Below are 57,671 nucleotides of genomic sequence, written 5' to 3'. Positions count from 1 at the left end.
CTGTTAGAAGCACGGCGAAGAAGTTTAGGGTATCGAAATCGACGGTTCACAAGGATATTACTGAAAGATTGCTGGAGATAAACCCTGGCCTTGCCGCTGAAGTCAAGGCAGTTTTAGATAACAATAAAGCGGAACGCCATATAAGAGGCGGTTTAGCTACAAAAGAAAAGTATATGAAAACTCACTAAGTCGTATTCATTCTATTCTTTATGAAAATCTTAAAACGTTAGTTTCACATTTTCTGTATTCCTCCAATACTGTATGTTGGCTACGGTTAATCTACAGTATTGGAACTCATCTTTTTTTGTTGCACCAAACGCCTTTGGCATCAACATCCATTGCCTGTTTCAATGATGAAATTCACTCTCATCATCGTTTTTTTTGCTTATCATAATTACGGCTGGTGGCCTTGCATAGGCCGAAAGAATTATGATATGATAAGAGCAATTATAAACTGGATTAGACTTAGGACAAATTTGCAAGTATTACATAAAAGGAGATATCATATGATTTTTTTACGAAACGATTATAGCGAAGGTGCTCACCCTCAAATTCTCGAAGCCATATGCAAAAGCAACATGGAACAAACCGTCGGATATGGTCTTGATGAACATTGTTTTAATGCAGCAAAATTGATTCAATCTCGAATCAAGAGAGAGGATGCGGATGTTCACTTCTTCGTTGGAGGAACCCAAACAAATTTCACCTCCATCTCCGCTTTTCTGCGTCCCCACGAAGCCGTGATTTCCTCCTCTCGCGGACATATCTGCGTACATGAAACCGGTGCAGTGGAGGCTTGCGGTCATAAAATAGTGGCGATGCCGACACCAGATGCCAAACTAAAAGCGGATCAAATTGACGAGGCAATCGAATATCATGAAGACGAACATTTTGTGAAACCGAAAATGGTGTATATCACCAACAGTACTGAACTCGGAACAATGTACACAAAAGCAGAACTTCAGGAAATACGAAAGCGCTGCGACAAATACGGTCTATATCTATATCTGGATGGTGCACGTCTAGCTTCTGCTCTTACGTCATCGGAAAATGACCTTACCATTGAAGATATTGCAACATTGACAGACGCCTTCTATATCGGCGGAACAAAGAACGGGGCTCTTTTTGGGGAAGCTTTAGTTTTATCCAATCCCGTTTTAAAACCGGATTTCAGGTATCTCCTCAAACAAAAGGGGGGAATGCTTGCGAAAGGACGGCTTCTTGGGATTCAATTCGAAGAGTTATTTAGGGACAATCTGTATTTTGAGCTTGGGGCACATGCGAACAACATGGCCGACATGTTGAGAAACGGTCTGCAGTCGAAGGGATATCCCTTCTTCTCAGATTCCTTCACCAATCAACTGTTTCCCATCTTCCCTAACGAAACTGCGCAATTCCTAGCGGAACACGTATCCTTTGAAAACGAATGCAAAATAGATGAAAAAAATCGCTGTATTCGTTTTGTGACATCCTGGGCTACAACGCAGGAAGACATCGAAAAACTTCTTGCTCTACTGTAAACAGATTCCTTCGACGGATATCTAACCCGTATACAAAAAAATCAGGCAGCGAGTCGCTTTGCAAACTCGCTGCCTTTTATGATTCCTTTATAAAAAAAGCCTCTGCGAGGCCTTTTAGCTCCCATTTGGTCGCATTTTAGCCGTAGCTTTTTATGAAACTTCGTCAATATCGTAAACGATATTTCCTACGTTATAAATAACTACCTATCTCTTTTCTTGCCTCCCAGTTTAAGCGCTGCTTTCACAAATTCTCGGAATAGCGGATGCGCCTTATTCGGTCTGCTCTTAAATTCCGGATGATATTGAACGCCAACGTGAAAAGCTCTGCCGGCAATTTCAACGGCTTCTACCAATCTCCCATCGGGAGAAGTCCCGCTTATTACTAAGCCCGCTTTAGAAAGTTCTTCTCTGTACACGTTGTTGAATTCATATCGGTGTCGGTGACGTTCAGAAATACTTCTTTCGCCATAGGCTTCCTCCATCTTTGTCCCAGGTGCAATGGTACATGGATATGCACCAAGTCTCATGGTTCCTCCTTTTGGAATATCGCCATATTGATCCGGCATGAAATCAATAACCGGATTTACTCCAATAGGAGCAAATTCACTGGAATTTGCATCACTTAGACCTAAGACACCCCGCGCATATTCAATCACCGCGATTTGCATTCCAAGGCAGATTCCAAAATATGGCACGTTGTTTTCTCTCGCAAATTTAGCAGCTGTAATTTTGCCTTCTATTCCCCGGTCACCGAATCCTCCGGGCACCAATATACCGGCTACATCTCCCAAAATCTTTCCCACATTTCTATCGGTAACGTCCTCGGAATCGATCCATTGAATATCAATCACAGCACCGTTCTCATATCCTGCGTGACGCAGCGCTTCCGCAACAGACAGGTAGGCATCATGCAATTTAACATATTTGCCTACAATAGCGATTTTCACACATTGATCTCGTTTCGCCACACGTTCCAGCATACCGTTCCATTCTTCCATATCGCACGGGCCTGCATTTAAACCTAGCTCTCGACATACGATCCATGAAAATTTACTTTTTTCAAGCATGATAGGGGCCTCATATAAAACCGGCAAGGTAATATTTTCAATCACGCAATCCGGCTTTACATTACAAAATAAAGAGATCTTTTCTTTTGTACTATCATCAATATGTTCATCTGCCCTCATGACAATAATGTCCGGTGAAATTCCTAATGTTCGGAGCTCTTTTACCGAATGCTGTGTTGGTTTCGATTTGTGTTCTCCTGAACTTTTAATATAAGGGACTAGCGTTACATGGATAAACAAGCAGTTTTCCTTTCCGGACTCTAGCGCTACTTGTCTGATCGCTTCAAGATAAGGTTGACTTTCGATATCTCCTGTTGTACCCCCTATTTCTGTAATAATAACATCCGCTTGACTCTTTTCCCCTACGTTATAAATAAAGCTTTTGATTTCATTCGTAATATGCGGAATCACCTGCACAGTGCTGCCTAAATACTCCCCGGCTCTCTCTTTTGTCAATACATTCCAATATACCTTACCGGTCGTTAAGTTTGAATACTTGTTTAAGTCTTCATCAATAAACCGTTCATAATGTCCAAGGTCTAAATCTGTTTCTGCTCCGTCCTCTGTGACGTATACTTCCCCATGCTGATAAGGGCTCATGGTGCCCGGATCCACATTAATATAAGGGTCTAACTTCTGTGAAGCGACTTTGAGACCTCTAGCTTTTAATAATCTTCCCAGAGAGGCGGCTGTTATTCCTTTACCCAGCCCCGATACGACGCCTCCTGTAACAAAAATATATTTTTTCATAATTCTCCCTCGCTTCCTCTTAAATAAAAAATTGCATTTGCTCGCGTTTCAGCCTATCGTAACCGATATTCCATTAAAAAAAGTGCTCGAAAAAATAAAAAAATAAGGGTCGACGGTTCCAAGAGAGTGAAAGAGATACAAGACCCCTTTACGCCGCCTTTCCTTATTCGTATTTTATTTCGTGCACTGTTAAATTAATAAATATTTACTTAACGATTATACAATGTTATCTCAAAAAAATCCAGCACTTTTTTCCTTCACATCAAATTTTTCAAGCTGTATTTCTCTGGCTATTCATCCTTATGAACATTTCTTCCGGTTATCTCATATTTCTTCAGCAGTCGGTTTAACCTCTTATTTTCGGACTTTTGCTTTTCGTAAATAGCCTTTTCTTCCTCTGTCAATGAATCGAGTTTCTTAATATGTGCTGCAATTGGCTTCGGCAATGCGAAAAAATACAATAGTGGATTTACCAGAATCAAATCAATCGCAAGCCACAGCAAAAACAGTTCCGCAAAGTGCTGACGATCCAACAATTCCATGGAAACTGCTGCCGCCACCGCCATTCCCACCAGAAAAACAAAAAACGGAAGAAATGTTCTTTCCAATCGATCTAATGAATTTTTCAATTGCTCATCATACCAGAGGGTTCTCCGGCTTTTGAAAATATATTTGCTCCCTCTGAAGTTTGTATAGCAGACTTTAGCTGCATCCAAAATATCACGGAAGTTTGATTCTTGAGGCGCCGCAATTTCTGCTTCTCTTTCTTCTTTTACAGCTTCTTCATTAAAATGAATATAAGCACGAATTGCCTTGCCTTCACCCATCACACCAATGGATTCCAATTCTCCTGCCGGATAATGGATGACCAAAAGGTCTCCTTTTCGGATTAAACAAGTGTTTTTTCCAAAGGTTACGGCACAATAGCCTTCCAAGCAATAATACGTTTCGCTGATATGCTGATAGGAAATAGCCTTTTCAAGTTTAATAAATGTATTAGAAGGGGTTAAGGATAGAACCTCGGCCATCCCCTCATTTCCCTTTCGAACCATTAGATTATAGTCCGTTATTTTTCCAAAACTAACGGTATCGTAGTTCCCGTCAAATCGATCTTGTTCATACTGTGCGAGTCTTATTGCCCGCTCATCTTTATGAACTAAGACAACTTCATTTTCTAAAACAATCAGTATTCGATCGTACTCCGGAAGTTTTGTAAAATTGGATTCCTCCACATCAATCGTTGCAGAACTGAGACGCCATACAAATTTCCGATCGCTGTATTTTGCCTCTTTAGGATAAATGGACAGCTCCGTCGTGGTGCCGCCCATCCATTTTTCCGTGTTATAATCTTCATTTTTATATATTTTAAAATCAATATTATTCATGTGCTTTTTCCCTAAAAAAGATAGGACTGAACCTCCATCTTTTATTTAATGAATTCCGAAACCGGAACCGGTCTTCCAAACAGATAGCCTTGCGCATAATCACAATTTAATTTTTTTAATGCGTTCAGCTGCATCTCTGTTTCAATACCTTCTGCAACGACCTTAACCCCTAAGTCTTTACACATATCAATAATATGTCCAACGACCTTTTTACTGGTTTCATTATGTACAATCGTGTTAATCAGGCTCCTATCAAGCTTCAGTATATCAAAATCAATGGAAGTCAGCATGCTCATATTCGTATATTTTGCCCCAAAATCATCAAGAGAAATGCTGAATCCTTCCGCTTTAATTCGATGACCGATCGCTTCCAGTTCATTTCTCTCAATTTGACCGATACTTTCCGTTATCTCTATCTCCAAAAGATTTCTAGGAATATCATATTTTTTGTGGATAGTGGTCATGATTTCAATAATATGTGGTTCCATAACCGTTAATCTGGAAAAATTAATGGAAATGGGAATTAAAGCTCTTCCTTGTCTCTTCCATTCAACCAAAACCTTACACACTTCCTCAAATACGAATAAATCTAAATACTTGATGTTATGTTCTTTTTCTAAATTCGGAATAAACTTGGAAGGAGGAATCACGCCATAGGTTGGATGCTCCATACGTATCAGCGCTTCCGCACTTCGAATATCCCCTGTCTTAATGTCTACTTTAGATTGCAAATACACTTTGAATATTTTTGCTTCAATGGCCTCCATCAGGGACTTAAATTTATTAGGATCATGATACTTGCTCAGCATTTTTCTATTTTCATAGTATTCCTGCTTTTCAAGAAACATCATCTCATTTGCTTGATTTTTTAAAGTCGTAAAATCAATATCAATATCGGTCCATACGCTTCCGATTGCAACACCGGTTTCAATGTTTGCTGCAATTTCTTCTTTCGCATCATAAATCTGTTTCATAAATTCCTTTTTACTGATATTCTCACAAAAGGCTATGAATTCATCGCCGCTGATTCGAAATAGCTTATATTGTCCAAAATATTTTTTTAAGATATCTGCCGTCTGAATGACTACCGCATTTCCAAACTCATCCCCAAAGGCTTCATTAATAGATTTGAGTGAATTAATATCGGCCATCACAACTCCCATTGTTTTTACGTCATCTGCGACTTCACTGTCAATATAATTCACATAACAATTACGATGCTTAATTCCGGTCAGTGAGTCATGTACCATCATATATTCTAACTCACTTTTTCCCCTTCGATGCGTCAATTCTTTCACAATAAAATAAACAATCACTTCTAACAATGAGGTGATGTTCTTGTTTTTTTCTATATTTTCCACGCTGATTACAGCCAACATTTCATTGTCAACAACAACAGGTATTGCTTTAATACTTTGAATTCCTGCTGTTCTCATAAAATCGTATTCTTCAGGGAAGAAATTCTCCATCCCGTCAAAAATTTCCAAATCCAAACCAATCACTGCATCCATGATAAAGTGTTCTTTTGCCTCATTGTAATAGGCAGTTCTTGACGCAGCAGCTCCGCCGCTAAGGCGCTGTGCTCCTTTTTTCACTTCTTCAAAAGTCAAGTTTAAATCTGCTCCGTTATTTTCATAGACGTAGACTCTTTCAGAATCGTAAAAATCGCTGATATAAAGAAGCGACGTGTCGATTGCTTCTTTAAAGCCTACCGTAGAAGATAAGGCTCTTATACAATTCAACAATGCATTTTCAGCCTCAAGCTCTGGGCCCTCACAAAATCCTATAGTGCTATTTGGATTACACTTATAGATGATATAGTTTGGTTTTTCTAAAAACTGATTTCTATTCAAAATTGCACCTTCCTTGGCAAAGCATCATAACGGCCCTTTACAATTTCAACTAGTTACCTCCGCGTAACTATTCCCACTCAATATACTACCACAATTTTCTAAAAGTTTATAGAAAATTTTCCTAACCATATTTTACAAATTTACGACAAATTTCGACTTTTATCCTTTAAAAATAATCAGAAAATTAATTTCTTGACCTTATTCCGATATAATATTTTTGTTGTTTTTAGTAGAAAAAGGAATTAATTTATGCTATATTTATGTCGATATATGTAATTATGCTATTGCATTGTTTAAAAAGTTGATTTTACTTACGGAAGGAAGACCAGATGATTTTTGTACTAACTCCTCAACTTAAGCCCGGAATGATAATCGGCCAGTCAGTCATGAACGATGCAACCGTAGTTCCTTTATTGGTTGAAGGACAAAAATTGACACTCCAAAATATTAAAAGACTTCGATCACTTAATCTACCTGGTATTTATATAAAAACGAAATACAGCGAAGACATTATAGCTCAGGGATTCATCAGTCCAGAATTAAAGCATAAAGTAACCAATGAATTAAAAGCAATCTGTAAAAGTTATACGCAAAGTTCAATCATTACCCCTGCTATGGTCACACGACTGGCAGAGGTTTCTCAATCCTTAATGGATTATGTGCTGTCAAAAGACGAATATCTTGTGAATATGGTAGAAATTAAAACCTTTGACAATTATACCTTTTCTCACAGCATTAACGTCGCTACATTAGCAACCCTGATCGGTATTCAATTAGGGTACAGCAGGTTATCCCTTCAAGAACTGACTTCAGCGGGTTTAATGCACGATTTAGGTAAACTCGAAATCCCTTTGGATATTATAAACAAGCCTGCGACGTTAACCGACGATGAGTATCACCTTGTACAATCCCACCCGGAGCGAGCGGTACGTCGATTAAAAACGTCTGTTAAAATCTCCAGAACGGTACTGGATGGTATTTGCAGCCATCACGAGAAGATGGACGGAAGCGGATACCCGCTTGGCTTAGCCGGTTCAAACATCCCCTTATGCGGAAGAATTTTAGCAGTAGCCGATGTCTACGATGCATTGACAACCTCACGTGCCTATCGGCCTGCGTGGCAAACAAAGGAAGCACTTGAATATATGGCAAACTGCGGCGGAACCCATTTTGATTCAGATATTCTCAATGCATTTTTCAAGACGGTTGCCGTATATCCTGTGGGCTCCATGGTAAAGCTCAATGACGATTCAATCGCATTAGTCACCAAGAACCTTCAAGGCCATATGATGCGTCCGGTGATACGTATACTGCACTCCATTTTTCACGCTCCCGGCACGGAGATCTCGCTTGCGGATGATCCGTATTATGCAGCATTGTCCATCATAAAATCATTAAATGCCGATAATGAAATCCCTATGGAAATATTTGAATAATTAAAAAAAATAAGCCTGATTCAACATTCTGTTTTAAACAGTTTTAGAATCAGGCTTCTCTTATGTATTATCGGTCGAATCCGTCTCCGCTTATGCAAAGTTCGGGATTCTTTATACTTACTTTTGTATGAGCCGGAACGGATTTTGTGATAAATGCGTTTCCGCCGATGACACTGTCGTGTCCAATCACCGTTTCTCCTCCCAGTATGGAAGCTCCGGAATAAATCGTTACATTATCTTCAATGGTCGGATGACGTTTTACCCCTGCAAGAGACTGCCCGCCTCTTGTTGATAGGGCCCCTATTGTAACACCTTGGAACAGCTTCACATTTTCTCCGATAATGGTCGTTTCACCGATTACGACTCCTGTACCATGGTCAATAAAGAAATAATCTCCAATCGTTGCTCCTGCATTAATATCAATACCTGTACGGCTATGCGCGTATTCCGTCATAATCCTTGGTATGAACGGAATCTTTCTGATATATAATTCATGTGCTATACGATACACAAAAATAGCATATAGCCCCGGGTAGGAAAAAATTATTTGCTCTTTGCTTCCTGCTGCTGGATCTCCGTCATAGGCCGCTTGAATATCGGTTAAAAGCGTTCGCTGTATTCTTGGCAATTGTTTTAAGTATTCTACAGCAATAGTTGCAGCTTCTTCCTGTGTTTCTTCATTGCTAACACCATTTGTATAGGAAAGCGCCAAATTAATTTGAGCAGAAAGCGTATCAAATACATGGGTTAATTTCTGTCCGATAAAATAAGGAGCCAAGGTGCAATCCATTCTTTCCGTACCGAAATATCCAGGAAACATAAGCTTCCTGAGTTCACTGATCATGCTGATAATAGCACTTCGATCAGGCAGTTTCACTCCTTCTTTGGCTAGAAACAACTCCTCTGTCAAATAATTTGCGGTTATATCCTCCACAATATCCTGAACATTTATCTTAAACTTATCTTTCACCTTATAATTCTCCTTTTATTTATCAATCAACCGATGAACGCTATTAGATCATCCTTTTATTATACTATATGCTATTGATGAAATCCATGTTAAATTATGAATAAACAAAACCGAGTTTTTTTTAATCCGCAGTCACAATTCAGACATACAGTCACCTGTCTGCTCCTTTTTTGTTACATACGCCTCCCTGTCCGGTACATTATAGTACTATAATATATCTATATTCTATCCACTTTCCCTGTTGTAGGATCCATAATCAGCCCATCCACATGAATGTCTGACGGTATAAGCGGATGATTTTTAATAAATTTGACAGTTTCGCTTACAGACTCCTCTACGCATTCAAATCCGCTGAGCCATTTATCAAAATCAACTCCGCAATATTTCATAAATTCTATTTTCTCTTCACTAACACCGCGATTTTCCATCTTCTTTATAATCTCGTTGACATCTAAATTCTGCATGCCGCAGTCATAATGCCCAATGACCAGAATTTCTTCTACTCCCAACGTATAAATAGCTACCACCAAGCTTCGCATCACACTTCCTACAGGAGAAGAAATGACTCCACCTGCATTTTTTATAATTTTAACGTCTCCGTTTTTTAATCCAAGAGCAGCCGGAAGCAGCTCTGTTAGACGGGCATCCATACAGGATAAAATCGCGATCTTCTTGTCCGGGTATTTACCGGCTATATACTTCTCATACTGCTTATTTTCAACAAATTCCTTATTAAATTTCATTAATTCATCAATCATTCAACAACTCTCCTTATCGGTTTAAATTTTCCCAACTAAAATGGATTAAATTGGCTTACTGTTTTCTCTGGGATTCTTCCTCTCCAGAATTTCCATCGCAGCTTCCGGCAATAAAGGCTTACTGAACAGATATCCTTGGATCAGATCACAATTGTTTTCAACAAGATACTGTCGCTGTTCTTCCTGTTCAACACCTTCTGCAATCACAAGGTGTCCCAGCTTATGAGCCATAGAAATGATATCCCCCGTTATCGCCTGCTCCGGTTTCAGATACATCAGTTTATCTATAAAATATTTATCAATTTTCAAGCAGTTTACATTGAGCTCTCTTTCGCGCGCCAATGAAGAGTAGCCTGTGCCGAAATCATCTATAGCAATTTTAATTCCAAGTCTCTTCAATTTCTCCAGCTTTTGATTGATCTCCTGATAATTATTTAAAAACAAGGATTCCGTTATTTCTATTCCTAGATTACCCGAAGTGACCTGTGTTTCATGGATTGCTTGCACCAGATCGCTCATAAAATCTTCCCTTAAAAGCTGAATTGTAGACACATTAAAGGACATGGCGATATCGTTAAATCCTTTCTCTTCAATTTGCTTTAAAAACAGCAGAGCTGCCCTCATAATCCTTTGTCCGAGAGGAACAATAAGCTGTGTTTCTTCTGCCATCGGAATAAATTCGAGTGGCGAAACCCGCCCCAGTTTATCAGACTGAAACCGTGCCAAAGCCTCAAAGCCAACAATTTGATTCGTTTTCGCACCAACGATTGGCTGATACTCAACAAACAGTCTGTCATCCTCCGAATTTAAAACAACCATTGAAAGTTCACTTTTGATTTCCGCTTCCCGCATGACCGCTTCTTCCATCTTTTTATTGAAGAAACTATATCGAAAAATTTGGTTTTCATGAACGTTTTCAGCTGCTATGAGCGCATTTTTCAATATAGTATCCAAGTCATCGCTGCAATCATCCGTTTCAACAATGCCAACGCTTGCTCCAACCGTTTTTAATGCCGGCATCGTGTTCAGCGTATCCATCACGGTGCTGCACAAGCTCGTCAATTCCTTTTTATTGTGGTATGCTTTTATATAAAAAGCAAAACGGTCGGAAGATATTTGGAATAAGCGGCAGTTCTGTGAACAAATCAGCAGTAAATTGCTTGCTAATTCTTTCATTAGCTTTTCTCCAAAATTATACCCAAAAGTCTGGTTTATAAGCGTAAAATTTGTTAAATCAACTAAAAGAACAGCTTTCTTGACATTCAAAGTTTTTTCTCGGTCCATGACTTCTTCAAAATATCTTCGATTATATAGACCGGTTAAAGTATCATGATGATTCATGTAATTTAGTTTGATTTCCTGCTTTTTACGTTCTGTAATATCAATAATCAAGCCTTCAAGGGCAATGATATTGCCTTCTTCATCGTAGATCCCTTGGCCCTGCTCCCAAACCCATTTAACCTCACCGGAAGCCGTAATCATCTCATACTCTTCCGTTAGTTTGGCATGCTCGCTCAGTCGTTCCTCCCACTTCATCCATAAAAACTCCTGATATTTTTCCGGAATAAGTTGATTAAAGCATATCTCTTTATTGTTTATTAAACTATCTGCATGATAGCCGGTTAAGGCAAAGCAGCCTTGCGATACGAATTCCATCGTCCATTCTCGGTCATGGCAGCAGCGATAGGCCATTCCCGGCAAATTATCCAGCAAAACCATCCTGCTTCTCTGGTTATCATACAACACCCTTTCCATTTCCTTACGTTTGCTGATATCTTCAATCAGACAAATATGGGTGTACCTTGTATTGTTATTGAGCCGCAGCGGCGAAACCATCATATGAGTCCAAATAGTAGTGCCATCCGGTCTGACATATCGTTTTTCCATATCATATCCATCGATCTCACCCGTCTTAAATTTATTATAATACTCTACATCTAAAGCAACATCATCCGGATGCGTAAGGTCCTTCCAGCTTACAGCAGTGAGCTCTTCTTGGGTTCTTCCTAATATCTTTTCATACATTGGATTGATGCTAGGGATATGATCCGGTATGGATGCAATATATTGCTCATCATGCCCAATGGCGATTCCTATTGTCGCCTGGTCAAATACAGTTCGGAATAGGGTTTCGCTTTCTTTTAACTTCACATCGGCGTTCATTAGTTTTTGTTTTTCGATGGATAATGCTCTATTTTGTGAAAAAGCAAAATAGAGAGCAATAAATACCATGAAGATACATGCGACGGCAAATCCTGCCTGTACAGTTTGAGTAACTGCATAGCCATACCAAGTTTCGGTAGGATAGTCTACCCCGAAAACAGCCATCACCTCTCCGGTCTGTGGCTTTTTCATCGGAACCAGCACACTTATCCACGTTCCCCATCGATCCTCTATAGGCTTAGTTATCACGGTCTTGCCTGATTGAAGGGGTTCAATGTATTCTCTATAGGCTTCGGAATATACCTGGCCTGGCGGAGAATAGTCACTTGAATCAGGCTCTTCAGAATCTGCTAAAAAAACAATTTGATCCTGCCTTTGTGCAAGAATATACACAAAACGAAGCTTTTTATCCAGTTTTGAAAATAAGATTAACCCGTTTTTCAGTTCTTGGTAGTTCAGTTTATCCAGATCACTGGGATCGCCATTTAGCTCCAATAGTTGTGTTTTGGAGATGCCTGCTTCTGCAGCTTCTGCAAGCCTTGTTACTTCTTCTTGCGTCTCTTTTATGCTGCTATTCCAGCTAAAATGCATATAAATGATACCAGCGCATAGAAAAGCAATAAATGCAATAATGAATATGTACTTCGTTGTTTTATCATTTATGTTTGCTTGCAATTTCTGTTGAATCAAGTTTTTCATAAAATCCGCTACCTCATAAAAATACGTAAAATTCATCCTTATAAATTAACGTTTCTCTTTGAATCGACACAAGCATCCTATATTATCCCATAATATGCTGTATTATTTCAGTAGATTATAGCATATCTATGAAGAAAAAGCCAACTGCCTCAGGGGCAATCGGCTTATTTATTCTTATTTGATTTCTGGTTTCGTTTCTTCCTCTCGAACGCACTTATTCCGCCGAATCAGTTCACTTAGTTTTTCGAGTCCTTGAATAATGAGTTCCAATTCCTCAGGCTCCGCACCATGAATCAAATCAGTCAGGTATTGTTTTTTAGTCTCCATCAAATCACATTTCTTTAAGAAATCCGGTGACAGAAATAGTTTTACACTCCTGCGGTTTTCGGTGGGAATTTCTCTCAGAACATCTCCTTGAATAACCAAGCGATCCACAATGCCGGAAACCGTACTCTTTGATAGCTCCATTCGCTCGCTCAGTTCTTGGAGATTGATTCCCGGATTTTTACAAAGGGTAAAAACCACAAATAGCTGAGGCCCTGTAAATCCTAATTGTCTTGATTTTTCCAGTGAATATTCGCTGAATTCTTTTCTGTTAACCTTTAACAGCGCAAAGATTCTTTCAGCATAGTTAATCCATGATTGTTCCGAGTTTTTCATTCTGTCCACACCCATTCTCCTCACACTTAAATATTTCTTTTCTTGCAGAGGTACGCATCATAAATACCAACGCAATAGCAAGTAATACGGATATAGCGGTAAACGCAGTAGCATAGTTAATCGCGTCAAGATAAGCTTGTTGTTGTACAATTCCGGATAACGTCGAAAGGGCATTTACTTGAGCTTCCGTACTGGTCATACCCGTCGTTGTGTAGATCGCCTGAAGCTGTTTCATCGCATCTGCAGTCGTCTGATTAGACATCGTTATCTGCTCGGATAAATGGGCAAAGTTGATGGTGGTTCTGCTTGTCATGATCGTAGCAACAATAGTGACACTGATCGAGCTGAATATATTTCGAAAGGTATTTGTCAGAGCCGATGCCTTCGCCGTTAAATGGAGAGGGATAGCATTCATACCCACTGCACTCATCGGCATCATCGCAAGTCCAAGCCCAATCCCTCGAATAAAGGATATTATCATGATCGTCGAACTTGAAGTCTCTGTGGTTAAGGTACTCAGCTCAAAGGAACCCCATGCCAGGATAATAAGCCCCGGAATGGTGACAATCTTTGCACCTAATTTATCGAAAATGGCTCCGCTTATCGGCATCATGATGGCTGCTGAAATAGCTGAAGGCAGCATAATCATCCCGCTTTGCATAGCCGTATACCCTCTTATATTTTGCAAATACAACGGTAAAATATAGCTGCCGCCCATCAAGGCCAGCACCGTAACGCAACTGATAATCTGACTTAAAGAATAGTTGTAAATTTTTAATACTCTTAAGTCTAGCAGTGGATTTGGATGAGTTAATTCGTTAATCACGAATAAAATCAAACTAAATATTCCTATTGTAAGTAAAATCGGATAATGGATTTCTTTCCAATTGATGGTAGACCATTTTCCTATGACATATAAGGTGCATACAATTCCTGTTACAGAAGTAATGAATCCCCATATATCAAACGACCCCTCAAAAGCCTTCCTTGGTGTGTCTTTCAGCAGCAGGACGGCAAAAATAGTGCCGAATATCCCAATAGGAACATTGATGTAAAACAAAAGCCTCCAGTCCAAATTAGAAAGAATATATCCGCCAAGCGTAGGCCCTAAAGCAGGGGCTGACATAGCCGCTACTCCCCAAATTCCCAACGCCTTTCCGCGTTCTTCAATGGGGAAAAGCGCATAAACGATAGACATCCCTACTGGGCTCATGAGTCCGCCGCCTATCGCTTGTATGATACGAAACACGATCATGGAACTGTTGCTCCATGCCATACCCGATAAAGCTGAGCCGAGTGTAAATAGAAAAATTGCTATTACATATAACTTTTTTAAGCCAATTGTATCGCTCAAAAATCCGGTTAAAGGGACTACCGCCCCCATTGCTAAAGCGTATGCAGTCACCACCCAAGTGACATCGGACAGTGTAACACCGAAAACCGACATCATCTTCGGGAGGGCAAGATTAATCAGACTGCTGCTCAATACGCTCATAAAGGTTCCGATTAATACCACAAATAACGAAAGCCACTTATAGACTTCATCTTGTTCTTTCACCTGAAACCACCTCTTATCTAATATGAATCTTTATGACTGCATTGGTTCCAAGCAAGATACCGCTATGGTTCTGGTTCTCATCAAATACAATTTTTACGGGAACCCGCTGTACAACCTTCGTAAAGGTTCCGCTGCTCGAGCCGGACAAAAGTGAAAAAGCAGAATTTGCTGCCTTACCGATGGACTGAACTTTTCCGTACATTTTTTCTCCGCTGAATTCATCCACAGTAATTTCAACCTTTTGCCCTATCTTTAATTTGGCAATATCCGTCTCTTCTATGTTCGCATTGATATACAACTTTGTCGGATCGACCATCATAATCAACGTTTGACCTGTCGCTACCAATTCTCCCTGCGTTGCCTGTTTTTTTAAAACAAAACCTGAAATAGGTGATCGAATCACGGATTGCTCCAAATTCAAGTCGGACAGACTTCCCATTTCTTGGTGGCCGATAATTTGATCTTTTTCAAGGCTTTGCCCTTCTTCCACTTCCAGTTCCAATAGTTTCCCCGTCATTTGAGGGGAAACTTTCACAATATCTCCTGCAACCTTTGCGTCTTCTGTTGCCACATAGTAATTATTTTCATACCAGTAATAGATTCCTATGCTGCCTAAAACGATCAGCATGACTGCCACTACCGATAACATTAATACTTTTCTTTTTGATTCCATCATCTATCACCAGCCTTATTTCTTTAATGCAATTTCCGCAAACATGCCAACCTTAACGGCAGGATCATTTTCCAGCATATTGACGCGAACAAGAATATTTTTATTTTGAGCATCTACAATAGTATCCACCAGAGAAACTTCACCATCAAAAAACTTATCCGGAATTTCAGATATTTTGACGGTTACCTTTTGACCCTGCTGCACTTTTTCAGAAAGTCGCGCCGGTAAGTAAGCACTTATGTATGTTTTATCTGAATTAACGATACTCAATAAAGTCGAACCTGCCGCAGCCAGTTCTCCTACATTCACGGTTTTCGCTGTTACCGTTCCTGAAATCGGTGCAACAATCACGCCATTGGAGGAATTTGCGTTAATAAGCTCCAGACCGGATTGCGCTTGATTTACAGTTGCAGCTGCCGTATCAAGTTGTTTCTTCGCACTTTCCACTGTTTCTTTGGCAACGGCCCCTGCCTGATATAATTCCATTGTCCGGTCATAATTGATCTGCGCATTATTTAAAGTTACTTTTGCAATATCAATTGAGGACTGAGCCTGATTTACTTGTGCAGGCACTTCTTTCATATCTATTCTGGCAAGAACATCCCCTTTATTTACAACAGAGCCTACATCTACATTTAGTTCTGCTATCTTTCCGGTGGTTTTCGTTGAAATATCTGCGCTGTCTATGGCTTCCACTCTACCAGCCATAATAAAAGCAGGTCCACTGGATTCTTGATCTGCATAAACGGTTTGATTTGCCAGCGTAGGATTCGTCTTTCCGATATTCAAGCTTATGGCTACCAGGAAACCTATGGCCACCACTCCCGCTATTATTACCCATGTCATTTTCTTTGGTCTCTTCATTTTGTCACCTTCTTATTTCTATCTTACAACAGTTCGTATACGAACTATTCTTATCAATACTAAAGCAGATAATGAGAAAAGTCAATTACAAATTATCTATCTTATCATAAAAAAAATGGCTTCGCCGCTCCGCACTTCCCTAGCATAAAAAAAGACCCCAAAGGGTCTTTTTATTTAAATAATTCGAGGCATCTCACTTTTAAGACGTTCCTACCGATCTAAATGCTGTACGTGGCATCCGTTTTATTGATTAAATTTAATATTTGCTCGCGTAATTCCTGAAATTCATTTGTATAACGAGTTCGGTCAGAATTCTCTCCGGTTATGGACTTCGTGAAATTCACTTTGAATTCTTTTATGATTCGTCCGGGCCTTTTCGACATGATTAATACCCTTGTGCCCAACGATAATGCTTCATCCACATCATGCGTAATAAATAGGATTGTTTTCCCAGTCTCCCACCAAATCTTCCGAATTAGATTTTGCATTTGCTCTCGCGTTAATGCATCCAGTGCACCGAAAGGTTCATCCATCAGTAAAACTTTTGGGTTATTTACCAACACCCTGGCTATGGCAACACGCTGCCTCATTCCTCCCGACAACTCATAGATTCTATTTTTACCAAATTCCAGCAATCCAACCTTCTCCAGATATTCATTTACCGTCTCTTTTCCGATGCGAGACGGGATTTTTCTCATTTTCAAGCCAAATTTGACATTGTCCTCCACATTGAGCCATGGATACAGCGGGGGCTGTTGAAAAACAACCCCTCTATGCCAATCCGGTCCATTGATTGGGGTTCCTGACATTGTGGCTGTTCCTTTGGTCGGTTTTATAAATCCCGCAATAATTTTCAATAAGGTACTTTTACCGCAACCTGAAGGTCCAAGCAGGCATACGAATTCTCCTTCATTGATCTTGATATGAATGTCTTCCAAAGCATTTACGCTATGTTCCGCTTCATAAGTTAACATTACATTATCCAAAGTGATTACCTCTTCACTGCTTTCGGCAAGAAAATCATTCATAAATTCTGCCATGCTTTCACCTCCTTCTACCCTTATTTTAAAGCCTCTTCAATATATTTAGGATTAACGGCCTTTTCAAATACTTCAATACCCGGCGCACTGTCAATAGTTTTTTGCTCTGCGAGGAAATCAGCCGTATCTTTTAAAGCCTTCACAAACTCTCCTTTACTTGTACTTGTGCCCAGATACTTATCCGAAATTTGTTCTTCTCCTGATAGCCAAATCAATTCATTCATCTGCTTTAAGCTGTCATCATACTCTAGGTTAAGTTCCTTTGCAACGGCCTGAGCGGCTTCTTCTGCGTTGTTTTGATAAAGGTCATACGCTTTTAGCTGCAATTGAATATATTTTTTAACGAGATCAGGATATTTCTCAGCGAACTCTGTTCTTACAATCCCTACATCTGCCGTTACGATTCCCTTGCCTGCCAATTCTTTACTGGTTACGATTATTTTTCCGTCAGACAAAAGTTTATCCAATGTAGGCTGCCAAACATACGCCGCATCAATATCCCCTCTCTGCCAAGCGGCAAATATATCCGGCGGCTGCATATCCAGAATCTTCACGTCAGCAGCATTGACACCTTCTAAGCTCAGTACCTTAAGCAAACTGTAATGAGTGGTGGAACCAGCAGGCACCGCTACCTTTTTTCCCTTTAAATCCTTGACGGAATTAATCTTTGCATCGTTCTTTGCGGCCAAGGCCTCATTATCACCGATTACATCATGTATCCAGAAAACCTCATAAGGTATCCCGTTTGCGATGCCTAATGTTGCAGGGGTTGATCCCACAAGCCCGATATCAATACCTCCTGATAGCATCGCCGTATTGACATCTCTTCCTGAATCAAACTGTCTGAAATTAACCTTGACTCCCAGTTCACTCTCATACCAGTTTTTTGCTTTTGCAACTATTTCATCGTTTGGTATCGCTTGAATGGCTATATTAATAACCTCCGGTTTACTGCCCGTTTGAGCCGAATCGTTTTGGGCCTGTGAATTTACTTCACTCGTTTTGCCGCAACCCACTAGGGTTAGTGCCAGCAAGCTCACGATTAGAATAATCGTCGAAATTGTTTTTGTTCTTTTCATAAATAGAAGCACTCCTTTTTATTCTTTACCTTTCCAAGGTACAACCCTGCTTTCAACAAGCCTAATTGCTTTGTCGAGAATAATCCCTGTAATCCCCATAATTAAAATTCCTAAAAAAATCACGTCACTTCGTAAAAATTTACTTGCATCCAATACCATCCAGCCTATTCCGGTAATAGACGCCACCATCTCCGCCGCTACCAAGGTGGTATAAGAGAAGCCGATGGAAGTCCTTAAACCTGTAAAAATGTCCGGTAAGCAGGTGGGCAATATCACGTGCCAAAATACTTGCCCTTTGCTGGCTCCAAGTGTATAGGCCCCGTTTATATAATCCTGTTTGATTTTTTTTACTCCTGATACACAGGCTATATAGATAGGAGCAAATCCGGCCAGATACAGCAACGTAATTTTTGAGGTATTTTCGATTCCCATCCATATAACCAAGAGCGTGTAGTAAGCTAGAGGAGGCAGCGGTCTATAAAACTCAATTAAAGGGTCCAATAAAGCGCGTATCTTTGAATTATACCCGCTTGCCAAACCTAAGGGGATAGCCGTTACAATCACCAATAAAAATGCACTTAGCAAGCGTATCATGCTGTCGCCCAAATGGGTTAACAGACTATATCCTTTATATCCGTTTACAGCTATTTCTTTAAAGCTGCTATAAACTTTGCCGGGAGATGGAATAATCACATCGGGAAACAGCTTCATTGCCGTCACGATATACCATGCTGATAGGATAAAAACTATCGATCCGATTGTTATCATATTTTCTATTGAGATTCTTTTCTTAAAGGATCTCTTTGACATCCTGTCACCTCCTCGCTTTTTATTATCCATGATTGCTATATGTTTCAACATTGTTGAATTTATTCCATGAGAAAATCATCCTAGTCAAATTCTTTCAGAATTTTTAACGCATTCATGGCGGTAGGAAACCCTGCATAAGGAATGGTCTGGATAATAACTTCTTCAATTTCTTTTAGGGTCAGCCCAACATTCAGTGCACCGCCGATATGAAGCCGAAGCTGTGGATCTCTTCCGCCAAGTGCCGCCAATACGGCGACGGATATGATTTCGCGTTCTCTCAGGGAAAGTCCCTCACGGTTGTAGATATCACCAAATATAAATTCTACAATATATTGACCTACGTCTCCCAATGAAGAAACGGCATCTTGACCCGCCGTCCCAACAACCTCCGATAACTTCTCAAGTCCAAGCTGGTATCTGTTTATATCACTCATTTTTACTACCTCCATTTTTATCTTTGTTCAATAATCTCATTAAAAGTCTTTACCTTTGACAGATTCAAGCTCATTTCCCAAGTGGCTTTAAATCCGAACTTTTCATAAACACGTCTTGCCTCGTTGCCGCTCGCAATTAATTTTATTTCCTGCGCCCCTTTTTCCTTCAGCCATTCACTGTTTAATTCGAGTAATTTCGTTGCCAGTCCCTGTCCTCTGTATTCTTTAACCGTATAGGCGTCTATAATCCAGCCATAAAATCCCGGCTTAAACAGATAATAGGGGAAATCCGTTTTCATTAACGAACCCATAACGGCAATAGGCCGATCATTCACATCGTAAGCGATAAAATGCCGTATTCTATCTGCTTTAAGCTCTTTCATGTATAAATCCAAAAGAATTTCCTGTACGTTTTCAATGAATAAGGACTCTTCTACCCCTATTTCCTCAAACATGGATCTTCTGAATTGTAAAATCAGCTGAATGTCATTCACGGTACCTATTCGAATTGAATTCGTTGTATTTTTCTCATCCATTCCACTCCACCATCTCCTCCTATTATTTTGATAAACGATCCAGATGCTTAAAATACGGTCTTGTGTTTTCCTGTTCCGCATACCTGACGGAAAAGGTCTCATCGGTCACTTCCACAGGTTCAATAACACATATTGCGGCTAAGTCCACATCGCCCAGTTTTTCTCTTATTCGCTTATAATTACTTTCAAACTCAGGTCCGCTTATCAGAATTTTGGCAGGGATACCTTTTATCTGATAACTGAATTTGTTTCCTCCCAATACAGAAACAGAGACTTTATGGCTATACCACAAGCTGCTGGTAAAGTTCTTATAGGTATGGGAGGATTCCAATAGTTCTAAATACTTGATTCGCCCATCCTCCGCAACATATAAGGACTGCTTTATCACCGTATGAGGAACACCTTCCCGGTCTACAGTAGATACTATTTTTATTGAATTCGGATCATTGATAAGATCGGAAATCTCCTTTGTCAATGTTACCGCCATTTGATTCACCTCCATAAATTGCAAGCATGCCGTCAAAGGATCCTGGAAAGGTCACTGTCTGGATGATTGCCGCACCTTCTGTAATCATCCATATCCGTAGGTAACTTATACTTTTTTCTTAAATCATTTAGCCCTATGGCCATGCGCACATAATATTCAAGGGATGCATTTTTTTGATCTCTGAAATAGGATTTGGGTCTTGGTATCCATACCATATACACCGTCGATACGCCATGACTTGCCAAATGCTCTGCTTCTTCAAGGGTCGTCTTTAAAGCCTCCTCCTCATTGGTAAAACCGTTGGGTTTAGCAAGTTCTATCCCGCTTACGATGCCGGTATTGACATTTCCTCTGCCGAAAATATCTACCGCTCTTATCAAGCGGTTTTTCCACTCTTTATAACCGATCCATTCCGCCTTACCGGGACAAATCCAATTGAACAGTTCTTCGTTCAGCACTTCAATATCAGCGGTATAGCTCATGAGTCCGGTTTCTTCATATAGTCTGGTCAGCTGCTTTTCGGTAAAAGCGGTAGCAATCAGCTGACTTGGGAATTTTTTTGTCGTGAAATTATCGCCTATAGCTTTAAGAATTTTTATGTAATAGTCTACCTCTTCGTCAAAAGCCTCCGTTCCGCGGGTATCCGATCCGGCCGTCAAGCAGATGCTTGAAAAACGTCCAGGCTGTTTTAGGGCCTCTCCAATTACCTCTCTCACATCTTCAGGACGAAGCTTTGCCGAAATTCCGAGCTCGGACGTCTGCTGTTTCAAATGATTGACGATATCACAATATTTGCAGCCATTTCCGTTATCCCAAAAGTGACAGTAACTGGATGGCATCACTTGCAGACGTTGAGGGCGGACCGTAACGATATGGTCCATAGGAATTCCCGATTTTGTTTTTTCATGATAGAAATTCGGCTGAGGCCAATAGTCAACTTCTTCTATCACTTTATCTTGATCGGTTAAAACCAGTTTTCCATCGATATAGTCTACGAAATACGGATTTTGTTCAACGGGTACAGGGTCCGTAAGCACTGTCGTGCCATCTCGTAATATCAGTGATTCAGGCAGCGGCAATATCTGGGCATCTCTGGAACCAAATAATGCGGCACCCCTTAGCTGATGCAAAGATTCGTCTGCTGCACTTAAAGCCCGATCCGTATAATGAACGCCTCTCCTTTGAACATCTATTTTTATGGCAATCAGCCTAGGTATTTCCGTATATTGTTCCACGACTTCATCCAGCGTTAATTCTTTTTGGGCTTCATTTTTTATGATTGTCATTTAATACCTCCTCCCTGCTTGATTTTCCCAGATTATTCAAATCTTTAAATGGTCTTATCCTTCATGAATTGCAAACATCATGCTTAAACGAGTAATAAAAAAAGGCTGCACTATACAATCCCCTTATTAGGGGAAAGTCAGTTCAGCCTCCAGTTTTTCTGGTCAACCTTGATATTATACTATTCCTATTTGTTTTATTACATTTTATTCTGGGAATTCTTATTTGTCAATAAATATTTTTCAAAATTGATTCTCTAAAATTTAATTAAATTTAAATTGGTTCACCAAATCCTTCAATAGATCCGCCTGACCATTCAATTCTTCACTGGCAGCCGCACTTTCCTCGGCAGTAGCGGAATTGCTTTGCACGACTCCTGAAATCTGCTCTACCCCTAAATTTACCTGGGCAATAGCATTCGATTGATCTTCGGAAGCCTTTGCGATTTCTCCGATCAGGGAATTCACCGTGTTTGTCTTCTCGACAACGGCCATTAGGGAATTTGCCGTATTGTCTGCTATCTTTGAACCGTTCTCAACAGCTAATACGGTATGCTCAATAAGCTCCGTCGTATTCTTAGCTGCCTCAGCGGATTTCGTTGCAAGATTTCGGACTTCATCCGCAACAACCGCAAATCCTTTTCCGGCAGTACCGGCTCTAGCTGCCTCAACTGCCGCATTAAGCGCAAGAATATTGGTTTGGAAGGCGATATCTTCAATGGTTTTAATGATTTTCCCGATTTCACCGGACTTATCCGAAATATCGCTCATTGCTGCAATCATCTCCATCATCTGACTATTGCTTTCAGTAATTCCTTCACCGGCTTCATTGGCTTGAAGGTTGGCATGTTGCGCATTTTTTGCATTTAGTTTCACTTGCTCTGCGATTTCAGCGATGGTTGCTGAAAGTTCCTCAATGCTGCTGGCTTGTTCCACCGATCCCTGTGAAAGTGCCTGCGCGGCAGAAGAAACTTGTCCGGCTCCAATGTTAACTTGAGAAGAAGCCTGATTGATCTGAGAAAGCGTACCGCTTAAATTTGTATTTATATTCCTGATTGAAACTAAAATTTGATTGAACTCACCTACATAAGCGAATTCCGACTTACTCGAAAGAGCAAAGTTTCCGGCAGCCATTTCGCCCAGTTGATAATTAATATCCTCAATGATGGTTTGAATACCTTGCGCCGTTGCCTTGAAAGCAGTTGATAGCCGTCCTATTTCATCGTTGGATTTGGATTCCAGGTCGATCTCTAGATGTCCGGCTGAAATTTGTTCCGCAGCTGTTACGATATCCTGAATCGGTTTTAGTGATCGCTTTATAATAGCTGTAATCGCTATTGCAACAATACATAACACAAGGACACACAAACCAACCAGCAAGAATACCGTATTCGTGACATCTTGATTCATTTCTTTCATAGATACCGCAGTTTGTGCCCACCAAATATTGTTTCCGGCTTGGAGAGGATAGAAAAAACTTTGATACGCTTCTCCATCGGCAGCTTTTGTTTCTACAGAAAAACTCTTTCCGGCAGTAAAACGGGAAAGGATTTTTTCAGCATTAACGTTTCCCAAAGCTTCCTTTGCACTTTTACCCATATTATCCGGGTTATTGGTTTGATATACGATCGTACCGTCGCTGGCAAAAATAGTGGCATATAAGCTCGGAAGCTTATCATTTTTCACATTGATCTTACTAAACGTATCAATTGAAATATCACAGCAGACAATACCCTGTACTTCTCCATTGTAAAGGATGGGGTAACTCACGGTTATCATGTTTATTCCGTCATAAACAAAAGGGGTGGTGATATAAGGTTCCTTATTTTGCACCGCAGGCTGGTAGTAATTGTTTTTCGAATAATCCGCATACACACCCAAAGATTGTATATTGTTAGCAGAAACATCATCATCCGTCAGATATGCTGTATACGATTCTATGGCAGAATCAAACTTATAGGGCTCAAACAAAACCCCCATGCCTAAAATTTCATCACTGCAAGAGAGGGTCGACCGGATCGTTCCCAGAATAAACTGTTCCATTTCATGATTTAACTGAGTGATGGCCGTATTGCTCACCTGACTGGTATAATTTCGATCTGCGGAGTAACTCGTTCTCTTTTGAATATCGGAAATATAAAGATTCAACGTTTCAGCTGCCGTAGCAGACTTATTAATCACCTCTTGAACTTGTTGGCCGTTTGTTTTCGATACGATAGTGAATTCATCGGATAGGGTATTTTGAATAGATTTGCTGACAAAGAGTGAAGTGGTAAAAATGAGGATAGTAAAACTAAAGAGTAGTATTATTGATGTGACAATGGCAATCTTTGTGCTCAAAGTCTTATTTTTTGTGGCGGCAATTTTAATGTTTGGTATTTTCTTCTGCATAACAATCACACCTTTCAACTTCATGTCTATCATAAGATATAGACAAAATAATACATAATTAGACAAAATAATACAAATAATACCAGAATTATAGTATAGATGCCATTGTAAAGTCAATATAAGAAATTTTCGAATTTTCCTTGTATTTCTCGGTATGAAGTTGGGCTTCATTACTTTATGAATTTCTTGCACAAATCTGTCAACAGTTCGTTTTACGAATTGGACAGGTTAATATCCGTCAATATCTCAAAACAATATTTCCTACGTAATAAAAAAAGGCTTAAAATGCAGTAAACTTCTACATTCTAAGCCCTCTTACAAGGATTGAAATAGACGAGGTCCTTATTTCGTTTATCTTAGTTGGACAAAGCGTTTTAAAATTGCCGCTACTTCTGCACGGGTAGCCGTCTTTGCCGGCGCAATTTTGGTTCCATTATCTGTTCCCGTTATAATTCCCTTGCTGCAAACCCAATCCATGCCTTCACGCAGCTGCGGTGAAACAGCAAAAACATCTGCATATTCATAAATATCCGGGAAACTTCCTTTATTTTTGTCCATGCCTTTATAACTTGCATATTTCCATAGCATGTCGGCCAGTTGTTCTCTGGTCAAAGGGCTGTCAGGCGCAAAATTTCCATTTGCGTCAAGGGAGGTAAGTCCATTGCTTAACGCCCAGCTTACAGCCGGCTTGTACCAGCTGTTTCCGACATCATTAGGGAAAACAGTTTCTTCTGCTGCCTCCGGCTTTCCGGCCATCGTATACAGTGTATATACAAACATCGCCCGAGTCATCAACGCCTTCGGTTCAAAAGTACTGTTCGTCGTCCCTTTCATCAGTCCTTTTTCGTAAGCATACATCACATCATCAAAATACCAAGCAGATTCAGCAACGTCTGAAAACAGAGACTGCGCCTTATTGGCATCCATACTCAAGGATTCAGTGAAAAAGTATGGTAAGTTGTTGGTTGCAAAGATCACACGGCCGGTTTCCTTATCATACTTGCAAGGAACCTTGTGAATCTTGCCGGATTCGTCCAAGTAATATAAATTAAAGGAATAGGTCAGCTGCCCCTGCTCGGGAGTATAAGGCATATTGATCGTCATGGCATCCTTAAATCCATTGATGGTAACATCACTTAAATCAACATCCATATCAAACCGGATCTCATAGGTTCTGAAAAACGGCGCAGAATAATGGGATAAATTAATCTTCCCAATAATACCGCTTTCGCCGTTCAGTCCTTTAAAGTACCGGCAATCCGTCAAATTATCAAGGATATCTTCGGTCGTCACATTATATTCAGCAGTTTTCAGGAGGTTTTCTAAATCAGTACTGACCGTTTTTACCTGTTCGTCACTCTGATAATAATTGCTGGTAGACCAGCCCTTTGAGCTTAAATAGGTATTAAATAATTCCTTTCCTCCTCCGCGTATATAGCTGATATCCTTTTCATAAGAAAAGATCAATCCTTTCAAGAATGCCACATCCGCGGTATCCGTACTGCTGGTTCTGCTATGTAGATACAGATATCTGGAAATTCCGTTACTGAGTGCCAATCCAATCGAATTTCCGACCGTACCCCAACTGCTGTAAGCAAGCAGCATACTCATTTCGCATTCTCGAATCATTCGATATTCCAGATTGCCGCTATAGGCACTCGGTGCAGAATTAATCACGATAGTGGGAACACCTTTGGAAATATTATTGTTAATATAATCGATCATTTTGTTAATGTATTTCGCGTTCAACAAGGTTTTAGCAGGCGAAGTTAATACGACAATTTCCAAATCCGCTTGTTCTTTATCTACAAGCTGCACGCCAAGGCTTTTCATATGCTGTTCTACGTTTTCTTTTACGGTTTCCATATCGTAAATGGAGCCTGAGCCGGATGTCTCCGTATCGCCAAAGTAGACGGCGGCAGCCTTGACATCATAGCCATAATAATCAATCATTAAATTTAATACAGCCATCATGCCGAGTTCATCCGCACCCGAATACACCAGTCCCCGATCACCCATTTTCTTTTTAATGAGATTTACTTCATTGGTTTGTACCGTATTTTGTGGATTTGAGTCATCGATGCCGATGAAATAGTTGATCTGTCCTTCCGTATCCATCGACAGCATATAATTGATCAGATTCAACTTTCTTTCACGAGTATACAAAGAATTTTTAACTTCTTTCGCAAAGTTGGCAGACACCGAAATTTTTCTGCCTTGTTCATCCCTTGTATAGTCCGCAACAATATTCTTTACGGAAAGATTTTTCACATCCAATACAGGTCTGGCGTTGAGATTATACTGGCGTAAATAGTTGTACGTCTCCAACGTCGCCCCTTGATAGCCCACTGTACAAGAAGCTAAACGGGCCACTGTATCAATGATATATACATGATTACTTTTCGATAGATTAATTAAAGCATCAATCATTTTATATTCGTCATAATAAGTTGTCTTGCAGATCGTTCTGGAGTTTACCAATCCACCGGAAAGGAGCTGATCCAGCGAAATGACAAAATAATCCGTGGATTGATCCATTTCCAAAATCCAGTCCATTAACTTTTGACTATCCCCATACTGGGTACCGTTTGAGTTTAAAGGCTGCCCGTCTAATCTCGTCGCATAATAATCTTCATCCGGCATTTTAACGGTAAACCCTGCCGATTCCGCCTCATAAACAACGCGATCTACATTAACCGGACGGTTATCCAGCGGGACATAAGCCAAAATCGGCTCATTGGTGTTGTTGTTCTCGGTTCCCCTAACGGAGGTTTCCTCTCCTGTTGTCGCAAATGCATTGATACTGAGACATGGCATCATCGTTACAATAATTGCTGTGCATAGTAAGAGGCTTAAAAGTCTTTTTTTCATTTTCCCAATCCCTTCTGTCAACATACATCGTACATTTCATACAAATATTCGCTCTATAACTCTACTATAATATGTAAGAAAAATCAATGGCTGTAGCAGAACACTTTGTCATTGCCAGAAAAGACTTTATAGTTTATACTCACATCATATCACCAGTAAAGCTTTAGGGGAGGAAATTGTTAAAGTCATGAAGGACAAGTTCTTGATAGGAGAGTTGGCTAAACTCTTTAATATAAGCACGGATACGCTACGGCATTACGACAAAATCGCTCTTTTGAAACCAAACTACAATCTAAGCAACGATTATCGGTATTATAGTTTAGCTAACTTTTTTGAGCTGAGCAGGATTCTTTTTTTTAAAAGCCTTGATATTTCTCTAGGAGACATCAAGATGTATATGAACAATAAAAATAGAAATAATTTATTGGATATGCTCAAAAGAAAAGAAGAAGAAATCGACGTTAAGATAAACAGATTGTATAACCTAAAAAAGAAAATACAAACAAAAGTCGGACTCTTGGAAAGTACAAGCGATGAGCTGAATCAAGTAAGAATAAAAAGCTTACCTGAAAAAATAGGCGTATTTTTAGATATGAATGCAGTAGAAAGTGACGTCGAAATAATTCAAGCTTTTAAAAAAAACGAAAAATACTTTAAAAGCAGCTCTTGGCTGATTGAAGGACAAGTCTATACCTCTTTGTCAAAAGAAGATATGAAAAATCAGATATTTAACCGGTTCCGATACTTTATTGAAATGGTCACCTTGGATCAAGTTCCTCATACCCAGATGCAGGTGATTCCCGAAGGTCAATACGCATGCATTGCTTTTTTAGGTCCTTACCGAGATATGGCAAAGCATTATGAATTGCTTCTTCAATGGATTATAAAAAACGGTTACCAAGTCGCGGGAGATTCCATTGAAAAAAATATCGTAGACTACGGCTTCTCCGATTCCGAAAACGAATACATATCAGAGATTCAAATACCAATTATCCCAACATACCATGATCCGTTAAAAAGCGTATAAATTATATTTTCCTGCGGACAGTCAGTGCCTCACCGTTTCCATCAGGCCTGACCGTCCATAGGATTCTTTCACTGATCAGAGCTCTTCTTGGCATATTCAAACCATTCTTTTCCGATATGACAATAGCCCATTGGATGCTTATTTAAATACTTTTGATGATATTCTTCTGCTTTAAAATAATTATCCAGCTCAATGATTTCAATAGCTATCGGCTTTTCGTATTCCTTTTGCAGTTCCTGAATCGCTTCTATAATGACCGCTCGATCCTTTTCATCCACATAGTAAATTCCTGTTCGGTATTGAGTGCCGATGTCATTTCCTTGCTTGTTTAATGAAGTGGGATCAATTACTTTAAAGTAAAACGAAAGCAATCTTTTTAATGTTATTTCTTCTGGATCATACACCACTTTCACCGTTTCTGCATGTCCGGTGTCAAGCTGACAAACTTCCTGATAGGTAGGGTCGGCTGTTTTTCCGTTCGCATAGCCTACTTCCGTTTTTTCAACACCCTTGATTTCTTCCAAATACCTTTCCAGTCCCCAAAAACAACCGCCTGCCAGAACTATTTCTTTTCGCTTCTTCTCCATCAACTTTCCCCCTGTATCTATTTTATTTCTTTTTACTATCTTACCCTTTTTTTGTAATATGAATCGGTTTTCTTAACTCGTAAAATCGGTTTAGTTAGCATGATATGTATGAGCCCTTAATATACATACTATATATTTAAATAGGATGGTATAACATTATGATGAAGGTAGGTGCTATCGGCAACCGATTCATGCGGGATGACGGTATAGCAATTAAGATACTGGAATGTATCAAGGGAAATTTTAAAGACTATGACCTAGACATAATCATTGGGGAAACAGACTCTCAAGGCTTTTTCTATTTGCTAAACGAAGGGGACTTTGTCATCCTGCTGGACGCTCAATCCATCGGAACAGAACCGGGAGAAATTCATGTATACCGGTTGGAAGAAGCATTGGCACAACCTTCGGAGTGCTCTATGCATCACGACCTAAGTATCATTGAACTGATGAAGTTGTATCATAAAACTTTTAAAGGATATATCATCGGCATCGAAGTAGCAGAGATAGACCTGAGCGATGAGCTAAGCCCTTTTTTACAGGAAAAATTTTCATTCTTATGCTCAGAAATTGAAAATCTAATAAAAAATATGATCTTGGAGGAATTAAATCATGCATGATACTTTTTTAAATCAAAACTTGTACGATTCAATTGTAAGCTTATGCAAAGAGAACTCTATTTCTAAAATTCATAAGTTGATTTTAACGGTACATACGCGCAGTCATATCTGTGAGCAAAGTATTCGCGAACATTTTGGTGATAGGAATAATCCTCTTATTGACACGGATTCGGATATTGTCGTTCAGAAAAAAGAAATTGAACCGCTTACAGCTACCATTGAACAAATTGACGGAGAATGATTCATGAGTGAACGGCCAAATTATCTTGTACAAATTTGGGGATTGGTACAAGGCGTAGGGATGAGGCCTTTTATCTATAAGACAGCAAAATCGTTTGATATTACTGGTTTCGTAAAAAACCAAGGGGCTTCGGTTATGATGCATATATCCGGTAAAAAAGAGGATATTACTGGTTTCGTACATATGCTCACTCATCATCCTCCTCAAAATGCACGCATTGAAAAGATTCAAAAACTTTCTATTGAATCAGAAGATTATCAAGATTTTAGAATTATAACCAGTTCTGCAGATCAGAATCATCTGGGATTACTGCTCCCTGATCTAGCGCTATGTGAGGATTGCATGCGGGATGTAAAAACCAGTAAGGACCGGCATTTTAAATACGCATTTACAAACTGTACAAACTGTGGCCCAAGATATTCCATCATTGATGAACTTCCGTATGATCGAAAGAATACTTCCATGGAACCTTTTCAAATGTGTCCCCAATGTGAAACGGAATATAAAAATCCTGAGGACAGAAGATTTCATGCACAGCCTGTTTGCTGCCCCCATTGCGGTCCGCAATACCAATTGTATGATCGCAGCGGGAACCTCATCCCTTGTGAAGACCCCATAAAAAAAGTGAAACAACTGTTTAAAAAGGGGAAAATAGTAGCTGTCAAAGGAATCGGCGGTTATCATCTTGTATGCAATGCAATGAATAAAGGTACTATTGAACTATTAAGGCAGCGAAAAAAAAGACCGGACCGGCCTTTTGCGGTAATGGCTTCAACGATTGAAGCGGTAAAAGAAATTTGTATGGTGAGTGATGCGGAAGAAGAAACCATTTCAAGCAATAAAAGACCAATTGTCCTCTTAAATAAAAGAAAAGTCTCCATGCTCCCGGAATCAGTCGCACCCGGGCTTATTCGGTACGGTGTCATGCTTCCCTACTCTGCACTTCACTATTTCATTTTTGATCATTCCTTGCAATATCTCATCATGACGAGCGGTAATATCAGCGGAATGCCTATTTGCTATAAAGATCGGGATGCACTAAGCCAGTTAAACAACGTCGCCGATTATTTTTTAATGCACAACCGTGAAATCAGAACTCCTATCGATGATTCCGTCGTGAAAGTGATTCATGGAGACACTCTCATCAGCCGATGCGGAAGAGGTTATGCTCCTGCTGCCCTGCCCATTGATTCGACTGCTACCATATTAGCTGTCGGCGGACAACAGAAAGCATCCATTTGTATGCTCCATAAAGGATACGCGCATGTCAGTCAATATTTAAATACACTGAACAACATGGAGTCATTCAATGAATACAAGCAAGTTATCGATCGGTTTTCTCGTCTTCTGAAAGCGGAAGCTCAGTTCGTCGGTCACGATTTAAGTTCGGATAATTTTTCAACAAGATATGCAAAACAATTACCTATCAACAAAGTTGCGATTCAACATCATCATGCACATATGGCTGGTTGCATGGCGGAGCATCAACTTTCAAACGAGGTACTCGGTATTATCTTTGATGGAACCGGAATGGGCACAGATGGAACGGTTTGGGGCGGTGAATTTTTAATCGGTACCAGATCAACATTTGAAAGAGTAGGTCATTTAGAATATGTTGCGATTCAAGGCGGAGAAGCTGCCATCAAGGAACCGTGGCGAACTGCTGCTTCTTATCTTTATTCGCTGAACTGTGATATTGCCTCCCTTTTTCCTACTGTTGATAGAAAAGATATAGAAATAGTAACGAAAGCTCTTCAACATAATATAAATTGTTTTATTTCTTCCAGCATGGGGCGACTGTTTGACTGTATCGCTGCTTTGATCCTGGGGCGTACCCATATTACATATGATGCACAGGCAGCCATTGAACTTGAAAGCATTTTGGATCCATCGGTTTTGGATTATTATGCTTTCACCGTTCAAGAAGGAAATAATGAGGAACCGCTATTAATAGGTTATGGAGACATTATTAAAGGTGTTTTAGCAGACTTAAATAACGGTATACCGGTCCCCTCTATTTCTGCTAAATTTCATAATACTCTTTGTAAGGCCACGATAAGATGTGCCATTAAAATACGGGAAAGATATCAAATCAATGACGTCATATTGAGTGGCGGTGTATTCGAAAATACTTATTTTTTTAAAAACATACTAAGCGAACTTCGAGAATATAGTTTTAATGTATATTTTAATAAACAGATGCCTTTGAATGACGGAGGATTGTCTTTCGGTCAAGCAGCTGCTGCGGCATCAATGATTGGGAGGGAATCTTATGTGTCTGGCAATTCCGGCGATGATTACATCCGTACGCGATAACTATGCAGATGCGGAAACAATGGGGATAAAAAAGAAAATAAATATCCAGTTAATCGATTCTCCCCTGCCCGGTGATTATGTTTTAATTCATGCAGGTTTCGCCATTGAGAAGATTGATGCAGCCTATTATGGCTTTCTTAATAAAACATTTCAAGAAATGATAGAAGGAAATGACAATGGATAAAGAAAGGTTAATCGACAGGATAGAAGGCTTCCTCCAAGAGGCCGAGCTGAAGCCAATTCGGATTATGGAGGTATGCGGCACGCACACACAAGCCATCTCAAAATCCGGAATCCGGTATCTGCTTCCAAACCAGGTGAAACTATTATCCGGACCGGGCTGCCCTGTCTGTGTTACAAACGAAGCTTATATTGATATGGCGATTGATTTAATATCGCAGGAAAATGTTATTCTCGCAACCTTTGGCGATATGCTCAAAGTAACTGGAAGTACTTCCTGTCTGGCAGAAAAGAAAACGAATAATGTGTATACCGTTTATTCGCCGGAGGATGCTGTGGATTTAGCCCTGAAGCATCAAGATAAGACGGTGATTTTTTTGGCGGTTGGGTTTGAAACCACCGCACCGATCATTGCAGCAACCATAAAAAATGTGTTTGAAAATGGTCCAACGAACCTTCTCTTTCTAACGTCTTTGAAACGCATGGAGCCGGTCATACGTTTGATCTTAAATGAGGACAAAAAAAGAATAGACGGGTTAATTTTACCTGGTCATGTAGCAGCTGTATTGGGTGCGGAAGCCTTTCGTTTTGTGACAGATGAATTTAAAATTCCATCTGTCGTCTGCGGATTTGAAGCAAAAGATATGGCAGAAGGCATCCATCTTCTGTTAGATCAGATTACAGGAAGAACTCCCCTCTCTTTTGCAAATCTATACGATCGATGTGTAAGTCCAGGAGGAAATAAACTGGCACAACAGTACATAAATGAAGTCTTTGAAGTGAAAGACGGGATTTGGCGAGGAATTGGAAAAGTTCATAACTCGGCACTAATGATAAATCAAAAATATAAAAGGCTTGATGCAACACACAAATTTACTCTATCTGAAAAGATGTACCCGGAATCCTCTCATTGCCAATGCAGTGAAATCATCCTTGGTATGAAATCACCCTTTGAATGCCACCTCTTTGGAGAGGGCTGCACAACGGAACATCCTCTAGGTCCCTGCATGATCTCTTCTGAAGGGGCATGTGCTATTCATTATCGATATGGGAGGGTTCACAATTGTTTAGCAAAATAAAATTGACTCATGGTGACGGAGGGATTCATACAAATGAATTAATCCAAGACGTCTTCGTTAAATATTACGGGGAAGGAAGCAGCAATTCGATCAATGATGCGTTTGTTTTTTCTGTCAATCCTCAAAAGCTGGCTTATACCACTGACAGTTTTGTTGTTCGGCCATTATTTTTTAAAGGCGGCGATATCGGTAAGCTCTCCATTTGCGGTACGATTAATGATCTGACCACCGCCGGCGCAACTCCCTTGTACATAAGCGCAAGCTTCATTATTGAAGAAGGTTTTGATATGGAAAGTTTATGCGACATTGCAAAATCTATGGGAGAGGTTTGCAGACAAACCGGTGTTAAAATTGTGACGGGAGATACAAAAGTTGTTGAAAAAGGCAATGCAGACGGATTATTTATCAATACTTCCGGTATTGGGATTGTCTCACCGCATTACTCCCCATTCCGTGTTGAACCGGATGACGAGATTATCATTACCGGTACGATTGCCGAGCACGGAACAGCCATCCTTCTCGACCGATATGAGCTCAACATCGAGACGGATATGGTGAGTGATTGCCGTCCCCTTAACAATTTAATTCCACTATTAAATGAAGATTTAATCTATATAAAATTAATGAAAGATCCCACAAGAGGCGGTTTAGCAACTATTTTAAATGAAATATCAAATCATGCAGAATTCAACATTGAACTCGATGAAAGCCGGATTCCAATTACCCAGCAGGTTCGTGCCATCAACGAAATGTTAGGCATAGATCCCTTATATCTTGCTTGTGAAGGGCGAATGGTTTTAATCGTAAAAAAGGGTTTCGGAGATCAAGTGATTCAACGATTAAAACAAACACCTATTTACGCCGACGCACAAATCATCGGACGGTTTACATCCAATACACAAGGAATGGTTTATATGCAGACTGAAATCGGAGGGAAACGCATTATTCCGGCACTGGAGCACCAAACCATTCCCAGAATCTGTTGAGTAAGATTGATATCAACACACCTCCCCCATTAATATCATGTCCAAGGAGAAGAAATATGAAAGATGTAAAAGGACTTAAAGATTTGTTAAACAATAATACCTGGGAAATAAGAGCGCAACAAGAGGAGCCTAGTCCGGATGAATTACGATCATTTACCATAGAAGAGTTATCAACCTATGACGGCAAGAACGGCAATCCTGCTTATGTTGCCGTCAATGGAGTTGTATATGATGTGACAAACGCGGCTGTTTGGGCAGCAGCAACGCATTTTGGACTCAGGGCGGGTAATGATCTGACGAAAGAATTTAATTCCTGTCATCCGGGAATTAGCAACATATTAAGCACCCTGCCCCCTGTAGGTATTTTAATTGAATCAGAGTGAGGTGGTGATAAGAGTGGATTCATCTGAAATGAAATGCCCTCATTATGAAAGTCGGCGAAAAACAACGGCATGCCTTATTAACAGAGTAAAATCCGAACTTGACAATGGGGCATTAAAAAAGAAAACCCTAGTTTGGCTAGAATTAAACGGATGTGCAGGCAATATTATTTCAATTCTCGATGGCGTACATCCGGATTTTCAATATCTGATATCCGAAATGGCTGATTTTGTATACAGCAATAGTCTGATGGCCGCGGAAGGCGGCGATGCCATCCATCAATTGTTCAGCGTAATCGGCGGCGATTATGTTCTGGCTGTAGAAGGCGCGGTTTCATTGCTGGATAACGGTGCTTACACTATAATTGGAAAATATAACGGCAGAACCATTACAGGTCTCGAAGCGGTGAAAATGTTGGGTGAAAATGCGGAATATGTCATTTCCGTAGGCGCTTGTGCCACACACGGCGGAGTCTCTGCTGCTGTACCGAACCCCACCGGATGCGTGGGGGTACAAAAAGTATTAGAAAACAAAAGAGTTATCAAACTGCCCGGTTGTCCTTGCAATCCCGATTGGTTTATGGGAACCTTTGCCCATATCTTATTATATGGGGAACCTCCCCTTGATAATAGGGACCGCCCTTTGATGTTTTACAGCACAACGATTCATGATCAGTGTCCTAGACTCATTTATTTTAACCAAGGTATTTTCGCAACTAAGCTGGGTGAAGAAACCTGTATGTTTAAGTTAGGCTGCCGCGGTCCTGTAACCCGAACAGATTGTCCGGTCCGACAATGGAACAATCACGTTAACTGGCCTATCGGAGATGATTCCAATTGCATCGGCTGTGCTCAATTTGGCTTCCCAGACGCCATGGAGCCATTTATCAGCTACGACACTACGAGAGGGGATTGATTATGCCACAGAGAATTATTATAAACCCGGTTACCCGTATCAGCGGTTTTATGGAAATTCAAGCTGATGTAGAAAGCAACTACATAGTAGATGCACGGACGAAGGGCTTAATGTTTCGTGGGTTCGAAAAGATGCTGATCGGAAGAAACCCTTTTGATGCCGTATATTTCACCGAACGAATTTGCGGAATTTGTTCTACCGCACATGCAATGGCCTCTACCATGGCATTGGAAAATGTGATGAATATCACTCCATCCGAGCAAGGCCGGTATCTGAGGGACATTATCCATGGAAGTGAATTTCTGCAAAATCATCTACGGCATTTTTACCAATTCACTCTTCCTGATTTTGTAAAGCTGCCGGAGGACTATCCGCTATTTAAGTCGGATCAGAATGACTATAGACTGCCTCCCGATATAAATGACAGGATGGTTCGAGATTACTTTGAATCTCTCGTTATGAGCCGAGATGCTCACGAGATGTTGGCGGTACTCGGCGGCAAAGCCCCCCACAATCATGGTGTTTTTATTGGCGGCATTACTTCTCCGGTTACCGTGGATAAAATTGCGCATCTCTCCTCTCTTCTTTATAAAATAGATCGGTTTATAGAAGAGAAGATGATCCCCGACGTGCTTGATATTGCTCAGTATTATCCGGAATACTATCACATCGGCGGCGGTTATGGTAATTTATTGAGCTATGGCTGTTTTGATAATTATAAAGAGTTGGGAACGCTGTATGTTGACCCACTTGTTTACAGCAATAATACGGTTACGAATTTTAATCCGAACGAAATATCTCAAGCAAGCGATTACGCTTGGTTCACGGAAACAGGTGAACCGGATACGCGCAAACCCCAGGCCTATTCCTGGATTAAAGCCCCTCGGTATGACAATCTCCCTTTCGAAGTGGGTCCACTTGCAAGACAGTGGCTCAGCGGGGAATATACAAATGGTATATCTGCCATGGATCGAATCATCGCCAGGGCATTGGAAGTTAAAAAAATTGCATCCATCATAAAAACACTTCTTCAAAATCTAATTCCCGGAGTTCCCATGCAGGAAGTATATTCCGTGCCTGTTTCCGGTGAAGGCCGAGGATTAATTGATACGACAAGGGGTGCCCTTGGTCATTGGGTAATCATAGAGGATAGTAGAATTGCCTTCTATCAAGTCATCTCCCCTTCCGTTTGGAATCTGTCCTCGCAGACGGGTGACGTGAAAGGAACCGCCGAACAGTCACTCATAGGAACTCCGATTAGAAACATTTCGGATCCTGTTGAAATCGGAAGAGTAATCCGTTCGTTTGATCCGTGTGTATCTTGTTCGACGCATGTTTTTACGGAAGGAAAGCACTTAGACCCGATACGAATCGTTTAAGTTGTTAGCTACTATTATTTTTAAAGAAAACAGGGTGTCTCAAAGTCTTTTTGAGACACCCTGCTATTTGTACATTATGTTCCGTTTTATAATCGGCCATTCGGCATTTACGTTGAATCGGCCGGTCTATCTTCGAATTTCCAGCAATTTCTGTTTTAATTCTCCTTCAATACGGCTCAGTTCGGATTCTGCTTGAACCCTCTTCTGACGGCCTTCTTCTTGAATTCTTGTAACCTCTTCCAACGTTGAAATCAACGTCTGATTTGTATGAACCAGTGTTTCTATGTCCACAATTCCGCGTTCTGATTCCTTGGCCGTATCAATCGTTGCCATTTTTAATGTTTCCGCATTTTTACGCAACAATTCATTGGTCATATCTGCTACCTCTCGCTGTGCCTGCACAGCCTGCTGCGAGTGCGCGATTCCCAAAGCCAGTACCATCTGTCCTTTCCAAAGCGGAATCGTGTTTACTAAAGTTGACTGAATTTTGTCGGACATCAAGGTATCATTGTTCTGCACCAAACGAATCTGCGGTGCCATTTGAATCGAAATCATTCGAGTCAATTCTAAATCATGAAGTTTCTTTTCAAACCGGTCACACATAGCTGAAAGGTCATTAGCCGCTTGAGCGTCCTCCGGAAGACCTGTTGACTTGGCTCGTTCAATTAGGGCTGGCAGTTCAACGTTCTGTACTTCATTCAATTTTTTCTTTCCTGCTAAAATATACATGGACAGTTCTTTAAAATAAACTTTATTCATGTCATACATTTTATCCAGCATCGCCACATCCTTGAGCAATTGAATCTGATGATTTTCCAGGATCGTACAAACCTTATTAACGTTGACCTCTGCTTTATCATATTTTGCTTTCATACTCGTAATTTTATTGGAAGTGCGCTTAAAAAATCCAAAGAATCCTTTTTCGTCCTCCTCGATATCAAAAGATTTCAGCTCTGTTACAACATCGGTAAGCATGTTGCCTATTTCGCCTAAGTCTTTTGTCCTCACATTGTTCAGTGCCGATTCAGAAAAATCCGCAATCTTTTTTTGTGCACCAGACCCGTACTGGACAATAAGATTGGAGTTTGTCAGTTCAATCTTGGAGGCGAATTCCTCGACCATTTTCTGTTCTTCCGGAGTCAGCGGAGTTTCTTTTATCGCTTGCTGAACTTCTGAAGCTGCCGCTAATTCAGACGTTCCTACCGACACGAGTTCAGCCTCAGGTGCAAACGGTTCCAACGTAAGGGTGGGTGTATCCACTATCGTTTCTTTGATTTCTTCACTCATTTTTGATTTCCTCCTCTATTATGAACTCAACAAAGCATACGCATCAATTGATCGTCAAGTTCCATACTGGTTCGCTCTTCCCTCTATATATTATAATGAACGCAAGGAATTGAATACGGCGTTGCCGTAAGGAAGCGTTCATTAAATCATACGGCGACGCTGCTTGTATGATATAACGATTACTCGGTCAGTCCCTCTTGAGCCAATATGGTTTCAAGTGCAGAAATATCTGAAGATACATCTAAAATATCATCTTGCATTAATTTATTCATCAAATTCTGATAGGCCCTGTTAATTGTATCCAGTGAACCTTTAATTTCCAACTTTGTCGCTTCAACTTCCGAGATATTCTTACCGTGTTCATCAAATTTCTGATAGGCCTTCACCATTTTAAGGGTGATAGGCATATAGTAGCACATGAATTTTCGAATTTCAGGGAGCTTTTCCGGATGTTGCTCTACATAATCAAAGATCTTCGTGGTTACCGTTTCCAGTACATCCAGCTTCTCAGAAATTTCTACTTCCGGTAATGCATCATTCGCTTCCTTAATCGTGCGGATGTAATTTTTCCCCTCATCGATGGTTTTCTTTAACTCCGCTCCTCCTTCTCGGTTAGCCCATTTTTCTTGTTCCTTCTTCTCCGCTTCTTGTCGTTCCTTCGCATTTTTCACCGTTTGCATATACTGCGTATAGGTCGTATAGTCCGTCATCAAGCAAGTTTCCTGTTCATCCAGGTATCCCTCGGCAAACAGGCCTGCTTTAATCATATTGCGAAGATCCTTGACGATAAATTTCGTTTCCTTTTCGCTGACTGACGTCAATTCTTCAATCATACAATATGTACGTCCATTCAATACTTTTTTATATAACGAAAAACGTTTCAATCGTTTTTTTAATTTCACTCCGCAAATAGTCATAAACAAGAAAGCGATAAAAAGTATCCCAAATACCGTATCAATGACCGTCAACAGCGGCAAGTTCCCGATGAAAGCTTCTGCAACAATTCCAACCAATGCGGTTAAACCGGTGACAACTGAGCCAAGGATCCCGAAAATGAGAAAGAGAGTACTTGCAACGGACCCTGTACCTTTTGTTTTTTTATGATAGGTCGGCTGAGGTCTGGTTTCCTGCGTTTGGAAGTTCCTATTATTCCATGCATTCTTATTTGCTTTTGACAGAGGAGGTAATTCATCTCCGCCAAAAGGTCCCTGATAAAACGGCCCTTCCCCCATTCTCGGTCCGTTCTGCATCGTACGATTAATCATCTTTTTTAAATCATAAAAATCTTGGTTATTTAACACTTTTTTAACCGTTCTGCTGATTTCTTCTCCAAAATCTATAAAATTATCATTTTTCATGTTTTCCCTCCATCCCAGATTTTGAATCATTTATATGTGTGACAGAAATAGTATCTCTATATATTCATCATACTTTATTTAAGGTGTATGATTCAATATCTGTTTTGCATCTGTCATTTTATTCTAGGTACTTCTTCATTATATCACAAAGCTGCCTTTAAAAAAACTACTCTTATGTAGCGTTGAAGGTTCACTGTGCCCGTCCTCTTTGCATGTAAAAAAACTGCCTTATTTTAAGACAGTTCCCTCCTCGCTGTGGCTCACCATAATCTGCGATCCTTTGAATTTCAGTATTCATTGTTTAATTGCGATGCACTATGTCTAAGATATATCTATTGATACGGTTTCCTTTATCGTGCTTTGATTCTTTTCAAGATAAGTTACCAGTTCATCATAAGGCAATGCTTTACTATAAAGATAGCCTTGATATTGATCACAGTCCAAGTCATACAATATCTGCCGCTGCTCTTCATTTTCAACATATTCTGCAATGACAGAGTAGTGAAGGGCTTTTCCGAGTGACACAATACTGGATACGATATTTTTACAATTGTTATTACAAATCAATTCTTTGATTAATGAACCATCCAACTTAATCGTATCAAATTCGTACTCTTTCAAATAGATAAGGGAGTTGTGTCCCATACCAAAGTCATCCAGCACTAATTTAATACCTAAATCTTTCACCTTTTTTAGGTTTGTCAGCAGTTTGTTACTTCCCGAAAGCGCAACTTGCTCGGTTATTTCTATTTTTAAATGTTCAGCCTTTACGTCATGCTTCTTGATGAGCTCCTCTACGTCTTTCACTAATTGATCATTTTCCAATTGAACTGCAGAAATATTTACAGACATTGTCAGCTCGGTAATCCCCATTTGATTCAGTTTTTTTAGATCAGCGCAAGCAGTATCAAGAATACGATATCCCAGTTTATCGATCATCTGAGCCTCCTCAGCCAACGCAATTGTAAGGGGAGCATAAATGAAGCCATAATCACCATAGTTCCATCTCAGAAGGGCTTCCATTCCAAAGATCTTCCCCTCAAAGTTTACCTGAGGCTGATAAAACATTTGAATTGTTTCGTTTGAAAGAGCACATTCCAGATCAGCAGTCAGAAATCTTGAGATATTTCCGATTTCATCGTGCCTACTGAGAAGTGCCGGTTTTTTCCCCTGTTCCTCCATTTGCTTATAAGCCTGACAAACCTGATCCAAGCTGTTTACAAGACGTTTATTGATTAGATATTCATCCGCCTTTACAAAAGGGATGTAGCACATTGTGCCTAAAATCAAATTGAACAATTGCAAAATGCTTCCCGCTATGGAGCCTGTCGAGAAATACCCGCTGACAAAAATTGGCGTCGTCCATTCAACAGGATGAATGGTATAAGGTACTAAACCAAAATACATAGAGATAAACGTTGTGATGATTAAAAGCAAAGGGACGAAGATGAAAGGGATAAGATATACAGGATTTAATATAATAGGAATACCGAAAACAATTAATTCATTCACATTAAAAAGAACGGGTACGATAGAAATCTTTGCATGTTTTCGCAGATTTTTATGTTTCCCTACTATTAAAATAGCCAGTATCAGGCATAGCGATGCACCGCATCCTCCCATTAAAGTAAAGGCATCCAAGAAAGTTTTCGTAAAAATACGGGTTGGCTCTTGTCCTGCATGGATCGCCATTTGATTGCTGGTCAGTGCAGACAAAAATAGATCTTTTGCTACCGGCTCTAGAATGTTGCTGCCATGGATACCAAAAAACCAGAATATATGTACAAGTAAAACAAAAAAGATACTGCTGAGAAAAGGAGATTGAATCTGCTGAAAAATCCGATTTAACACTTCAGCGATAAAAGACTGCACATTCGTTATCCCGAATAACCGAACCAGCATATGATCAGCGAAAGCGAAAATGAAGATAGTAATTGCCGCCGGGAAAATAGCGGCCATAGCATATTGAAAAGTGGAATCCGCTCCACCTGTGTACGATTTTATTTTGGGATATCGAATGGCACTAAGCTGAATGAACAGTACAGATGATAAATAAGTGACTACAAGTGCAATAAAAATGCCGATCACGCCAAGACTGGATATGTCAAAGTCCTTCTTACTAACGCCGATTATTGCCGTAAAAGAACATAAAGAAACGGCAGAAACAATAATTGGCGGAATGCTCAGCCCTTTCTTTTCACTATACTCACTTGCAAAGGTATAACTAATGCAAATAACCACCAGAAGAGAATAAATGTGAAAAGAGCCGTCACGAATATATAGAAACATACTTTTCCAATCCGTTCCGAACCATTGTGTCATTTTCATTTGATAGGACGGAATGGGGAAACTCATCACAACAAGAGCAAAGGACCCAATCATCAAAATCGGAATCAAATACGTCATTCCTCGTCTTACAGAAAGCGGGAAAGGTCTCTTGCCAAAGGATTCATTAAAATCAGTCAGCAAAATATTTAACTTATGTAAGGATTCCTTCATTTTTTCACCTTTGGATGGTATAAATCCGCCCTCTGTTGTTTAATCAAAGGTACATTTTATAAGTAATAAGTCACATTTCGACAATTATAAAACAGTCTCACCATTTTTACAAGACTTTTCCAGTTTTTCTAAATAACTTTGTCACAAATTAGTTGAAATGATTCTACTTATTATTATGGTGATCCTCCATAAGAATGCAATCCATTTGGCATCAAATGCCCTATATGCATGTAAAATGGCATTGGCGCCTGAATCCTATACTGATATAATGAGACTGCAAATAATAGAGTCCGCAAAGCCAGTCCCATTTGATACTGCCCTGCGGACCCATTAATAGATTTCATTTGTGTTTCTACTCACTGATTTCTTCCAATGATTTTCCCATCGTTTCCTTACCGAAAATAGCCACTACAATGGCTACGATAGCAAATACGGCAGTAAGCAAAGCAAAGACATATCCGTATCCCGTTTTTTCACCATACATGTTATAAATCACCGGTACAATAAGCGGTGCGATAAATGCACCGATCCTGCCGAAAGCTGCCGCCCAACCTGCTCCACTGGCTCTTGCAACAGTCGGATAAACTTCGGGCGTGTAGGTATACACACAACCCCAGGCACCTAAACTGAAAAAGTATAGCAAGCACCCGTAAGTCAGTACTTGTCCAGTCGAATCGGCATGTCCAAACAGCCATGCTGCCAATGCAGTTCCTGCAAAATAAAGAGTCAGTACTTTTTTTCGTCCAATTTTTTCAACCAAATAGGCTGCACTGAAGTATCCCGGCAATTGGGCAAGACACATGATCAATGTAAATTCAAAACTCTTTACTAAAGCAAAGCCCTGCGCCATCAGCAAAGACGGTGTCCATAACACAAATCCGTAGTATCCGAAATTGATGCCGATCCAAATGATCCAAAGAACAACCGTACTTCGGATGTATTTCTTAGACCATAGGTCTCGCAAAGATAAACGATGTTTTATTTCCTTGTTCCGGTTAGGTGCGCTTGATTGAACCGGTAAGTAGTCTATATTAGCCTGTTCTTCCATTATCCGAACTAAGTAATCTGCTTCCTCATATCTCCCCACCGTTTCCAGATATCTTGGGGACTCTGGTACAGCTCTTCGCAAATATGCAGCGAATAAAGCCGGTACAGCCCCGACCCAGAATGCAATACGCCATCCGTACACCGGAATCAGCAGATACGCAACTAAAGCTGCCAAAATCCACCCCCATGCCCAGAAGCTTTCCAAAATGATAACATTGCGCCCTCGAATCATCTTCGGAGAGTATTCACTGATCAAGGTGGATGCCGCAGGTAATTCTCCTCCTAATCCAAATCCTGTGCAGAATCGTAAAACAAGAAGCATCGGATAATTCACGGCAAACCCCGACAAACCACTCGCAACGCCGTATATAATCAGCGTATACATCACCACATTTCTTCTGCCCCATCGGTCAGCAGCCATGCCCGACAAAGCTGCTCCCAAGATCATACCCAGCATTCCAGCACTTCCTAATATCCCAATTTGTCCCTTATCCAATCCCCAGTCACTGCCAATGGCTGCCATGACTCCGGACACCATCCCTTGATCCATTGCATCAAACATCCAGCCAATCCCTGTCAGGAATAAAATCTTTTTCAGCATAGGGGTTGATGGAAGCCGATCAATTCGACTTGCAATATGTTCCATCTTTTTTCTCCTTTTTAGTAAATATACTGTTGAATTAATATATGTATATATAACTGTCTTGTCATATAGTGTGTTTAAGTTTATCATATTAATATGGAACAATCAAGATTTTATTAGTCATTTAAATCATAAATATCGCACAAGCAATTTCTTTTGTCCTGATAGGAATTAGTTTTTTGGAACGAATCGAATGATTTTGTCATCGTTCTGATTAAGATACCCTCTGCCGTCTCGATTGCTTGTTGTCAGATAGATCGATCCATCTTCTGCCTGAATGACCTCACGCAAACGCCCGTATTCATTCTGCAGTACGGACTCTATTTTCTCTACTTCGGTTCCGTCTTCATTCAGTGAAAGAACAAGCAGTTGTTCTCCTCGTAAAGCGGCAACCAGTAATTTCCCCTGCCATGGTCCCTGATTGATGTACGCAATCCCGGAAGGTGCCCATGTGTCTTCCCCGCTTTGAATCAATGGCTTTTGTATTTCAAGTTCCGCAGAGGATTCATCGCCCTGCACCAACGGCCAGCCGTAATTTGCTCCCGGCAATATATGATTTACCTCATCGTGCGCTATAGGTCCGTGATCAGTGGCATACAGCATATTTTCTGTATTCCATGCCAGACCCTGCGAGTTTCGAAAACCTATGCTGTAAACCGGCGAACCGGCAAAGGGATTATCCTCCGGAATCGTTCCGTCCAGATTTATCCGCAATATTTTTCCGGCCATACTGTTAAAATCTTGAGCCAATTCGGAAACATCTGCATCACCCGTTGTGATATAAAGTTTCCGGTCCGGACCGACTTTTATTCTCCCGCCATTATGAAATTGTCCTGCGGGAATCTTATCCAAAAGAACCCGATCAATAACTGCCTGATTATTTTCTTCAAGCAGACGGATAACACGATTGTAAACCTGATTGCCTTCCAAATAAGAAGACATTACATAAAGATAATGATTTTGAGCAAAATCAGGATCCAGTGCAATTCCCATTAATCCTCCTTCTCCTCTGCTTACAAAAGGTATTTGAAATGTGATAAGCGGCTGCTCCTGAAGAATGCCGTCTTCTATGACCCGGACAGCCCCTGACCGCTCTGTAACATACAATCTGCCCTCATCACTTAGCGCAATTGCCCATGGTATGTATAAATTTTCCGCAATGACTTCAATGTCGTAAGGAATTTCACCCGAAACCATTGACTGCACTTTGAAAGGCCTTATATTGCGGGCACATGGGGTCATATAATACCAGTCTTTATAAATTATTTTCTTCAACACAAACCCTCCTAACTTAAAAGAAGTATGTTTAAATACATACTTCTTTTATATTATGAGACATTCTCTTTAGTGTGTTCCTAAAAATACAATTTAACTTAAATCAGTTTGAGTTTTTTCAACATGTTAAAGGACCCACTCACTTGCCTGAGATTGAAGAGACCATAATCTGTTATAAAGGCCGTTCTTGGCGAGAAGTTCTTCCTGTTTTCCTTGCTCGGCCACCTTTCCGTTTTCCAACACCACAATTTTATCTGCTCCGGCAATAGTTCGCATCCGATGCGCAATGACCAAAACCGTCTTATTCTTCACTAAATGAGCTAGTGCAACTTGTATCGAAGATTCATTTTCCACATCCAAAGAAGCGGTCGCTTCGTCCAATAAAATGACGGGGGCATCCTTAAGCAGTGCCCTAGCAATGGAAATTCGCTGCCGTTCTCCTCCTGAAAGAGTAGAGCCGTTTTCACCGATTATCGTTTGATAGCCTTGAGGCATTTGATTGACAAATTCATCGCATTGGGCTGCCTGAGCTGCTGCAAGAACCTCCGTATCTGTCGCATTACGTTTCCCGAGACGGATATTTTCCATAACCGTATTATTGAAAAGCACTACATCCTGAAAGACTATGGAAAAGTTACGGAGCAAAGTTTCCGGTTCCACTTCATTAATATTCATGCCTCCAAGTGTGATCGTTCCTTTTGTAACATCCCAAAATCGCGCCGCTAATTTTGCAGCTGTACTTTTGCCGCCTCCGGAAGGGCCCACCAATGCAGTGATTTCTCCCTGCTTTGCAGTAAAAGAGATATCCTCCAATACCGTCTCTCCGTCATTATAGGCAAAACCAACATGATCAAAGCATATATCATATCCTTTATAGTTTTCAATCTCAGCTCCTGTTTGAATCGGCTGCTCTTCTATTTTCTTCATACGGTCGATTTGCAATAAGGAATTGAACATTGCCGCAAGATTGATCAGCGAAGCCGAAAGCGGATCAAATATACGCGATGCCGCAATTAAAAACAGTAAAAAAGTCAAGAAATCAGTTTGCCCGTTTATTAAGAGAATAGATCCCGTTAAAACGGCTGTGGCGACTCCGACACGCAAAAGCATTTGAGCCGATACGACAAACATGGCTACATGAAGTTCAGCCTTTATGCTGACCTTTTCAGATACTTTCAGATACTGTTCCAGTTCCTCCAAATAGTTGTCCACTTGATTGTTCGCTTTGATTTCCCTCACATTTTCAATGCATTCCTGAATCACATCCGCCCGATCAAGCTGAGAACTTTTATTCATTAAATTGATTTTATCCTGATGTGCTTTTCCTCCTACTGTAATGAGAAAAGCAACGGGAACCACCCATAACAGAGCTAACGCCATTCGCCAATCCATGACGATCAAGCCGATGCTCACCAATAGGACCGAAATTACTGCCCCAATTAATTCAGGAATATAGTGCGAAAAAGATTGTTCAAGTCCGGCACAGTCTGCCATGATGGTCGTCGTCAGATCCGATAAATCTCGTTTCCCGAAAAAAGAGAGCGGAATTTTACGCAGTTGTTCTGCAATCGAAATTCGTTTATTGGCACTTTCCTGATAAGAAGCCAAGTACGTGCAATTGTATTGAATGTATTGCAATACAAAGATAATTACCAGAATAGCCACCGAAACACCAATATAGGCCCAAAGCTTTGGTTCCGGTGCTTCTTCTCCAAAGAGAGGAGCAACAAACCCTTTCAGAAGCACATATAAAATGCCTACCGGCAGCATCAGACTGATATTCGTAAGGGTGCATGCTCCGATTGCTTTCAGCAGATCCTTTGCCCCCTGTTCGCTGAGTGCAAATTGCTTTCTTAAGAAGTTAAGCATTTAAAGCAACCTCCTTTCCTACTTTCCAAGTTACAGAAGAACGATAATCCATCCACATTTTCGAATACAGCCCGCTCATGGCAAGAAGCTCATCGTGAGAACCTTGTTCCTTAATCACGCCGTCTTTGATAACTATGATACAGTCTGCGTTACGAACGGTAGAAAGGCGGTGCGCTATCATCAAAACAGTCTTTCCTTTTGTTAATTCCTTGAACGCCAATTGGATCTGATGCTCATTTTCAGGATCGGCAAAAGCAGTTGCTTCATCCAACACGATAATAGGCGCATCTTTTAATATCGCCCGGGCAAGTGCAATACGCTGCGCTTCCCCTCCGGAAAGATACACTCCTTTTGTGCCAACCACAGTATCCAGACCTTTTGGCATTTTGGCAATGATATCTTCGCATTGTGCTGCCTTCGCAGCCTTCATAACTTCCTGTCTGGAGGCGTTTGGTTTAGCTGCTCGAATGTTCTCAAGCAAGCTCTTTTTGAACAGATGCGTATCTTGAAATACGAACGAAATATGACTCATCAATTCTTCCGTAGCAATATGGCGCACATCAACTCCGCCTACCATTATCATTCCCTCATCCACATCCCAGAACCGCGGAATCAAGCTGGCAACTGTGGTTTTCCCTCCGCCTGACGGTCCTACCAACGCATAAGTTGATCCTTGTGAAAGATGGAAAGATACTGATTTCAGCGCAGGCTGTTTGGCGTTCTTATACGTAAAGGTTACGTTGTCAAACGTAACCGAAGAGTCTTTAGGTGATACCGGATTTGCCGGTTCTTTCAGCGGCTGTTCCTGAAGTATGTTCATGACACGAGCTGTTGCATCTCGGGCAAGCATTGAATTTTCGCTTGAAAAAAGAATACGTGTCATCATTACTGTACAATACGGGGTGAATAAAACATAAAAAATAAAATCAAGTAAAAATGCTTTATAATCAACGGCTGAAGCGATCAAAAGAATGCCGGCCGGAATCAGAAAAGCAAAAATAGCATTGATGCATACAGTAAAACACGTCATTGGAAGACGAAGAGAAATCGTATATTCTACCACCCACTTTTTATAACGCATAATTGCATCATGAAAATTTTTAAATGAAAATACGCTTTGCTGAAACGTCTTAACCACAGGAATTCCTCGAACATATTCAACGGCTTCGTTGTTCATATTCTCCAGTGCGCTTTGATATTCTGCCATTTTTGCTGCCATAGAACTCCCCGCCATTCTGGCCATAAACAGGAAGCCGATGAGCATCGGTGCAAGACTAATCAATCCCAGCCGCCAATCAAAGGTAAAAAGCATTGCAATCATAGCCACCGGAGCTACATAGGCCCCTGTTAAATCGGGAAGCTGATGTGCTAAGAAACTCTCTGTCTGCCCGGAGCTTTCATCAATGATACGGCGAAGTTTTCCGCTGCCTTGACCGGAGAAATATCCGAGAGGCAGCTTTACAATATGGTGCAATGCCTGACTTCTCATATTTCTTGCCACACGAAAAGCAGCCAAATGAGTACACATCAGTGCCGCAAAATAAATGAGAATACTCACGAAAGCAAACACCACTGTCATCCAGCCGTAATAGGCCAGGTTGGTTGCCTCCGATAGATGGGGCAATACCTCAAAGATATCCCTTACAATAAGCCATATGTATAGAAAAGGTATCAGGGAAAATATTGCGCTGATACCGGAAAGGAAGCACCCTAAAATGGTTAACATTCGGTATTTCCCTCCAAAAGCAAGGATTTGTCCAATCCCTTTTTTGTTGTCGTTCAAAAGAACCACCTCCTAATTAAGTTCTGTATTGATAGCTGCTCTCCTCTTTTTAGTCAATAAGAGGAGAATTGCTGTCTCCTACTTGCTAAAAAAACAGGATTTATTAGCATAGGCTAACCAATTTCTAATTATAAGCCTATTCTATTCTTTTCTCTACTCCGTACCGTTCTTTTTCAATCCAATCAGACGAAAACCTACTTGCTTGTAAGCTGTCGTATATCGAAGGCCGTAAGTAAGCGGATATACGGCAAGGTATTTTTTTCATCAACCTCTCCCTTCTTCGTCCATCGCTTGGTTAGCAATAGCTAACTAAGCGGCCAAGAAAATGCGCCGCGTGGGCGCTTTTATTTTCTCTACGGAAGTTTATTATACCTGCTGACTTGTATATTTGCTACTCCAATCAGTCGCGAACCGCTCCGTTCAGACGCTTTTTTGTTCTAACTCGAAAGTTCTCCAAGTTATATCATGCCTCTTTGATACGATCATAAAATTGTTGTCATTCGTAAAAACCCTTCGATAGGTTGTATTCGGGGGTTCTTCATTCACTAAAGCTTGCAGCGTCTGAAGAATCTGAAAAGACATATCGCTCAAGGCAATCACATCTTTCGATTTGTGTATGACCGTCCCCAAATTAACCTGACAAATGGACCAAATGCCCTTACTTTCAAGCATTTGAATCAACATAGCAATTTCAACACCATAATTAATAGGGATTCTCATTTGTAAAAAGTCTTCTTTATATATGGCAACCGTTCCGGAGAGGGGTTGGATAAATCCTGACAATTCAGGCATGTACAAATTAATCCAAGGCCGCATCATAATTTCCGTAACGCGTCCTCCGCCCAGTTCAACACCGCTGCTCTTTACATCAACAGGCCGTTCATAAAATCCTTTGACAAACCGAATGTCCTTGTTTGTCAGCATAGGTCCTATCAAGCCATAAAAAAAGCTTGGGGTAATGCTCTCGATATCCGTATCAACCCATATTAAAATATCTGCATCTGTAATGTATGCACTTTTATACATCGCTTCGCCTTTTCCGGAATAGCTCCCTAAATCCTCCCGGATTTTTTGATGTATATAAAAAGGAATGCCGGCATTCTTTGCAATTTCTACTGTTTTATCTATGGAATCCGAATCAATCAGAATGATTTCATCAATGATCCCAACCTCCTGCACCTCTTTTGCAGTTTCTATGACTTTACCCACCGTCTTTTCTTCATTCAAGCTCGGTAAAAGAACGGCAATCTTTTTGCCCAATCTTCGTTTTAATTCCTTTAGAACCATTGCAAAGGAGAAGTCACTATAAGTATAGGTTCTTTCGTACATCCATTTATGTACATCATCGGTATTATCCAGGTCAATATCCTCGCAGATTCCTCTTACAATGGCAATATTTCCATCAAAGCTCCCCTTTACTTTGGCGTAAAAACTATCTATTTCTGACACGGTCAATGGAGCACCCAAGAAAACCATATCATATTCATCATTCATGTATTTTAGCAATTCAAAAACATTAGAGTCATTTCTCCAAATCACGGATACTTTATCAAATAATAAATGTGCGGGCTGAACAACACTTGTAATGAATACATCCTCCATATGATCAATTTTTTCTTCAATATGAAATATGGTAATTTCTTTAAAACCTAACTGATTCATTACTTTTAAAACAGACGCAGCGTTACTGCCGCCGCGGAGTATGGAAGCAGCTTTTCCTTCACCCCATCCATCGGTAATCACGGTGACGGAATCATTATTTCGTTGTATTCCAGCGGTATTTTTAACATCAATTATGTCAATGTCCCCAACGTCATATGATAGTAATTTTTCTTCCCATTGTTTTTTAATATTCCTATTCATTTACCTATCCCCTTTTATATCCCTTTTATCAAATCAATCAATTCAGCGAACGATTTTTTTGTTATTTGAAAACTGGCACTCGAATTCAGTTCGTCACAAGTGGAACAAAATGAAATTCCTATGCCGGAGTTCTTTATCATACAGATATCATTTTCACTATCCCCTACTGATATAATATGTTCTTTCGGTACTCTGTTTTCACTCATGAGTTTCGCAAGCAGATGTCCTTTGCATATTTCATGCTGGCAAGTCGAATCAGACCTTTTCAAGAAGTAACTGGGCACATTTACTTTTCCGGTCACTTTACCTTCGGCAATTTCAATAGTATTTGAAAAACAGAAATCGGCCTCTACTTTCCTGCCAACTTCTTCAACAACTACATCATAACTATCACTTACGATAGCGATGGTGTATCCGAGTTCTTTGATTTCTTTTATCGTGTCGGCTGCATCTTCAATCAAAGGTATCCCGTCTATAATCTCTAATAATTTATCAACCGCTTGTCCTTTCATCAGTTCTGAAATCCGGTTTGTCCGTTGGAAAGAGTCTATTTCTAAATTTCTTATGACTTGCAGTTCCTTTTCAAAAGAAAATTTTTCTGCTGCTGTATCAATAAATCTTCCCTGAAGAAGTGTATTATCCATATCAAATAAAGCATATTTTTTCATTTATTAATCACCTCAGAGATTCCATATTCTTCTCTTAGTTTTTTATTTATTACTATCATTATAACAATGAAATAAGTTTCTGTAAAATCAATTCAATTTTTTGTGCTCTTTCTTTCCGCATAGTAGATTCATTTTTCGTTGGAATATAAGCCTTTTACGAGAGCAAAATGCACCGTTCTAACTTTTTATGAAAGTTAGAACGGTGCATGAGTCCGGTTGTCCTCCGTACAGTGGTGTTATCTATAGAATTTATGCCAATCTTAATTCACATTTGATCTCCAGTTTAAATCCATTTCTTTCTTCAACATTTGTTATTACTCTATCTAAGCGGTCTACAATCTTGTCTACTTCTTCTTTCGTGATAATAAATGCCGGTGAAAGGACTAGGGCATCTCCTGATTGTCCTCTATTGCAACCCGAGCTCGATTCAATAATCATATTTTGATTGATTGCCTCGGCATTCATCTGAGCTGCATATTTGACGCTCGGATCAAAGCATTCTTTCGTCTTTTTATCCTTCACTAATTCTATGCCTACCATCAAACCTCTTCCCCTGATATCACCAACTGTAGGGTGTTTTTCACACATTTCTGTTATTTTTTCTTTTAAGTAAGCTCCCATCTCCTCACAGTTTTTAACTAGGTTATGCTCATTGAGATACTTATATGAAGCAACTTGAACAGCTGCCCCTAGCGGATTGCCCGACCATGAATATCCCGGTGTAAAATCACCATGGTTATCATACAATCCCTTGTATACTTTTTCTGTTACCGATACAGCGGCAAGGGGGAAATACCCTCCGCTAACAGCTTTTCCGGTACTGACCATATCCGGAATAATGCCGAAGTGCTTATAGGCAAACATCTTGCCTGTTCTTCCAAAGCCTGTCATCACTTCATCCATAATTAAAAGAACGTCGTATTTATCACAAATTCTCCTTATTTCCTTAAAGTAATCTGAATGAGGCTCAGCCACACAAAGGGACATACCGGATATCGGTTCAGCTATAAATGCCGATACCGTTTCAGGGCCTTGCGCCAGAATTTCATTTTCCAGAGCCTTAGCGCACTGCAGTCCGCAGCTTTCAGGCTGTTGATCAAACCAGCATCGGTAACAATAGCAAGGTGCTATATGACCATGCTCAAACAAGTATGGCTCATATCCTTTTCTTCTTTTTGTAAACCCGCTTAAGGATAACACGCCCATACTGCTTCCATGATAGCTTTGCCATCTGGATATCACCTTATATTTCCCTGCATTTCCGCGAACTAAATGATAATTCCGTGCCAGCTTTATCGCTATTTCATTTGCTTCAGAACCGCCAGCTACTTGAAAAGTCTTCACCATGTCTCCTTCTGACGCTTCATAGAAATTTTCACAAGACTCCTCCAGAATGCTGGTTACGCAATCATCCCTATGGGCAAATGCAAGTTTTACGGCCTGCTCCCGCATAGCATCTGCGATCTCTTCAATTCCATGTCCTAAGCTCACCAGTACCGGACCTGAAGCCCCATCGATAATTTCCTCTCCTTCTTCGGAATACATATAGATGCCTTTTCCGTGATTAATTCTTGGATAGTCTCTAAAAAAATCTGCATTTAATACTTTATTGTTGTCGCTCATTTCATCACCTCTTGACTTTATATTTTCTCAAAGACTGCCGCAGAACCTTCGCCTCCGCCGACACACATAGTTACAATGGCATATTTTCTTTCTGCTTTTTGCATTGCATAAGCAACCTTTGTAGTTAATACCGCACCAGTTGCGCCTAAAGCATGACCTAGTGCAATTGCTCCCCCATTTGGATTTACTCTGGCAGGATTTAAGCCAAGTTCCTCTATGCATGCAATTGCCTGTGAGGCAAAAGCTTCGTTTAATTCAATCATCTCCACTTCATCCAGCGAAATTCCAGTCTTTTTTAACACCTTACGAACGGCACCTATCGGACCGAAACCCATCGTATGCGGAGTCAATCCTACGGATGCAAAGCCCTTTACTTTTAACAGAGGTTTTAAGCCCAATTCGTCTGCTTTTTCCTTGCTCATCATGACTACTGCAGCTGCACCATCATTCATAGGGCAGCTATTTCCCGCAGTTACGGAACCATCTTTTACAAAAATAGGTTTTAGAGAGGCAAGTTGTTCTAAACTTGTATCTTCACGCGGCGATTCATCCGTATCAAGAGTAACCTCTTTTCCCTTGGCTTTTTTAATGACCGGTAAGATTTGTTCTGCGAACTCTCCTCTTTTTATTGCAGCGATAGCTTTTTGATGACTCTCATACGCAAACTGATCCATTTTTTCTCTTGTTACAGGATGTTCCTTTAAAACATTTTCTGCTGTTATCCCCATATCCGGGTTACCTATTTTCGGCGGTGACATCATCACATAGTTAAAGGATGGATACGAATAACTGTAAGGGCGCTTTGTCTTTGTCATGAAATAAGGGTTATTCGTTTGACTTTCAGCTCCCCCTGCAACATAAATATTCCCATGACCGCTTTCAATCATAGCTGCAGCCATACAAATGGTTTCCAAACCCGAAGCACATTGCCTATCCAATTGAATACCCGGTACGGTTACAGGCAACCCGGCCTCTAACGCGATTACTCTGCCTAGGTTTCCCGGTGCTCCTTCTGCGTTTCCCATATAGACTTCTTCTATTTGAGACGGATCTATTCCGGCTCTTTTCACAGCTTCCTTGACTACCATTCCGCCCAATTCATATCCTTCAAAATCCGATAGCATTCCTGCATATTTCCCAATAGGCGTTCTCACCGCTGCTACGATTACTGCCTCTCTCATTTTTTACCTCCATTCTCCGTCAGCTTTTATTTTAAAAATCAGCAAAATTAAAATTAAAAACTAATAATAAATTAAAACAATATTTCAATCAGCAAATAAAATTTAGGAAAACTTATTGTTTCTTATTCATACTTTATAACACGAACATTTTCAGCAATTCGGATGGGCGCTTCCGTCTTTTCAATCACTTCTTCTACCGTGTGCCCATCAAACAGTTCTTTAAGCAGAAATCCCTCCCTTGTTACCTCCATCACTGCAATATCTGTAATAACCAGAGAAACACAGTTCATGGCTGTCAGTGGTAACGAGCATTTTTCTTTTAATTTTGAATGGTCATTCTTATCCGTATGAGTCGTTATAGCGATCACCTTTTTAGCTTTTTTAGCCAAATCCATCGCGCCACCCATTCCCGGAATAAGTCCTCCCGGTACCATCCAATTGGCCAGATCTCCGGTTTCAGCTACTTCTAATGCGCCGAGTATGGTGATATCTAATTTCCCCGACCGTACCAAGCCAAAAGAATCTGCACTGTCAAAATAAGATGCTCCGGGAACGGTAGTAATCGGTACACATCCAGAATCAACAATGTCCGGATCTTCCTCCCCTTTTTTAGCTGCCGGTCCTGCCCCTAAAATCCCGTTTTCGGCATGAAAGAATACCGTTTTACCCTCCGGGATATAATTGACAACCTTCTGAGGAATGCCAAATCCCAAATTCACTACATTACCGTTTTCAATTTCCTCTGCCGCTCTTTTTGCCATCTGCTCTTTTATTGCCATGACCATTTCCAATCACCTCCTCCATGAACGATGATATCAACATATGCTCCGGGTGTTACCACATCTTCCGGATCGATTTCACCCAAAGGTACAATCTGTTTTGCATCTACGATTGTCACTTCTGCTGCTCTCGCCATGAGCGGATTTAATCCCCTCGCCGTTTTGCTATATACTAAATTTCCAAACTCATCTGCTTTTTCCGCTAAAATAATGGCAACATCCGCCTTAAGTGCTGTTTCCAATAAGTACTCCCGGCCTTCTAATCTGATTTTCTGCTTTCCTTGTTCAATGATCGTGCCAAGGCCTATATCGGTCAAAAATCCGGGAATACCTACACCTCCGGCTCTGATACGTTCCGCTAATGTTCCTTGAGGGCAAAATTCTACTTCCAGTTCACCGGCATTTAATAATTCGCCTGCCGCTTTTGTAGCCCCTATATGGCTTGTGATCAGTTTCTTGCACTGTCTATTGGCCACGATGTGATCAGGTCCAAGGTCCGGATCTCCCGCGTCAATTGAAATAAGCGTTAAATCCTTTACTCCTTTTTTGATAATGGCCTGTATTAGATCATAGGAGGATCCAATACCGCCAAAACCTGCAATCATAATGGTACAGCCATCTTTGACGTATTCCATGGCTTCATCAATGGTCTTCATTTTTCCGAATTTATTTTTCATCTTCTCACCTTCCTTTCATTTGCTTTTTAAGTTTGTATATAACTAGAGCAACTTTCATGCCATTTCTGTCCCAAATAAAAAAACCCTGCAATTCCAAGCATTACAGGGTTTCTATTCCTAATCGATTCTTAACTTTTTATATTCGGTTTCGGTTCAACGTTATCTTTTCTGAATCTTTTGAACCGATTTTGATATGGCTTGTTTTATTTTCATAAATTATATTTTTTCTTTTTACGCATGAGCTGAGATTGGCTTATGCCTAAAATGTCCGCTGCCTTTCTAGTGGTTTTTGCTTTTAGCAGAGTTTCTTCAATAATTGCTTTTTCATGCATTTCCATCATTTCATCTAAATAAAACGGATGATCGAAAATAGTGCTTGCAGATAGGTTTACCGAATTCATAGGAAATTCTTCCGACTCTGGTTGCTGATCAAACCTTCTTTGAACGTTACAAGCCATTTCATTTTTTACAGAAAAGCTGTCAATCCTATTGCTTTTTGTATTTATCACTGCTCTATGTACTACATTGTCCAGTTCCCGTACATTGCCGGGCCAGTTATACTCTTCGAGGGATTTAAGCGCATCTTCTCCTATTTTTACGCTTTTCATGTATCGTTCATTATATTTATTTACAAAATTATAGGCTAAGCACGAAATATCCTCTTTTCGTTCTCTCAGGGGCGGGATATTGATTTCGCATATATTCAATCTATAATATAAGTCCTCTCGAAACTTTCCCCTGCTTACTAAATCCCTTAAGTTAACGTTACTAGCACAAATAATTCTAACATTGACATTTATTTGTTTTTGTCCTCCAACTCTGTAAAACTGATTTTCCTGTATAACTCTCAGGAGTTTAGATTGCAGACTGAGAGGCATATCTCCGATTTCATCTAAGAATAATATCCCGTTGTTCGCCAGTTCAAAATACCCTTGTTTTCCTGCGGCATTTGCTCCGGTAAACGCACCGCTTTCATAACCAAACAATTCAGATTCTGCCAAATTCTCCTGAATCGTTGAACAATTAATTTTGATACAGGGCTTCATTTTCCTGCCGCTGTTTTTATGAATTAAACTCAGTATTTTTTCTTTCCCGACTCCAGTTTCCCCCTGAATGATCACATTGCAATCATACTCCGCTATGTTTAAAACATCATCAAGCAATTTTTTTGTCTTTTCACTTGCAAAAACATAATCATCTATTTTGCATAATTTCTGGTATTTAATTAATTCAGATATCCTCATTGGAAGTCTGCTTATGATTGGATATTTGTTGTACACCCTGTCTATCACTTGTAGATCATCTTTAATTTCTCTAAGCAGATTCAATGTAAAATTAGGAAATTCCATTGAATATTCCTCTAACGATATCGCATTAATGGTTTTCCCTAAAGATTCTGCAAATAATAACACCAAATTATAATTGTTAATCAAATTTGTAAAAAATAACTTCCCTCTATCTTTCGTCAAAAGAACGCTTATGGTCTCTGCTCCCAAAAGATCTGCGCAATTGATACTTACATCAAAAAGCTCTTCCTCCCCATGGTTCTTATCTATTTCACTTTCTTGAATCCACCTATAGGTTTCTAAAGGCGCCAGAATATCCGCTATGTATAGTTCATCCACATATCTTTTCAACGGTTTCATAATTTCATCCTGTGAAAGGGTATCGGTACTTTCTCTATCCAAAACCGCCACTATTCTGCAGTTGTTTCCAACAGATTTCCTAATTGCAGAAGAATAAATGAGGATCGGCAGCAACCCGCTGCCTAGAATCAATATTCTTTTTTCTTTTTCTGCTAAATAATACGCTCTGGTAACAGAGCCGGATTCATCCAATGCAGATAACGTATAGGATAAATTTAAGTCGTCCGGCATTTTTATCAAAGGATTGCTTTCAAACATGATCACATATCCTTCTACTTTTATTTGAGCATAGTTAAAATTTATTTCTACGATTTCTTCCAACTCCATCGGCAGCGAAGTCAGTGAGGTTATACAGACAACTTTATCTCCTACCTCAACTTGATATTTGTTGTTAAAATCAGCGTTTATTTCATCTACTATCCCATAACAGATTCCACCGCTATCCGTAGACGGATTGTGCAGCTTGCCCCTTTTT

Annotated in this window: 48 protein-coding genes (2 of these 48 cut by a window edge); 13 read left to right on the top strand and 35 right to left on the bottom strand. The window is 40.2% G+C overall.

What is annotated here, in order from left to right; translation table 11 throughout:
* Together spoIIID and JYB65_RS11520 are read left to right on the top strand one after the other, a co-directional pair.
* Positions 1–188 carry the 3' portion of a sporulation transcriptional regulator SpoIIID gene (gene spoIIID / locus JYB65_RS11525; RefSeq protein ID WP_206582827.1) on the top strand. The gene continues 64 nt to the left of window position 1, outside the view, so only the last 188 of its 252 coding nucleotides appear in the window; its start codon lies off the left edge, out of view; its stop codon occupies positions 186–188.
* 318 nt (positions 189–506) lie between these two features.
* The gene (locus tag JYB65_RS11520; protein ID WP_206582826.1) at positions 507–1,520 is read left to right on the top strand and encodes a threonine aldolase family protein; all 1,014 of its coding nucleotides are present in this window, start codon (positions 507–509) and stop codon (positions 1,518–1,520) included.
* Between the two features lie 200 nt (positions 1,521–1,720).
* Here JYB65_RS11520 and JYB65_RS11515 read toward each other — a convergent pair whose 3' ends face one another.
* The 3 genes from JYB65_RS11515 to JYB65_RS11505 all read right to left on the bottom strand — a co-directional run bounded on the left by JYB65_RS11515 (position 1,721) and on the right by JYB65_RS11505 (position 6,575).
* Complete coding sequence (locus tag JYB65_RS11515) at positions 1,721–3,337, bottom strand: CTP synthase (RefSeq protein ID WP_206582825.1); 1,617 nt, start codon at positions 3,335–3,337, stop codon at positions 1,721–1,723.
* Positions 3,338–3,627: 290 nt separating this feature from the next.
* Positions 3,628–4,722 (bottom strand): HutD/Ves family protein, encoded by a 1,095-nt coding sequence (locus tag JYB65_RS11510; RefSeq protein ID WP_206582824.1) that lies wholly within the window; start codon positions 4,720–4,722, stop codon positions 3,628–3,630.
* A gap of 41 nt (positions 4,723–4,763) precedes the next feature.
* Positions 4,764–6,575, bottom strand: a complete 1,812-nt coding sequence (locus tag JYB65_RS11505; RefSeq protein ID WP_206582823.1) for a bifunctional diguanylate cyclase/phosphodiesterase — start codon at positions 6,573–6,575, stop codon at positions 4,764–4,766.
* Positions 6,576–6,904: 329 nt separating this feature from the next.
* On the opposite strand from JYB65_RS11505, the gene JYB65_RS11500 reads away from it, so the two are divergent.
* On the top strand, positions 6,905–8,011 hold the full coding sequence (locus JYB65_RS11500; protein WP_206582822.1) for an HD-GYP domain-containing protein: 1,107 nt from the start codon (positions 6,905–6,907) through the stop codon (positions 8,009–8,011).
* Between the two features lie 67 nt (positions 8,012–8,078).
* Here JYB65_RS11500 and epsC read toward each other — a convergent pair whose 3' ends face one another.
* The 16 genes from epsC to JYB65_RS11420 form a co-directional block, all read right to left on the bottom strand.
* A complete protein-coding gene (gene epsC, locus JYB65_RS11495; RefSeq protein ID WP_206582821.1) occupies positions 8,079–8,981 on the bottom strand; it encodes a serine O-acetyltransferase EpsC in 903 nt (300 codons plus the stop codon).
* 218 nt (positions 8,982–9,199) lie between these two features.
* A complete protein-coding gene (locus JYB65_RS11490; RefSeq protein ID WP_206582820.1) occupies positions 9,200–9,739 on the bottom strand; it encodes a beta-class carbonic anhydrase in 540 nt (179 codons plus the stop codon).
* 45 nt (positions 9,740–9,784) lie between these two features.
* Positions 9,785–12,601 carry a sensor domain-containing protein gene (locus tag JYB65_RS11485; RefSeq protein WP_206582819.1) on the bottom strand — a complete coding sequence of 939 codons (2,817 nt, stop codon included), beginning with the start codon at positions 12,599–12,601 and terminating at the stop codon, positions 9,785–9,787.
* A 174-nt stretch (positions 12,602–12,775) separates the two neighbouring features.
* The gene (locus JYB65_RS11480; protein ID WP_206582859.1) at positions 12,776–13,261 is read right to left on the bottom strand and encodes a MarR family winged helix-turn-helix transcriptional regulator; all 486 of its coding nucleotides are present in this window, start codon (positions 13,259–13,261) and stop codon (positions 12,776–12,778) included.
* Positions 13,233–14,819, bottom strand: coding sequence for a DHA2 family efflux MFS transporter permease subunit (locus JYB65_RS11475; protein ID WP_342366664.1), 1,587 nt, complete (start codon positions 14,817–14,819; stop codon positions 13,233–13,235). Before JYB65_RS11475 ends, JYB65_RS11480 begins: the two co-directional genes overlap by 29 nt.
* Before the next feature lie 13 nt (positions 14,820–14,832).
* Positions 14,833–15,492 (bottom strand): HlyD family efflux transporter periplasmic adaptor subunit, encoded by a 660-nt coding sequence (locus JYB65_RS11470; RefSeq protein WP_206582818.1) that lies wholly within the window; start codon positions 15,490–15,492, stop codon positions 14,833–14,835.
* Between the two features lie 15 nt (positions 15,493–15,507).
* Complete coding sequence (locus JYB65_RS11465) at positions 15,508–16,356, bottom strand: efflux RND transporter periplasmic adaptor subunit (protein WP_206582817.1); 849 nt, start codon at positions 16,354–16,356, stop codon at positions 15,508–15,510.
* Positions 16,357–16,574: 218 nt separating this feature from the next.
* On the bottom strand, positions 16,575–17,396 hold the full coding sequence (locus JYB65_RS11460) for an ABC transporter ATP-binding protein (RefSeq protein WP_245156665.1): 822 nt from the start codon (positions 17,394–17,396) through the stop codon (positions 16,575–16,577).
* A 20-nt stretch (positions 17,397–17,416) separates the two neighbouring features.
* Complete coding sequence (locus tag JYB65_RS11455) at positions 17,417–18,475, bottom strand: taurine ABC transporter substrate-binding protein (RefSeq protein WP_206582816.1); 1,059 nt, start codon at positions 18,473–18,475, stop codon at positions 17,417–17,419.
* A gap of 18 nt (positions 18,476–18,493) precedes the next feature.
* Positions 18,494–19,285 (bottom strand): ABC transporter permease, encoded by a 792-nt coding sequence (locus JYB65_RS11450; RefSeq protein WP_206582815.1) that lies wholly within the window; start codon positions 19,283–19,285, stop codon positions 18,494–18,496.
* Between the two features lie 80 nt (positions 19,286–19,365).
* Entirely contained in the window at positions 19,366–19,719 is a 354-nt protein-coding gene (locus tag JYB65_RS11445; RefSeq protein ID WP_206582814.1) for a carboxymuconolactone decarboxylase family protein, read from the bottom strand.
* 17 nt (positions 19,720–19,736) lie between these two features.
* On the bottom strand, positions 19,737–20,255 hold the full coding sequence (locus JYB65_RS11440) for a GNAT family N-acetyltransferase (RefSeq protein ID WP_206582813.1): 519 nt from the start codon (positions 20,253–20,255) through the stop codon (positions 19,737–19,739).
* A 22-nt stretch (positions 20,256–20,277) separates the two neighbouring features.
* Complete coding sequence (locus JYB65_RS11435) at positions 20,278–20,742, bottom strand: hypothetical protein (protein WP_206582812.1); 465 nt, start codon at positions 20,740–20,742, stop codon at positions 20,278–20,280.
* A gap of 32 nt (positions 20,743–20,774) precedes the next feature.
* The gene (locus JYB65_RS11430; protein WP_206582811.1) at positions 20,775–22,028 is read right to left on the bottom strand and encodes a radical SAM protein; all 1,254 of its coding nucleotides are present in this window, start codon (positions 22,026–22,028) and stop codon (positions 20,775–20,777) included.
* A gap of 261 nt (positions 22,029–22,289) precedes the next feature.
* Complete coding sequence (locus tag JYB65_RS11425) at positions 22,290–24,416, bottom strand: methyl-accepting chemotaxis protein (protein ID WP_206582810.1); 2,127 nt, start codon at positions 24,414–24,416, stop codon at positions 22,290–22,292.
* 351 nt (positions 24,417–24,767) lie between these two features.
* The gene (locus JYB65_RS11420) at positions 24,768–27,287 is read right to left on the bottom strand and encodes a DUF4127 family protein (protein WP_206582809.1); all 2,520 of its coding nucleotides are present in this window, start codon (positions 27,285–27,287) and stop codon (positions 24,768–24,770) included.
* Positions 27,288–27,474: 187 nt separating this feature from the next.
* Between JYB65_RS11420 and JYB65_RS11415 the strand changes: the two genes are divergently transcribed.
* Positions 27,475–28,314, top strand: coding sequence for a MerR family transcriptional regulator (locus JYB65_RS11415; RefSeq protein WP_206582808.1), 840 nt, complete (start codon positions 27,475–27,477; stop codon positions 28,312–28,314).
* Positions 28,315–28,382: 68 nt separating this feature from the next.
* Here JYB65_RS11415 and msrA read toward each other — a convergent pair whose 3' ends face one another.
* Entirely contained in the window at positions 28,383–28,901 is a 519-nt protein-coding gene (gene msrA, locus JYB65_RS11410) for a peptide-methionine (S)-S-oxide reductase MsrA (protein ID WP_206582807.1), read from the bottom strand.
* A gap of 158 nt (positions 28,902–29,059) precedes the next feature.
* Between msrA and JYB65_RS11405 the strand changes: the two genes are divergently transcribed.
* The 9 genes from JYB65_RS11405 to JYB65_RS11365 are packed head-to-tail and all read left to right on the top strand — an operon-like array spanning position 29,060 to position 36,998.
* The gene (locus JYB65_RS11405) at positions 29,060–29,521 is read left to right on the top strand and encodes a hydrogenase maturation protease (protein ID WP_206582806.1); all 462 of its coding nucleotides are present in this window, start codon (positions 29,060–29,062) and stop codon (positions 29,519–29,521) included.
* Positions 29,514–29,762, top strand: a complete 249-nt coding sequence (locus tag JYB65_RS11400; protein WP_206582805.1) for a hypothetical protein — start codon at positions 29,514–29,516, stop codon at positions 29,760–29,762. The genes JYB65_RS11405 and JYB65_RS11400 overlap by 8 nt, the downstream gene beginning before the upstream one ends.
* A 3-nt stretch (positions 29,763–29,765) precedes the next feature.
* A complete protein-coding gene (hypF, locus tag JYB65_RS11395) occupies positions 29,766–32,078 on the top strand; it encodes a carbamoyltransferase HypF (protein WP_206582804.1) in 2,313 nt (770 codons plus the stop codon).
* Positions 32,035–32,262: a HypC/HybG/HupF family hydrogenase formation chaperone gene (locus JYB65_RS11390; protein ID WP_206582803.1), complete on the top strand. Its 228-nt coding sequence runs from the start codon at positions 32,035–32,037 to the stop codon at positions 32,260–32,262. Before hypF ends, JYB65_RS11390 begins: the two co-directional genes overlap by 44 nt.
* Positions 32,255–33,337, top strand: a complete 1,083-nt coding sequence (gene hypD / locus JYB65_RS11385; protein ID WP_206582802.1) for a hydrogenase formation protein HypD — start codon at positions 32,255–32,257, stop codon at positions 33,335–33,337. The genes JYB65_RS11390 and hypD overlap by 8 nt, the downstream gene beginning before the upstream one ends.
* The gene (gene hypE / locus JYB65_RS11380) at positions 33,322–34,323 is read left to right on the top strand and encodes a hydrogenase expression/formation protein HypE (protein WP_206582801.1); all 1,002 of its coding nucleotides are present in this window, start codon (positions 33,322–33,324) and stop codon (positions 34,321–34,323) included. The genes hypD and hypE overlap by 16 nt, the downstream gene beginning before the upstream one ends.
* 56 nt (positions 34,324–34,379) lie before the next feature.
* Positions 34,380–34,706, top strand: a complete 327-nt coding sequence (locus JYB65_RS11375) for a cytochrome b5 domain-containing protein (RefSeq protein WP_206582800.1) — start codon at positions 34,380–34,382, stop codon at positions 34,704–34,706.
* Positions 34,707–34,734: 28 nt separating this feature from the next.
* Positions 34,735–35,619, top strand: a complete 885-nt coding sequence (locus JYB65_RS11370; protein ID WP_206582856.1) for a hydrogenase small subunit — start codon at positions 34,735–34,737, stop codon at positions 35,617–35,619.
* A 2-nt stretch (positions 35,620–35,621) separates the two neighbouring features.
* Complete coding sequence (locus JYB65_RS11365; RefSeq protein WP_206582799.1) at positions 35,622–36,998, top strand: nickel-dependent hydrogenase large subunit; 1,377 nt, start codon at positions 35,622–35,624, stop codon at positions 36,996–36,998.
* Between the two features lie 126 nt (positions 36,999–37,124).
* On the opposite strand, the gene JYB65_RS11360 is transcribed toward JYB65_RS11365, so the two are convergent.
* The 15 genes from JYB65_RS11360 to JYB65_RS11295 form a co-directional block, all read right to left on the bottom strand.
* The gene (locus tag JYB65_RS11360) at positions 37,125–38,285 is read right to left on the bottom strand and encodes a toxic anion resistance protein (RefSeq protein ID WP_206582798.1); all 1,161 of its coding nucleotides are present in this window, start codon (positions 38,283–38,285) and stop codon (positions 37,125–37,127) included.
* Positions 38,286–38,464: 179 nt separating this feature from the next.
* Positions 38,465–39,643, bottom strand: coding sequence for a 5-bromo-4-chloroindolyl phosphate hydrolysis family protein (locus tag JYB65_RS11355; RefSeq protein WP_206582797.1), 1,179 nt, complete (start codon positions 39,641–39,643; stop codon positions 38,465–38,467).
* Between the two features lie 321 nt (positions 39,644–39,964).
* Positions 39,965–42,142, bottom strand: a complete 2,178-nt coding sequence (locus tag JYB65_RS11350) for an EAL domain-containing protein (protein ID WP_206582796.1) — start codon at positions 42,140–42,142, stop codon at positions 39,965–39,967.
* A 352-nt stretch (positions 42,143–42,494) separates the two neighbouring features.
* On the bottom strand, positions 42,495–43,835 hold the full coding sequence (locus tag JYB65_RS11345) for an MFS transporter (protein WP_206582795.1): 1,341 nt from the start codon (positions 43,833–43,835) through the stop codon (positions 42,495–42,497).
* 168 nt (positions 43,836–44,003) lie between these two features.
* Entirely contained in the window at positions 44,004–45,110 is a 1,107-nt protein-coding gene (locus JYB65_RS11340; RefSeq protein WP_425331128.1) for a PQQ-dependent sugar dehydrogenase, read from the bottom strand.
* A gap of 123 nt (positions 45,111–45,233) precedes the next feature.
* Positions 45,234–46,976: an ABC transporter ATP-binding protein gene (locus JYB65_RS11335; RefSeq protein ID WP_206582794.1), complete on the bottom strand. Its 1,743-nt coding sequence runs from the start codon at positions 46,974–46,976 to the stop codon at positions 45,234–45,236.
* On the bottom strand, positions 46,969–48,702 hold the full coding sequence (locus JYB65_RS11330; protein WP_206582854.1) for an ABC transporter ATP-binding protein: 1,734 nt from the start codon (positions 48,700–48,702) through the stop codon (positions 46,969–46,971). Before JYB65_RS11330 ends, JYB65_RS11335 begins: the two co-directional genes overlap by 8 nt.
* A 193-nt stretch (positions 48,703–48,895) precedes the next feature.
* Entirely contained in the window at positions 48,896–49,024 is a 129-nt protein-coding gene (locus JYB65_RS15140; protein WP_280634501.1) for a hypothetical protein, read from the bottom strand.
* Between the two features lie 155 nt (positions 49,025–49,179).
* Positions 49,180–50,622 carry a glucosyl-3-phosphoglycerate synthase gene (locus tag JYB65_RS11325; protein ID WP_206582793.1) on the bottom strand — a complete coding sequence of 481 codons (1,443 nt, stop codon included), beginning with the start codon at positions 50,620–50,622 and terminating at the stop codon, positions 49,180–49,182.
* 14 nt (positions 50,623–50,636) lie between these two features.
* Positions 50,637–51,290, bottom strand: coding sequence for an HAD-IB family phosphatase (locus tag JYB65_RS11320; protein ID WP_206582792.1), 654 nt, complete (start codon positions 51,288–51,290; stop codon positions 50,637–50,639).
* A gap of 249 nt (positions 51,291–51,539) precedes the next feature.
* Entirely contained in the window at positions 51,540–52,913 is a 1,374-nt protein-coding gene (locus JYB65_RS11315) for an aminotransferase family protein (RefSeq protein ID WP_206582791.1), read from the bottom strand.
* A gap of 17 nt (positions 52,914–52,930) precedes the next feature.
* A complete protein-coding gene (locus tag JYB65_RS11310) occupies positions 52,931–54,094 on the bottom strand; it encodes a thiolase family protein (RefSeq protein ID WP_206582790.1) in 1,164 nt (387 codons plus the stop codon).
* Positions 54,095–54,216: 122 nt separating this feature from the next.
* Positions 54,217–54,873, bottom strand: coding sequence for a 3-oxoacid CoA-transferase subunit B (locus tag JYB65_RS11305; protein WP_206582853.1), 657 nt, complete (start codon positions 54,871–54,873; stop codon positions 54,217–54,219).
* A complete protein-coding gene (locus JYB65_RS11300) occupies positions 54,864–55,550 on the bottom strand; it encodes a CoA transferase subunit A (protein WP_206582789.1) in 687 nt (228 codons plus the stop codon). The genes JYB65_RS11305 and JYB65_RS11300 overlap by 10 nt, the downstream gene beginning before the upstream one ends.
* Before the next feature lie 209 nt (positions 55,551–55,759).
* Positions 55,760–57,671 carry the 3' portion of a sigma-54 interaction domain-containing protein gene (locus JYB65_RS11295; RefSeq protein ID WP_206582788.1) on the bottom strand. Its footprint extends 212 nt past the window's final position, so the window shows 1,912 of its 2,124 coding nt (coding positions 213–2,124); its start codon lies off the right edge, out of view — the gene reads right to left on this strand; it ends in the stop codon at positions 55,760–55,762.

The sequence above is a fragment of the Clostridium aminobutyricum genome, from assembly GCF_017255415.1.
Classification (GTDB): domain Bacteria; phylum Bacillota; class Clostridia; order Peptostreptococcales; family Anaerovoracaceae; genus Aminipila; species Aminipila aminobutyrica.
Note: the sequence above shows the minus strand (reverse complement) of the source record. Positions and strands in the feature narration are given on the sequence as shown.

Bases quoted from the DNA above. Each gene is read 5' to 3' on its own strand.
- JYB65_RS11520 (WP_206582826.1), top strand. From the start codon at position 507: ATGATTTTTTTACGAAACGATTATAGCGAAGGTGCTCACCCTCAAATT.
- JYB65_RS11515 (WP_206582825.1), bottom strand. From the start codon at position 3,337: ATGAAAAAATATATTTTTGTTACAGGAGGCGTCGTATCGGGGCTGGGT.
- JYB65_RS11510 (WP_206582824.1), bottom strand. From the start codon at position 4,722: ATGAATAATATTGATTTTAAAATATATAAAAATGAAGATTATAACACG.
- JYB65_RS11500 (WP_206582822.1), top strand. From the start codon at position 6,905: ATGATTTTTGTACTAACTCCTCAACTTAAGCCCGGAATGATAATCGGC.
- JYB65_RS11490 (WP_206582820.1), bottom strand. From the start codon at position 9,739: ATGATTGATGAATTAATGAAATTTAATAAGGAATTTGTTGAAAATAAG.
- JYB65_RS11485 (WP_206582819.1), bottom strand. From the start codon at position 12,601: ATGAAAAACTTGATTCAACAGAAATTGCAAGCAAACATAAATGATAAA.
- JYB65_RS11480 (WP_206582859.1), bottom strand. From the start codon at position 13,261: ATGAAAAACTCGGAACAATCATGGATTAACTATGCTGAAAGAATCTTT.
- JYB65_RS11470 (WP_206582818.1), bottom strand. From the start codon at position 15,492: ATGGAATCAAAAAGAAAAGTATTAATGTTATCGGTAGTGGCAGTCATG.
- JYB65_RS11465 (WP_206582817.1), bottom strand. From the start codon at position 16,356: ATGAAGAGACCAAAGAAAATGACATGGGTAATAATAGCGGGAGTGGTG.
- JYB65_RS11460 (WP_245156665.1), bottom strand. From the start codon at position 17,396: ATGGCAGAATTTATGAATGATTTTCTTGCCGAAAGCAGTGAAGAGGTA.
- JYB65_RS11455 (WP_206582816.1), bottom strand. From the start codon at position 18,475: ATGAAAAGAACAAAAACAATTTCGACGATTATTCTAATCGTGAGCTTG.
- JYB65_RS11450 (WP_206582815.1), bottom strand. From the start codon at position 19,285: ATGTCAAAGAGATCCTTTAAGAAAAGAATCTCAATAGAAAATATGATA.
- JYB65_RS11445 (WP_206582814.1), bottom strand. From the start codon at position 19,719: ATGAGTGATATAAACAGATACCAGCTTGGACTTGAGAAGTTATCGGAG.
- JYB65_RS11440 (WP_206582813.1), bottom strand. From the start codon at position 20,255: ATGGATGAGAAAAATACAACGAATTCAATTCGAATAGGTACCGTGAAT.
- JYB65_RS11435 (WP_206582812.1), bottom strand. From the start codon at position 20,742: ATGGCGGTAACATTGACAAAGGAGATTTCCGATCTTATCAATGATCCG.
- JYB65_RS11430 (WP_206582811.1), bottom strand. From the start codon at position 22,028: ATGACAATCATAAAAAATGAAGCCCAAAAAGAATTAACGCTGGATGAA.
- JYB65_RS11425 (WP_206582810.1), bottom strand. From the start codon at position 24,416: ATGCAGAAGAAAATACCAAACATTAAAATTGCCGCCACAAAAAATAAG.
- JYB65_RS11420 (WP_206582809.1), bottom strand. From the start codon at position 27,287: ATGAAAAAAAGACTTTTAAGCCTCTTACTATGCACAGCAATTATTGTA.
- JYB65_RS11415 (WP_206582808.1), top strand. From the start codon at position 27,475: ATGAAGGACAAGTTCTTGATAGGAGAGTTGGCTAAACTCTTTAATATA.
- msrA (WP_206582807.1), bottom strand. From the start codon at position 28,901: ATGGAGAAGAAGCGAAAAGAAATAGTTCTGGCAGGCGGTTGTTTTTGG.
- JYB65_RS11405 (WP_206582806.1), top strand. From the start codon at position 29,060: ATGATGAAGGTAGGTGCTATCGGCAACCGATTCATGCGGGATGACGGT.
- JYB65_RS11400 (WP_206582805.1), top strand. From the start codon at position 29,514: ATGCATGATACTTTTTTAAATCAAAACTTGTACGATTCAATTGTAAGC.
- hypF (WP_206582804.1), top strand. From the start codon at position 29,766: ATGAGTGAACGGCCAAATTATCTTGTACAAATTTGGGGATTGGTACAA.
- JYB65_RS11390 (WP_206582803.1), top strand. From the start codon at position 32,035: ATGTGTCTGGCAATTCCGGCGATGATTACATCCGTACGCGATAACTAT.
- hypD (WP_206582802.1), top strand. From the start codon at position 32,255: ATGGATAAAGAAAGGTTAATCGACAGGATAGAAGGCTTCCTCCAAGAG.
- JYB65_RS11375 (WP_206582800.1), top strand. From the start codon at position 34,380: ATGAAAGATGTAAAAGGACTTAAAGATTTGTTAAACAATAATACCTGG.
- JYB65_RS11370 (WP_206582856.1), top strand. From the start codon at position 34,735: ATGAAATGCCCTCATTATGAAAGTCGGCGAAAAACAACGGCATGCCTT.
- JYB65_RS11365 (WP_206582799.1), top strand. From the start codon at position 35,622: ATGCCACAGAGAATTATTATAAACCCGGTTACCCGTATCAGCGGTTTT.
- JYB65_RS11360 (WP_206582798.1), bottom strand. From the start codon at position 38,285: ATGAGTGAAGAAATCAAAGAAACGATAGTGGATACACCCACCCTTACG.
- JYB65_RS11355 (WP_206582797.1), bottom strand. From the start codon at position 39,643: ATGAAAAATGATAATTTTATAGATTTTGGAGAAGAAATCAGCAGAACG.
- JYB65_RS11350 (WP_206582796.1), bottom strand. From the start codon at position 42,142: ATGAAGGAATCCTTACATAAGTTAAATATTTTGCTGACTGATTTTAAT.
- JYB65_RS11345 (WP_206582795.1), bottom strand. From the start codon at position 43,835: ATGGAACATATTGCAAGTCGAATTGATCGGCTTCCATCAACCCCTATG.
- JYB65_RS11335 (WP_206582794.1), bottom strand. From the start codon at position 46,976: ATGCTTAACTTCTTAAGAAAGCAATTTGCACTCAGCGAACAGGGGGCA.
- JYB65_RS11330 (WP_206582854.1), bottom strand. From the start codon at position 48,702: ATGTTAACCATTTTAGGGTGCTTCCTTTCCGGTATCAGCGCAATATTT.
- JYB65_RS15140 (WP_280634501.1), bottom strand. From the start codon at position 49,024: ATGAAAAAAATACCTTGCCGTATATCCGCTTACTTACGGCCTTCGATA.
- JYB65_RS11325 (WP_206582793.1), bottom strand. From the start codon at position 50,622: ATGAATAGGAATATTAAAAAACAATGGGAAGAAAAATTACTATCATAT.
- JYB65_RS11320 (WP_206582792.1), bottom strand. From the start codon at position 51,290: ATGAAAAAATATGCTTTATTTGATATGGATAATACACTTCTTCAGGGA.
- JYB65_RS11315 (WP_206582791.1), bottom strand. From the start codon at position 52,913: ATGAGCGACAACAATAAAGTATTAAATGCAGATTTTTTTAGAGACTAT.
- JYB65_RS11310 (WP_206582790.1), bottom strand. From the start codon at position 54,094: ATGAGAGAGGCAGTAATCGTAGCAGCGGTGAGAACGCCTATTGGGAAA.
- JYB65_RS11305 (WP_206582853.1), bottom strand. From the start codon at position 54,873: ATGGCAATAAAAGAGCAGATGGCAAAAAGAGCGGCAGAGGAAATTGAA.
- JYB65_RS11300 (WP_206582789.1), bottom strand. From the start codon at position 55,550: ATGAAAAATAAATTCGGAAAAATGAAGACCATTGATGAAGCCATGGAA.